We start from the raw sequence: 54,774 nt of genomic DNA, 5'->3' as shown, positions 1-54,774 counted from the left end.
CGGCCGACCCGAAAGGGCGAGCCGTGTGAAGGAGAATCAGTCAGGTCCCCCGGAAGATCGGGAGACGGCGAGGTTCGCTATCCGCGCGACGCCGAGGACCGTGCGCGTGACGCGCGCAGATAGCCCATGACCAGTGACTCCAGGTCGGGTTCCGCGTCCGTCCAGCCCTGAGGTGCCGGCCCGGAGTCCTTCAGCAGCAACGTGGCTTGGCGCTGGGTGCGGGTGGCACTGACGAGCGTTCCCTCCACTGAGGACTCGTCTGCGGCCGGACCGACCAGGATGCGGTGTCGTGCCAGGACTTCCTCGATGTCGCCGTCGACCTGGACCCGGCCCTCGTCGACCAGGAGCATGTGGTCGCACACCTCGCGCAGGTCCGCGAGCAGGTGCGAGGACATCACCACCGTGGTGCCGCGATCGGCGACCTCCGCCATGATGATCCGCAGGGTCTCGTCGCGGGCCAGGGGATCGAGGTCGGCCAGCGGCTCGTCCAGCAGGAGCAGCCGGGGGAGCCGGCCCAGCGCCAGCGCGATGGCCACCTGCGTGCGGGTGCCCGCGGACAGCGTGCGGATCTTCGCCCCCTGGTCGACGCCCGCCTGCAGCGCCAGCACCTCCTGGACCCGGTCGGCGGACCAGCGGTCGTTCATGCCGGCCGTGACGCGCACCATCTCGCGCACGGTGAGTCCGCCGTAGAGCGGGCGGTCCTGGGCCATGAACGAGACGTCCGGGTGGGTGCCGCCGCGCACCGGGGTGCCGAAGACCTCCAGTTCCCCTGTGCTCGGGCGGGCGAGGCCCGCGGCCATGCGCAGGAGGGTGCTCTTGCCCGCGCCGTTCGGCCCGACCAGGGCGATGACCTTGCCCTCTGGGAGGGCGAAGGTGCAGTCGCGGACCGCCCAGCGGCTGCGGTACCGCTTGCCGACGGCGGTGGCGCTCAACGGGATCATGATCGTTCCTCGACGGGGTAGTGCTCTTCGCGGACCGCGGAGTACAGGGCGTCGACGTCCTCGACGACCAGGCCGCCCTCCCGCGCGAGACGCATCCAGCGAGCCAGTTCCTTGCGCAGCGGCGCGTCGTCGCCCGCGGTCGCCTCGGAGGCCAGCGACTTGGTCACGAAGGTGCCCAGCCCGCGGCGGCCCTCCACGAGTCCTTCGCGTTCGAGCTCGCGGTAGGCCTTGAGCACGGTGTTGGGGTTGACGGCGGTGGCGTCCACCACCTCCCGCGCTGAGGGCAGCCGGTCTCCTGGGGCCAGCAGTCCCAGTCGCATGGCTTGCTCGACCTGGTGGACGATCTGCATGTAGGTGGAGACCCCGGAGTGCCGGTCGATCCGGAACTCGATCACGTCGGCCAGCATAGGTGCTCTCCCGCTCCAGGGCGTCCACCACGCTCAAGCCTGCCTGCGCAGGGCCCAGACCGTGCCTGCCAGCAGCAGCACCGCGAACCCTCCGAAGATCGCCGCGTCGTACAGGTGTGCCAGCCAGGCACTGCTCTCCGGCAGGACGACCGTGTACGCCTTCGCCATGCCGCCCTCCCGCATGCAGGCGAGGAACTCCTCCTGCCCGCGCGGCGGTCCCGACGGCGCCTTCAGGCACGTATCGGTCACGGGCCAGTACTTGTCCCGAGGCACGTCCTGTCCCGCGGCGTCGAGCCAGCCGGAGCCGACCCGCAGGCCGTCGGCCTGGCCGGAACCGTCCACCCTTCGCTCGCTCGGCACGAAGCGGTTCACCTGCCCTGCCAAGGCGAAGCGCACGACGGCGAACGCGCCGAACGCCGCGGTCATCCCCACCAGGGTGCGCCGCGACACCACGCCGATGAACGCGCCGAGCGCGAAGGCGAAGAGCGTGTACGCGACCGGCGAGACGTGGTCGATGCCGAAGTTGACGGGGTTCCACGCGCCGTTGCCCCGTGGGCCCAGCGTGCCGGCGGCGGTCAGCCACCACCAGACCAGGTACTGCAGCACCACCACGACGACCAGGGCGGGCACCAGCGCGACGACCAGCTTGCTGAGCATCCAGCGGGTGCGGCTCACCGACTGGGTGAAGGCCAGGACGTGGGTGCCGTTCTCGAGCTCCTGGGCGAACAGCGGAGCCCCGATGAACACGCCGACCAGGATCGGCAGCACGATGACCAGGAGGCGGGCGATCTGGAGGAGGTTGCTCCAGTCTCCCAGGAACGCGTTCTGCGCCTCCGACGTGCACGCGCCGCCGCCCTCCGCCGCGCACTGGGTGAGCTGCGCCGAGGTGATCGCACCGACCATGGACGAGCGCAGCAGCACGATGACACCCGTGCCGACGATCAGCACCCCGAGAAGGGTGAGCAGTTGTACGCGCTGCAACCGCAACGATGCCCAGATCATGCCGCTGTCTCCTGTGCCGCCGCCGCACGCATGTGGTGCAGAACCAGTTCTCCTAGCGGGGTGCCGTTCGTGCTGAGCCGGTCGACGTCCCCGGCCAGCAGAATCCGTCCTCTGTGGAGCAACACCAGGTGGTCGCACACACCTTCCAGCTCCGCCAGCACGTGCGAGGACAGCACCACGGTAATGCCCTGGGACCTCGCCTCGGTCATCAACGCGCCCAGCACCGCCTCCCGTGCGAGCGGGTCCAGATCGGCCAGCGGCTCGTCGAGCAGCAGCAGCCGCGGCCGTTTTCCCAGAGCCAGGGCCAGGGCGACGCGGGTGCGCTGCCCACCGGACAGGGTGCCGACCTTCGCGGTGGCCGGCACCCCGGCCTGCTCGATCAGGTGAGACGCGTAGTGCTGGTCCCAGGTGGGGTTCGTGCGCGCGCCGAACGTCAGCGTCTCGGCAACGGTGAGCTGGGGGTACAACGGCTTCTGCTGGGCCAGGTAGGACACCGCGGGATGCAGCCCCCTGCCGTGCGGCTGCTCGCCGAAGACGGCGATCGAACCGGCCGTCGGGCGCAGCAGGCCCGTGACGAGCCCCATCAACGTGCTCTTGCCGGCACCGTTCGGGCCGACGAGGGCCACGACCCGGTTCGCGGGGATCACCAGGGACGTCGGCTCCAGCGCCCACCCCCTGCGGTACCTCTTGCCCACGCCCTCGGCGTGGACCGGAAGCACGTCGCCGTCATGCCTTCGCATGGTCACGGCCACCTCCTCTCGTCATCGACGAGCCGAAGGTAGCACGGTTCACTATTTAAATAGTGAACCAGGTGACCATGGCCGCCCGCAGGCAACCTGCGGGCGGCCGCGGCGTCTTTCTACCGCTGCTCACTTCACCCGGTAGGCCCTGATGACCGTCTGTGTCACCGTGTTGCCGTCCTGGTCAGCAGCTTTCGCGCGCAGTGACACGAACCCGGACGCCGGGTTCTGGACGAGTGCCGACCAGGTGCCGTTCACCCGCAGCACCGGCACCCGCTGCCAGGTCTGGCCGTCGTCGCGGGACACCTCGACCTGCTTCGGCTCGGCCCTGCCGCCCGGTGCGCCCGGCTGGCGGTCGACCCGCAGCGGCACCGGGAACAGTGCGTTGCGGGGCGCGTGGTTCGTCAGGTCGAGTTCGGGGTCGAAACTGACCGACAGCAACGGCAGTGGTGTGGCGGTTGTGGTGTGCTCAGAACGGAAACCCCATTCCGCACTGACCTTTGTGGACAGCGGCCACCCAGGGTTGTTCCGGCTCGCCTCGGCGGTGAGCCGGTAGTTCGCCGCGCCCGCGGGCACCGTGAACTGTCCGCTGCCGGGTTGGCCGCTGCGGGCGATCTCCTTGCCGTCGGCGTGGAGCACGGTGTCGCCGGTGTCCCTGAAGTCGGGGAACCCGGAGTGGCCGGCCGAGTCGGAGAACAGCGGCAGCCGGGCCTTGATCTGGTCGCCCGCGCGGTACGCCAGGTGCGGCTCGGCCGAGAAGAAGCCCACCGACCCGGAGACGTGCGGCCCGATCACGGCCTTGCCCCAGTCCACAGTGGCCTTGTCACCGGGTTTGAAGGTCCGCTCGGCGGCCTCGTAGGTCTGCGCGGCGCCGCCCGCCGACACGGTCACGGAGTTCGTCCAAGTGACGGGGGAGTAGTACTCGGTCCGCTCCAGGGGGAGCGGGGTCAGTGTCGACTCCAGCGCGCCCTCCAGCTCGTACTTCCCGTCAGTGGCGAACATCGACACGTAGCCCAGACCGTTCGCCGGCGTTCGGTAGGTCGTCTTCACGGTGGCGAGGTCGCTGTTGCGCGGCCGGTAGGTCACGTTCGCCGGAACGTCCCCGTAGCTGGGGAACACCAGCTCGTACCGGTACGGGCTCACGGGCAGGCCGGTCAGCGTCACGGACGCGTTCGGCAACTTGGCCAGCCGAGCGCCATCGGGGCTGAACGTGGCTGTCAGCGGGAGTGGCGGCGCCTCCATCACGCGCACGGGGCTGCCGGAGAAGTGGAACAGCGCGGAGTACGCGCCGGCCTCGGCGATCGCACGCACCCGTGGGCTGAACTCGAGGCGTTCACCGCCGCTCAGGGTGAACACCGCGAGTTTGCCCTTGAGGTCGGCCGCGGCGATCTCGCCGGGTGTGGCGTGTCCAACGTCCACAACGGACAGCGCACGGGAGCCGGTCGTCCGAGGCGAGTCGAACACCCACTCCACGGGGATCTCGAACGACTCGGGCCTGTCGACCGTCAGCCGGACCTCCGGCCGTTCGAGCTTCATCCGGTCGAAGTAACGGAACTCCTTGGTGTGCTTGGTGGTGGGCACGGCGTAGTCGTCGTAGTCCGACATGCTGTAGTAGCCCACGCCCCGCGCCCCGGTGTCGACGACCATCCCGTTCGTCCAGGAGATCGGGCGGGCGTCCTTCTCGTCGGCCTGCACGGTGACCTTCTTGCCGTTCCTGGCGTCCAGCGTGACCGTGGTGTCCCCGCGCAGGTCGACCTCCGGGTCGGCCACCCTGGTGCTCGTCGGCAGGGGATGGCCGGGCACCGCTGTCTGGATCGTGCCCATCACGGCGTAGCGGCCAGCGGGCAGCCGCACGGTGTTGTTGTCGCCCAGCAGGTCGAAGTCGTCACGGCCGGTGCCCAGCGCAACCCAGATCACGCTCGCCAGCACACCGTCGGCCGGTGCGGCGCCGTTCTGGTCGACGAGCTTCGTCGTCAGGTCGTAGCTCTCCGGTTCCTTGTACGCGCCGACCGGTGTCTGGATCACCGTGTCGCCGCTCCTGGCGACGAGCCTGCCTCCGTAGACACCGATCGGCGCGGCGGAGTGGTCGAAGGTGACCGTCACCGCGGCCTCGCCGTCGGCGGGCACCACGACCTGGTCGACGTTCGTGCGGAACGCGGGGACGTCCACGGTCAGCTGCAGCGAGACCGGTGTGCTGCCGGTGTTGCGGTACGTGATCTGCTTGGTCAGCGCGGGCTGGTTGTGCGGCCACCGCACGAAACCGAGGCTCAGGCTCCCCTCGCTGGGGATGATCGTCTGCCTGGACGCCCTTCCCACGTCGAGCCGTCCGGCGCCCTGCTGGTAGATCGTGGCGTCGATCGGGGTCGAGCTGCCCATCAACGCCGCCTTGATCTGCCGGCCGGTCCAGTCCGGGTGCTGCGCGGCCAGGATCGCCGCCGCGCCCGCCACGTGCGGCGTCGCCATGGAGGTGCCGGTCAGCCGGGCGTGGTGCTCGTCGACAGCGCGGTCGGTGAACGTGCCCTCGGCCCGTGCGGCCACGATGTCCTCACCGGGCGCGGAGATGTCCGGTTTGACGGCGTGGTCCTTGAACCGCGGTCCGGGCTGCGAGAACCTGCTGTACACGCCCTGCTTGCTCACGCTGGCCACGGCCAGCGCGGCATCCGCGGACGCGGGGCTCGCGACCGGCCTGCTCTGGCCGTCGTTGCCGGCCGCGACCACGAACAGCGTGCCCTTCTCCGCCGAGAGCCGGTTGACCGCGATCTCCAGCGGGTCGCTGACGCCGTCACCGGACCCACCGCCCAGACTCATGTTCACGACCTTGGCGCCGCTGTCCGCGGCCCACTGCATGCCCGCGAGGATCGCGTCGAACGGGCAGCCGTTCTTCTGGCAGACCTTGCCGACCAGCAGGTCCGCGCCCTTGGCGACGCCCGTGTACTTGGCTCCGCGTCCGGCGACGGTCGAGGCGACGTGCGTGCCGTGCCCGACGTTGTCGACGATGCCTTCGCCGGTGAAGTCCTTCTCGCCCTTCACGATTCCGGCCAGGTCGGGGTGCTTCGGGTCGTAGCCGGTGTCGAGGACCGCGACGGTCGCGCCCGCCCCGGTGTGCCCGGCCTGCCAGGCGGCCGGCGCGCCGACCTGCGGCACGCTCACGTCCAGTGATGGATGAACCTTGCCGTTGAGCCAGATCTTGCCGACATCGGCCTTGTCGAACAGTTCCGCGGCCTTGTTCTTCGGCGTGGCCACCGCGGAGAGCCCGACCGACGGCAGTTCACGAGTGATCTTGCCGAGCGTTCGTGCGCCTGTGGACTCGACGAGCAGCGGGATCTCGGGCGTGTGGGCGTCGTCGTAGCCCAGTTCGATCAGGCCGGTCACGTCGAACAGCTCGCGGTCCAGTCTGCCCGCCCGGATCAGCGGCTCGGCGATCGACGGGATCACCGTGACGCCGTTGGCGCTGACCGACTTGACGAACTTCACCGGCCCGAGCCGGGCGGCCGGTTGGATCTTCGCGTCCCAGGAGCCGTCCTTCCTGGTCACGGTCACCTTGTCGCCCGTGATCAGCGTGACCGTCCTGGATGCCTCGGCCGGAGCCGGTGTGGTGGGTTGTTGCGCCGCTGCCGGTAAGACGGCCACACCGGTGGCCACCACGGCGAAGACCGCCGCGTGGATGAAACCGCGTTTGTGCACAGGTCGCCCCTTGTGACGTCGTGTGGTGTTCCCCTTGCCTCTATGACTTGTCGAGTGGATCAACCTGTTTATCCGGGAAGCCGGTAAACGGTTCGCCGTCGGTGTGAGTCTTCAAGAGTGATGGCTGACTACGACGACTTCGCCCGAGCGCAACTGCCGCGGTTGCTCCGGTACGCGACGATGCTCACCGGTGAGCGGGAGCAGGCGGCTGATCTGGTGCAGGACGTGCTGGTCAAGATGTACCGGCACTGGTCCCGGATCAGCCGCGCGGATCACCCCGAGCGGTACGTGCTGCGGATGGTGACCAACGGCTACCTGTCCTGGCGACACAGCTGGTCCGCACGTGTGATCACGTCCGGTGACCCTCCCGATGAGGCACGGGCGGACGATTTCGCGTCGGACCACGCCGTGCGCGAGGACATGTGGCAGCGCCTGGCGCGGCTGCCCAAGCGCCAGCGCGCCGTGGTGGTGCTGCGGTACTACGAGCAGCTGCCCGACTCCGAGATCGCCGGGCTGCTCGGCTGCGCCCAGGCGACCGTCCGCGCACACGCCCACAAGGCATTGGCCACACTGCGAAACGGCTTGACCATCGAGCAGATGGCGGAAGCCAGGGAGACGTGATGAACATCGAGAACCTGCTCAAGGACACCTTCACGGCGCGCGAACACGACGCGCCCGACAGCGACGCGGTCCTCGCCGCGGCGCGCCAACGCATCGACAGCAGGCGCTCCGGGCTGAGCCGGCCGCTGGCGGTCGCCGCGGGGGCGACCGTGCTGACCCTCGGCGCGGTCACCGCCGTGGTGCTGAACCGGCCGGATTCCGCGGAACAGTCCCAGACGATCGCCACCGCCAACGGCTCCCAGGGAAGCCAGTCGGCGGCACCTGCCGAAAAGCCCGCGGGCCTGCAGATGCCGTTCTCCCTCGGCTGGCTCCCGCCGGGCGCGGTCGCCTACCGGGCGCAGCGGATCAACATCGGGGCCACCGCGGCCAACCCTGCCGCACCCCTGTTCGGCGGCGAGTACATGCTGACCGTCACGGCCGGCGGCCAGGTCCTGGAGGTCGACGTCCAGCAGTTCCGGATGACGTCGGTGGACGAGGCGATGTTCAAGTCCGGTCCTGGCGCGCCCGTGACGATCAAGGGGCAGCGCGGGGTCGAGAGTTCGGTGTCCACCGGGCCGGGCGGGTACGAGCTGTACGTGGCGCACCCCGACGGCGGGTCGATGTACGTGAACGTGTCCGCCGAGCACGGCAGCACCGCGTCCGCGCAGCAACTCGTCGACACCGGCCGCCGGATCGCGGAGAACATCCAGTTCCCCGGCACGACGACCGTCACCCCGGCGTACGGCCTGCGCGACCTGCCCAACGGGATGCGGATCTGCGCCTTCAGCGTCGACCCCGGCCTGGACCGGTCCCCGGCCAAGCAGGAGACCAACACGAGCTACTCGCTGGGCACGTGCACCGTCCTGCCGACGGTCCACGTCAGCACTGCCATCGTCGGCGAACCGCCCGCCACACCAGGACAACCCGTGCAGGGCCACGCGACGCGCTACTCCGACGAGAACGGCTACCACCGGTTGTGGGTGCTGGACGCGGTCGGGGGAGCCCCGGTCGTCGTCGCCGGCCCGGTGCCCCAGGCCGACCTGTACGACATCGCCAACCGGCTCGTCCTGCCGCGCTAGCCGCGGTTCGGCCAGGGAGCCCAGAACCTGTTGCCATTCAACACTGGGGGTACAGGTTCTGGGCGGCCACGCCGGTCCACTTTCGACTGTCGAATCGAGTCGAACGCGGCGGGAATCGCACGGTTTCCCGTGCAGGCAAAGGGAAGCCCTGACGGCCGCGGCGTTGATCGCCGCCTCCCCTCCTGCCTGCGGCGTCGGGGTGGTCCACCCCCGCGGTGAAGATCCAGACCGCGGTCGGCCAGGCCAGGGGTGACCGAGGTCTGTCACGCAACGCATCGTTGCGATCCCGGAGGGTGACGGATACGGTGCAGTTGGGAGCGCTCCCCAGATCGATCGCAGTTGCTCGATCATCGGAGAATGGAGGCTCAACCATGCGTCTGCGCACTACCTCCGGTTCCGTCACCAGACGTCGAGGCATCATCGCCGTGGTCGTCGGCATGCTGGCCTGCACCGTCCTCTGGGCCCCGCCGGCCTCGGCGCACGGCACCATCGTCGGCCCCGCGACCCGCGCCTACCAGTGCTGGAAGACCTGGGGCAGCCAGCACACGAATCCCGCCATGCAACAACAGGATCCCATGTGCTGGCAGGCCTTCCAGGCCAACTCCGACACCATGTGGAACTGGATGAGCGCGCTGCGGGACGGGCTCCGCGGGAACTTCCAGGGGGCGACCCCGGACGGACAGCTCTGCAGCAACGCCCTGTCCCGCAACAACTCCCTGAACACACCTGGACGGTGGAAGACCACCAACGTCGGCAGCACCTTCTCGATGCACCTGTACGACCAGGCCACGCATGGTGCCGACTACTTCCGGGTCTACGTGAGCAAGAACGGGTACGACCCCACCACGCAGAGACTCGGCTGGGGCAACCTCGACTTCATCACGCAGACCGGTAGGTACGCCCCTGCCAAGGACATCACGTTCAACGTCCAGACCTCCGGCGCCTACCGCGGACACCACATCGTGTTCACGATCTGGCAGGCCTCGCATCTGGACCAGGCCTACATGTGGTGCAGCGACGTGAACTTCGGTTAGAACTCGCCGTCGAACAATTCGATTGATTCGACTTGTTTGGCGGACACAAAAGCAGCCTGCTATAGCGGACTCAGGTTCGTGGCAATGTTTCGAAACTTCTCGGCAACCTTACGGAGTTGGGTTCGGCGCTGCTAGTGTCCGAATTGACGGCGGCCGTCATCACGATCATCTTTCATTCGTACGCATAATTTCGTGCTGCCTGGCCGCCGTACCAACCTCGATGACGAGGAGAACTGCAATGGCTAAAAGCAATTTCGGACCGTCGAGCCGCAAACGCGGCCGTGTCGCACTGCTGGTCGGCGGCGCCTGCACTGCGCTGGTCATGGCGTTGACACCGGTCGTGGCCAGTGCCGATGTCGGTGCCGCCGCGACGTGCTCGAGCCAGACGGGCAACAACGGCGGTTACTACTTCTCGTTCTGGACCGACGGCGGCGGCCGGGTCTGCATGGACTTCGGCTCCGGCGGCAACTACAGCACCTCGTGGAGCAATGTCGGCAACTTCGTCGGCGGCAAGGGATGGAGCAACGGTTCGCGGCGGACGGTGAACTACTCCGGCAGCTTCAACCCGTCCGGCAACGCCTATCTGACCCTGTACGGGTGGACGTCGAACCCGCTGGTCGAGTACTACATCGTCGACAACTGGGGCAACTACCGGCCCACCGGCACCTACAAGGGCACGGTCACCACTGACGGCGGCACGTACGACATCTACCAGACCATGCGGTACAACGCGCCCTCCGTCGAAGGCAACAACAAGACCTTCCCGCAGTTCTGGAGCGTCCGGCAGCAAAGGCGGACCGGTGGGTCCATCACCACCGGCAACCACTTCGACGCGTGGAGCCGCGCCAACATGCGGCTCGGCAACTTCAGCTACTACATGATCCTCGCGACCGAGGGATACCAGAGCAGCGGCAACTCCAACATCACGGTGAGGTGAGCGCCTGCTCCTGATCCACGCACTGTCCTGGGAAGGCTTCGGTCCTCTCAGGACAGTGCTCGTTCAGGGTGCATCGCCTCGGACCGCGGGCAGGCCGGCGGCGGTCGCCGCGACGAAGCGCTGCAGCGTCGGCCGGAACGGCGGGAACACCGCCGCGATCCCGGGCTCGCGGGCGTAGAGCTCTGCCAGCGTCGGCGGCGGCTGGGACAGCGGGTACAGCCTGCCGACGAACGCCCCCGCGGCGAACACCACGGAGGAGCCGTCCCTGCCGGTCAGCTCCGGGCACGCGGCCATGATCTGCTCGCCGACCCGTGCGTACATGTCGATCGCCCACAGCTTGTACGTGTGCAGCACCTCGAGCGAGACGTTGTGCTCCAGCATGGTCTCGGCGTGACCGATGAGGTCGCAGTACAGGGGTCGCTCGGCGAAGGAGTCCGCCAGCGCGGAGGCCATCTGGTCGATGCCGGAGGCGTCCCCGAGCCGGTCTCGCACCGCGTCGGCCCAGTCCGTGCCGTCGCGCATGGTGAGCTGCAGGTAGATCTCTTCGCGGGTGCCGAAGTAGCGCAGGACGTTGGACTTCACCAGGCCGACGGCGGCCGCGATGTGGCCCAGGCTGACCTGGGCCACGCCCTTGTCGAGGGCGAGGTCGCGGGCAGCCGCGAGGATCGTCTCCCGCCGCTGCTCCTTCTGGTCCGGGCGCCGTGCCCGCCGGAACGACGCTTCCATGTCGCTGGGCACTCTACCAGGTGTTTTTGATAAAAGTACGGTGTTCCTTTATTGTCCGGCTGGTCAGCACCACACCCCTGCGCGGCCGGAGGCCACGACCCATGACCCAGCAGCAGCGCTCCCTGTCCGCGACGGTCGACGAGTTCGTCGACGCCTTCAACGTCAACGACCTCGACCGCGTCATGGCCTTCTTCGCCGACGACGCCGAGTACGAGCCCGGCGACGGCGCGAAGCACCAGGGCAAAGCCGCGATTCGCGCGGAGTTCGCGCCCCAGTTCGCCGGCAGGTACGGCGCGATGCGCTTCGACGTGCACGACAAGCTCGTCGACGAGCCCGGGCGACGCGCGGCGATCCGCTGGGCGTGCCGGATCGACGTCGCCGGGCGGAACGGCCGCGGCGTCTACCCGCTGCTGCGGTTGCTCGGGCTCCTGCGGCACGGCCCGCGCATGGTCTGGCAGGGAATGGACGTCTTCCACTTCGACGCCGACGGCTCGATCACCGGCAAGTACTCCTACGCGAACTTCAAGGTCCCTCCGATGAAGCGCGACAGGGGAGAGCCGTGGAGCGCCGCCGCGTCCAGGTGACTCCGCGGCGGAAATGTCGATGATCGGGTGAACACATTCATCCGAATTCGGTCTTCGACTCGAACGCCGTCGATTCGACCTGTTCGTCCTTGACGCTTTGTTCGTTTCCCGCGACCGTCCTGTGGATGCGGCAACGGGGGAAAGCGCGTTCGATCACGGCCACGGGCTCGGCGGCGTTGCTCGTGGCCGCGACGTTCACGGTCCAGGCGGCCCCGAGCGCCACGGCGGCGGCCGCCGGGCCCGAGCTGTCGGTGGACGTGTCCGCAGCCCGGCACGCGATCAGTCCCGGCATCTACGGCCTGAACGGTGGCGATCCGGCGTTCAACGCCGAGATCGGCCAGACGGTGGCGCGCTGGGGCGGCAACGCTTCCAGCCGCTACAACTTCAAGAACCACACGTACAACACCGGTAGCGACTGGTACTTCGAGAACATCGTCGCCGACGAGCAGCACACCCTCGAGTGGATGGTCGGGTCCAACCTCGACCGCGGCATCAAGCCGGTCGTCACCGTGCCCATGGTCGGCTGGGTGGCCAAGGACTCGCCGTCGTCGCACCCGTTCGCGTGCGGTTTCCCGGCGACCAGGTACCCGCGGCAGGACGGCTTCGACGAGTGGGACCCCAACTGCGGCAACGGTTTGCTCGACGGGGCGAACCTCACCGGCGTGCCGGCGGACACCTCGGTCAGGGCCGACGAGGCGTTCGCCGGCGAGATGGTGTCGCACCTCGTGATCAGGTTCGGCACGGCGGCACAGGGTGGCGTGCCGATCTACGAGCTCGACAACGAACCGGTGCTGTGGGCCCACACGCATCGTGACGTGCACCCCGAGCTGGTCTCGTACGACGAACTGGGGAGCAAGGGCACGGCGACCGCCGCGGCGATCAAGGCCGCCGACCCCGGTGCCGCGGTCCTCGGCCCGTCCGGCTGGGGCTACTGCGAGTGGGTCGCGTCCGGTGTGGACGGTTGCGGGCCCGGCGCCGACTCCGCTGCGCACGGAGGGCTCAACCTCTCGCAGTGGTACCTGAAGAACATGAAGGACTACAGCGACGCCCACGGGGGTAAGCGTTTCCTCGACTACTTCGACCAGCACTACTACCCGCAGATCGGCGGCGGCAAGGACCCGGAGTCCAACGCGCTGCGGCTTCGGTCCACGAGGTCGTTGTGGGACCCCACCTACGTCGAGGAGTCCTGGATCGGCCCCGGCGGGGTCAACGCGCCGCCGCTGCAGTTCATCCGCACGATGAAGTCGTGGATCGACCAGTACAACCCCGGCACCAAGACCGCGATCACCGAGTACAACTGGGGCGCGCTGGACGACATCAACGGCGCGCTGACGCAGGCCGACGTCCTCGGCATCTTCGGCCGTGAAGGTCTCGACCTCGCCACGATGTGGGGCGAGCCCAAGCCGGCCGATCCGGGCGCGTACGCGTTCCGGATGTACCGCAACTACGACGGTGCGGGCAGCCGGTTCGGTGACGTCAGCGTGTCGGCGACCTCCGCAGACCAGGGCCGGCTCGCGGTGTACGCGGCACAGCGCTCGTCCGACGACGCCCTGACCGTCATGGTCGTCAACAAGACCGGCGAGGACCTGACCTCGCCGCTGTCGACGGCCGGGTTCGACGCAACCGCTGCGGCGCAACGGTTCACCTACGGCCCCGCGAACCTGGGCGCCATCGTGCGCGGCGCCGACCTCCCGGTGAGCGACGGTCGTGCCGACGCGACGTATCCGGCGAACTCCATCACGCTGCTGGTGCTGCCGCCCGCGGGGTGTTCGGCGAGCCTGCACGTCAACGGCGACTGGGGCACCGGCCACGTCGCGACGGTGACCGTCACCAACGAGCGCCGCACGGCGATGGCCGGGTGGCGGGTCGACTGGACGTGGCCCGGCGGCCAGCAGGTCACGAACTCGTGGGGCACCACCCTGAAGCAGGACGGCGCCCGTGTGGTCGCCGCGGACGCCGGGTGGAACGGCTCCGTAGGTGCGGGCGGCAGCACCACGTTCGGGTTTCAGGCCACGGGCAGAGCGGCCGCGCCGACGTTGCACTGCACCCCGGTCTGAGACGCCGATGGCGTGAAGATCCCGCCACGGCAAGGGCAGCGAGAGCTCAGCCGTGTGTCTCGCCTGCCGTCGGGTTGTCACCGAGGAAGTCCTCCAGGATCTCGATGAACCGCGCCGGCTGTTCCTCGGCGACGTAGTGGCCGCAGTCGTCGACGACCGCCCCGGTGACGTCGTCGGCAGCCAGTCGCATCGTCTCGGCGACCAGCGCACCGCTGTATTGCGCGCCACCGATGGCGAGCACCGGCAGCGTCAGCCGGGTCTTGCCGCGCTGTTCGTTCTGCGCGATCGTCTCGTCCAGCGCCCGGTAGTACCCGAAGCTCGCCCGCAGCCCGCGGGGATCCGCGACGATCGCGTCGACGTAGACGTCGACGGCGTGCGCGGGGATCGCGTCCGGCGTGGCCGCCTTCTTGGCGAACTGGTGGCCGAAGAAGAGCTGCTCCCGCCCCTGGACCAGTTCCTCGTTGAGGTCGGTGAGCCGGTTGAAGCCGAAGTGCCATAGTCGCTGGTTGACCGCGGCGGGGCTGAAGACGGACGGGGTCGGCGTGAGGCCGGGGATGATGGCGTCGACGACGACGAGTCGGCCCACTCGCCCGGGGTGATCGGCGGCGAGGGCGTACCCGGTCCACATGCCGATGTCGTGGCCGACCACGTCGAACCGGTCGTGCCCGAGCGCGGCCATCAACGCGACCAGATCGGCGGCCAGCGTGCCGGCGTCGTATCCGTCGTCGGGCTTGTCGGAGAGCCCGGCCCCGCGCGAGTCGACGGCGATGACGGTGTGCTCGCGGGCGAGTGCGGGCATCACTTCCCGCCAGGCGTACCAGGTCTGCGGCCACCCGCCGACCAGCAGCAGCGGCGGCCCGTCCCCACCGGTGACCGCGTGCAGACGCAGCCCGTCCAGTTGGACGAGCCGGCTGGTGAAGACGTCGGTGAACCCGTCGGGCAGCCGCAGTGACCCCAAGCTCGTCGTGCCGTCGGCCGCATTCATCTTGGAACGATCAGTGCAACTTGTCATGCCGGGGGACCCTACACATATTGAAACGATCGGTACAAGATGTGTACGCTCACGAACCATGGTGGGCCGCAAGCAGTTCGACGTGGACGAGGCGTTGCGACGGGCGATGCACGTCTTCTGGCGCTGGGGCTACTCGGAGGCCTCGATCGATCGCCTGACCGAGGGCACGGGCCTGGGCCGGAGCTCGCTCTACGCCACCTTCGGCGACAAGAGCGCCCTCTTCCGGAAGAGCCTCCAGCGGTACGCGGAGACCTACCACCCGCAGTACGAGCATGCACTCTCTGGCCCCCACTCGAACCCGAGCGCCGTTGTGACCGCCTACCTGCAGGTCACCCTGAACCGCATCGCCGACCCGGCGGTACCGGACGGCTGCCTGCTCACGGTGTCGGCAACGCAGTTCCCCGCCCTCGACGCGGACAGCCAGGCGATGGTCCGCGCCATGATCGACGGTGTGCGGGCGATGCTGGAGCAGGCGTTGCTGGCGGCGGGGGTCGACGACCAGGAGGCGGAGGAGTTGGCGTTGTGCACGTTGGCAACGAACAAATCCCTGGCGGTGCTGAGTCGCGCAGGATTCTCGAGCGAGGACCTGGTGACCGTGGCCGCAGCCGCCGCCCGCCGTCCCCGAGAGACCACGTCCACTCGTTGAGCAGCGCGATGTATCGCGGCGTTCACCGAGGTCCGGGGTCGCCGAGATAACCGGTGGACCGGCGCGTGCGACCCACCTAGCCTTCCGCCGAACCGCGTGACCTTCCGTCCGAAGAGGTGCATTCCATGAATGTCCGGGTGGCCCGGCCGTCGACGGCCGACTCAGCGCTGACCACTGCGAACCACCCCTCGGACGTGAGGAATCTCCGAAGTGGACCTACCCCGTAGCTTCACCATCCGCGAGAGCAGCCACCGCATCCACAACCCGCTCACCAGCCGGAAACTGGCCACCCTGGGCGAGGCGCTGAACCCACCACCCGGCACCCGGATGCTGGACCTGGCCTGTGGCTCTGGCGAACTGCTGTGCACCTGGGCCCGCGATCACCGCATCACCGGAGCAGGCGTCGACATCAGCACCGTGTTCCTGGCCGCGGCCAGGGAGCGAGCGACCGAACTGGAGGTCGCCGACCAGGTCACCTTCACCCATGGTGACGCGTCGAACCACGTTGCCGACGACCCTGTCGACGTCGCGGCGTGTGTCGGTGCTACCTGGATCGGAGGTGGCGTCGCCGGCACCGTCGACCTGCTCCGGCGCAGCCTGCGCCCCGGCGGCATGATGTTGATCGGCGAACCGTACTGGCGCAGGGAACCCCTGGACCAGGCCACCGTCGAAGGCTGTCACGCCACCGGCGAGGACGACTTCCGCGTCCTCCCGGAACTGCTGGAACAGTTCGGGGAGCTGGGATGTGACGTCGTGGAGATGGTCCTGGCCGACCAGGACAGCTGGGACAGGTACGTCGCGGCGCAATGGCTCAACACCCGCCGCTGGCTGGACGAGAATCCCGACGACGAGCTGGCCGGGCAGATGCGCGCGGAACTCACCGCCGCTCCGGCACGCCACGCGCGATACCAGCGCGAATACCTCGGCTGGGGTGTCTTCGTTCTGATGGACCGCTGACGCCGGCGGCCGGGTGGGTCCCGGTGATCCGTCACCGGGACCCACCTACATCGGCATGAGCGAGCGACCTGCGGCATGGGAGTGCATCAGAGGCAAAGTGCTCGACAGCCGTCCAAGACCGCAAGCACACTGCGAGCGTGATCCGTTTTCGATTCCGTCTCAGACCGTTGGCCGATGTGGAGCCCTGGGGTGATCGCATCCTGCACTGGTTCGCCTTGACGGACGGCTGGTACTGGATCGAAGCGGACGGGCACCGGTTGTTCCACCACCCGGCGAACGCCGACAGGGAACAGCCCTCACCGGTCGAGTACTACGTCGTCCGATTGTGGGAGGACATCCAGGAAGTGCTGCCGGCTCTGCTGGAACCGGTGCCCGCGGATCTCGTCCACCTCATGACCAGTGATCAGGACGCGTGGTACGGGGCGCATGCCGACGACGCGGAAACGGCTCTCGACTGGTACAGCAGCCATTTCATGAACACGAGTTACCTCGTCGCCTCTCCGTACATCCTGTGGTGGCGATCGGTCACCGACCGGGACACGATCACCGTCGACTGGCGGCACCACGCCGAGAACGGACTTGATTGCACCGTGCCGAGGCGGGGGCGGACAACTGTCGACACCGAGACGTTCCTGCGAGCCGTGGAGGAGTTCGACCGGGAACTGATTGCCGCTATGGACCAGCGCATCGCCGAGATCGAGGCCGGCGGGCTGGCTGCGGACATCCGAGTCGACCTCGAGCAACTCCGCCACGAACACCGGCATCGTTCAGGATCCCTGGCGGCCGCCATGCGCCGCGTCCCCGACACGGACTGGCCAGCCGTTCGCGAGGGCGCCGCGCGTATCTTCTCGGCGCGGACCCCGGACGTTCAGAAGCCGCTGGGATGGAGTGAGAGCCAGTCGGTGTGACGGTGTTTCACAGCGTCGCGGTCGACAGTCGTGGGCAAGAGGATGTCGGCGCCTCCGTCGTAGGGGTGGTGGATCCGGTCGAAGGTCAGGCTGGTGATCATCACTCCTGCGGTGAGATCGTCGGCCACGGCGCGGAGCAGGTCGTCCGCCAGACCACGTCGCCAGGACACGCGGCTTGCGTGTAGGTGGATGTAGGTGATGAAGTCCGGATCCGTTTCGTCCTCGTCGGTGCGCAAGGACGTCCAGTGACCCGCGTCGGGATGCCAGCGCGAGTGACGTTCGGGCAGCGCCTGAGGCTCGGGGCCGTCCGACCAGGTGGCTGTGACGATCCGGACCTCTTGCCCGCGGAACAGTTCGTCCAGGACCGTGTTGTAGCGGTGGAGCACGATGTCGTACTCGGAGCTGTCATCGGGATAGCGCTTGGATTCCGGCAGGCTGTGGAAGCGCACCCACCGGTCCCGGTAGACGTGCTTCAAGTTGTCGGCCAGCGGAGGACAATGGGGCCACTGCTGTTGCCACAGCACCGACAGGTCGTCAGACACGTGGTTTTTTCTCCCATGGATTGTGGACCTGTCGGATTCAGTCGACGGGGCTTGCTGAGCCTAAGCACGGAGTCGTCTTCGTGCAGTCCATTTCCGCTGTCGTCGACGCACGCTCATCGGCATGGTCGGATGTTCGTCTAGCGCGTGTCTAGCTTGGGTGGGTGAGCCGGAATCGGGCGTCTCCGAGGTGTTCGAGGTTGAGGTGCGGGGGTGCCCCCTTCGGCCACGGCGCAAGCTGTTGGGTGATAAGCCAGTGGCCTACGTCTGCGCTTCGCAGTTCTGTGCAGGTTCGCCAGAACGAGGCGGACAGGGCCACTGTGGTGACGCCGTAGGGGCCGAGGTCGATCTGGACGGATGTCCATTCGCGTCGGAAGTGCTGGTCTCGATCCGCAGCGGAGAGCCGTAGCCCGCGCAGGAGAGTCGCGGCGATCCGTTGCTCATCCTCGGACGATCATCCTCGGTCACTCCTTCCTGGTTTTGCCAGTGTGGCCGCCATCGTGGGCGCCTGCGACATGAAGACTCGGTTCGTTGCGGGTGCGTTGTCAGGTGGCTGAGGCCATGTAGGCGGCGAGGATGTAGTTGGGGTGGCGGTCGAGGTTCTTGCGGGCGCGGTCGTATCGCATGGTGGTGCGTGGGTCGGCGTGCCGGGCGGCGATTTGGACGTCGCGGAGGTCGACTCCGGCGTCGAGCATGGTGGTGACATAGGTATGCCGGAGTAGGTGTGGATGCAGTGGAGGCAGCCGCACGATGGCGGCCTCGGCCAGCCTTCGTAGCCGGCGAGTGGCGCAGTGTCGATCCATTCGCCTGGCGCGCAGGTTAAGCAGGATCGGCCCCGCGGAACGGTTGTCAACGGCGCGGTCGATGGCCCGTCCGACCGCGGGAGGCAGAGGCACGAGGGTCTCCTTGCCGCCTTTGCCGTGCACAAGCAGCACACGGTGGCCGTGTTCTTCGCCGAGATCGTCGGCATCGGCGCGGGTGGCTTCGGAGATGCGCAGGCCTAACAGTCCAAGCATCGCGATCAACGCAAAGTCGAACTGGTTTGTCGACTCGCGTGCGGCCGCGAGCAGCGCCTCGAACTGCAGGTGCGACAGCCCGAGTACGGGTGATTCATTAGGGACTCGTGGCCGGCGGACGTAGTCGGCGGGTGAGTGCTCGAGCACCGTGTCGATCACACAGGTCCAGTAGAACCCGGTCACGACAGCCATGCGACGCGAGACCGTGGAGGGCTTGAACCGGCGCACTTCCTGCATCCAGCGCACGTACAACTCGATCTGCGCTCGCTGGGCGGCCAGCGGTGGGAGATCACGTTCGGCGCACCAGGCGAAGAACAAACGCAGATCCGACTCCGAGTGCACCCGCGAGACACCGGTGTAGCGGCCGAGGAAGGCGGAAGCCGCTAACCGCAACACAACATCAAGAGACGACGCATCCGGTTGAGTCATACCTCGAGGACAGGCGAAGCCTCATGTGTCAGCTACTCGATCACACCCGCTGCGGCATGAGCGGATGTTCGTGAGAGTGCGAGCGAGGTGTTCACGTCGCCCGGCGCGGTGTCCGCTTCGGCCACCACGCCTGCGGCTACTGGGTGATGTCTCCAGTGGCGTGGTGATGGATACGATCTGGGGACATCGATCCGCGCTTGGGGGGCAGGTTGCCGGACTTGGACGTGGAAACGCTCGCAGCTGGCCTGCGGGCCTGCAGTGCAGACCTGGCGCTGTACGCGGGCTTCATGGTGAACACGCTGTCCGAGGCGTTGCCGCCGGACATGGTCGAGGTACGGCGGAAGAACGGTGTGCTGCGGCGGGGCAACGGCGCGGTGCTCGCCGTGACCGTGCGGGTGGGGGACCGCCGGTTCACGTTGCGCAGGGAGGCGGTCGGCGCCGAGGTGGGTGCGCAGATCGTCCACGAGTCGCGCGGTATCGTGCTGAGCACCTCGGAGGTCAGGATCGACGCGTGGTCCCGTGAGCTCGCGGGCGCGTTGACGTCGTACGCCGCGCACCACGCCGAGGCCGCGGAACTGTTGCGCCGCATCACGTTGCCGGATCTGCCGTGAAGGAGATCGCGGCACTGAGGCCGGTCGGCTTCACCCCGCTCGGCCCGGCAAGCGGCACCTCGGTGTTCGAAGCGAGGGCTCCGCGGCCGCGGTGCGGGCGGAACCGCGACGGCTTCGAGGTCTACCCCGACACGGCCGCGGGCGCGCTGCGGTACCAGGGCTGGACGTCGGCACTCGCCCGGTTGAGGGAGCACTGCGGGGTCTTGGGCGGCGACGGCGTGATCGGCGTGCGCCTGGCACAGCAGAAGCTGGGGCGCCTGGTCGAGTTCACCGCATCGGGCACGGCTGTGCGCGCGGACGGCGAAATGCACCCGGCACTGCCGTTCACCGCACATGTCGAGGCCGGGGAGTTCGCTGTTCTCATGGCCGCGGGATGGGTGCCGGCGGGAGTCGTGGTCGGGCCGGCCACGGTCCGCGGCCACCTCGGCAGGAGACTTCCGCAGGTAGACGAACAACCCGAGCACACCGACACACTCGCCCACGCGATGGTGACCGCACGGCGCGCGTTCCACGACGATGCGCTTCGCCAGAGCGCGGAGGAAGTCGTCGTCCAGGACATGAGCACCTGGGTCGGCAACGAGGAGTGCGGAAGCGGTGAACACGGCACCGACGTCGAAGCGCGGGTGCTGATCGTCGGCACGGCGATCGCGCGGTTCCGGCTGGTCTCGCGCCCGCCGATGGCCATCATGCCGTTGCACGAAGGGGGAACCCGATGAGCGTCGAGCTGTCCACCGAGGCGATGAAGAGACTCCGCCAGCTCCAGCCCGGAGGCAAGGGGATCTTCACGTCCGACCTGTCGGTCAACGAGTTCCTGCTGGTGCGGCAGGCGGGTTTCCGGCCGCTGGGGCTGGTGCTCGGCGTGTCGATCTACCACGTGGGCACGCAGTTCCGGCGCTGGAACGCCAACCAGGAGCTCGACGTGCTCTCGCAGGCGATGTACCACGCGCGGGAGCTCGCGATGACCCGCATGCAGGCCGAGGCGGAGGTGCTCGGCGCGGACGGCATCGTCGGTGTGCGGCTCAAGGTCGAGCTCAAGGAGTGGGGGACGCACGTCGCCGAGTTCAGCGCGATCGGCACCGCGGTGAAGGCGGAGGACGGCGGGAACTGGCGCAACCACGCGGGAAAGCCGTTCACCTCGGACCTGTCAGGGCAGGACTTCTGGACGTTGCTGCAGGCCGGGTACGCGCCGTCCGGCCTGGTGATGGGCACGTGCGTCTACCACGTCGCGCATCGGAAGATCGGTGCCGTCACGAGGAACGTGGGCCGCAACGCCGAGCTGCCCGCGTTCACCCAAGGCCTCTACACGGCCAGGGAACTCGCCATGGAACGGATGCAGGCGGAGGCGGCGGCGCTCGGGGCGGAGGGCATCGTCGGCGTGCAGTTGTTGCAGCACAACCACAGTTGGTCCGGTCACGTCACGGAGTTCTTCGCTGTGGGGACGGCGGTGCGGCCTGTCCGCGACGACCACACCATCCCGGCCCCGCAGCTGGTGCTCGGCCTGGACTCCTGAACGCGAACCGAGCACCCACATCGTCCGCTCATCGGCATGAGCGCGTCTCTGCTCGGCACACGATCAGTGGCATGTGCGGATGTTCTGGTTGAGCTGAAGCCCGCTCGTGGCGTACTGAACGAGCGGCGGCCGGGAGAAGTGCTGTCGACCGAGGTCGGTGTTCAGTCGATGGTGAGGGGGATAACGAGATCTTCCTCCGCTGCCAGCACATCGCCACCGAACCCGACCCGCGCGGCGGTCACTGAGGCGGCCCGATCGTTGCCCGGCCAGAAGTGGGTGAGCAGAAGCCGGCGCGCGCCCGCGAGCTGGGCCCATCGACCCGCCTCAGCCGAGGTCATCAGGTTGCGCACCGGCTGGCTGGCCTCGCCGTCGCGATCGGTGGCCTCGACGATGAACAGGTCGGCGTCTCGGCCGAGTTCGGCCAGCAACGGATCGGGACCGGTGTCTCCGGTGTAGGCGAGGGTCATTCCGTCGGCCTGCAGTCGGACGCCGGCGTTGGGTACGTAGTGCGGAAGCGGCACACCGGTCAGGGTGAACGGGCCGACACGGTAGGAGCCGGGCAGGGGGTGCACCTCGAAGACCGCGTGCAGGTCCACATCCGGTTCCAGGCCGCTGAGCCGGGCGAGAACACCGGGCGGGCAGTACAGCGGCACCTTCGGTTCGCGTGGACCGCCGTAGAGGCGCATGCGGAACAGGCCGTGCAAGTCGATGCAGTGATCGGGATGCTCGTGGGTGATGACCACAGCGTCCACCGCGCCGTCTGGGCAGCAGGCCAGCAGACGAGGCAGCGTGGCGTACCCGAGATCGAGCACTAGCCGGTATCCGTCCCAGTCCACCAGAAACCCGCTGCATGCTCGCCCAGGCTCGGGGAATGCGCCACAACTGCCCAGCACGGTGATCTGTCGCATCCGGGCAGCATGCCATTCGAGACATCATCGAGCGCATCGTCCTGGCCTGATCTGCCATCCCCAAACTCCTCCTGCGCATCGCGCGGAATACCCGTGTCCCGTCCGCAACTCGGCATGAGGGGACGCTGGCGGCGTCGGCTCACAGGGCGCCGTCCGGAGGGTGATTGTTCGAACGACGATGCTGGGCACGTTCGTCACCCGTACACGGCTGAGCAAACAACGCAGTACACCGACAGGTGCCGATCAGCGAGGACAGCACGCCAGTGGCGGTGTAGCCGCTGACCGCCAGGCGCGGTGTCGCCCGACGTCGTCGGCCAGAGGACCGCCGACAAACCGGCCTGCGCCGCCCATCCGTTGCAGATGCCCTCGGTCAGCCCGAGCGCTGAGGCGGGCGCGAGGGTGCCGGTGACCAGGCTGGCCATCAGTGCGGTCGGGACCTCGTGCCCGACGTCGGCGAAGAACAGTCCGGAAATGACGGACTGCGCTGTTTGGGTGGACGTGAGCCGGGGCTCGTCACGCGCCTGCGGCGTTGAGGTCTCGGCTCTGACTTGAGGAGCCGATGATGACTGCGCTGACGAACGTTGAATTGCTGGCTGTGTTGGCAGGCCGCCGACCAGTGTCAGCGCCGGTGCCCGAGGCGGGTGTGCGGTTCGCGTTCTATGGCCGGATGTCGACGAGTGAGTACCAGGATCCGCAGACTTCTCGAGCGTGGCAGCGGGCGGTGTCGGATGAGTTGATCGAGGGTGTCGGTTCTGTGGTGGTGGTGGTGGTGTTCTCGACGTGGGGATCGGGGACACCGGAAGTGTCTATGTAAAGCAATTACCCCACGGGAAAATCGCCTCCGTGGGGTAATTCCGTGTCCGAGACTTGGATGCTCGTATGTAGCAAGCGTGCGTGGTTTGTGTGTTCATGTGGTCATGGATAGATTGCCGTCAGATTAGAGGGCTGATTCAGGTAGTTCGATCAGGTGTCCTGGGTGATCTGAATGCCGAGTATCAATTGGGAGAATGAAACCGCACCAGGTGACTCGCAAGTAACTCTGAGGCGTCACACGTCATCCGGGGCCGCGGATGAGCCGGCGGTTGCAGAACATCAGGTCGTGATGCTCGAAACCTTCGTTCGCACCCTGACCACAGGTGACCTGGAACGGACAGCCACGACTCGCCAGGCGGATAGTGTCAGTTGGGCGGTGGCGGTTAACTGAGCTTGTGGATCTTGGGCGTGCGGAAGGGGTGGGCGCGGTGTCTGCCGGCGTCCGCGGCGCGTTTCGCGAGCGGTTCGTCGGTCAGGTGGCCTGGTCGACGCCGACTTGCTGGTCGCGTTGTGCTGCTGGAGTCGTGGGCGCCACCGGGTTCCGTCCGAGCGTCGCTCTTGAGATGCCGGCGGCGAATCTGGGGATCGTCCGCAGTTCGCGGGTCGCGGAGGCGGCCGTGCCGGTCGCGGCTGGGCTCGGCGCTGCGGCCGGTTCAAGGACGCTGAGAAGGCTTGGCGAGGCAGAACATCCCGGTGTATTTGGACGAGTGAAAGCGTGATGTGCGGTGACGGTTGCATGCGAACTCACCAACAGTGAGTGTTGGGACGTGCTGGACCGTGTCAGCCTGGGGCGGTTGTTGTACAGCTCGGCTGGTTTGCCGGTGGCTCAGCTCGTGCGGTTCGTCGTGCGCAACAAGGTGGTCATGGTCAGCCTCGACCAGGTCACCGCGGCGAAGTTGTTGCCGGCGGGGGTCGAGTTCGTCGCGTTTCAGGCCGATGACTTCGTCGAGGGTGCGCTGACGGGACGCTCGGTCACCGTGTACGGCAGAGCGCAGGTGGTGTCCCAGCAACGTCGCGGCGGGGCTGAGGCGGCCGGGTTGCCCAGCCACGAGGGGAACGCTGTTTATGCTTGTGTCGCAGCGACGCATCTGAATGGCAGGCGGCTGGATCTTCGCACCTGACCCGTCAATCCTGCAGCGTCGACGACGGTCACAGAAGAAGGTCGAACAGACGGAACGCCGATTCCCAGTGCTTGGTCTGCGGGTTGACCAGGGTGGGTTCGATGATCTTGAAGGTGCGGGCCAGACCGATGCTGATCCCGCCGGCGATGTGCGGCACGTGGGCCTCGGCCTCGTCGGAGAGGGTGATGTCCGGTGGGTGCGGCGCCATCGTGTCCAGGGCGTCCTCGAGTTCGGCGAAGAGCTTGTCGAACTCGCGCATGCGTTCCTGCAGGCCCTTGGTGATCGGGAAGTCGTAGGCCTGCACCACGTCGCGGGCGTTCGTCTTCGCCGTGATGCCTGCCATCAGGTACATGTCCCGCAGCTGCTGGTCGAGGAAGTCGTTGTAGCGCTTGAGGTCGTCCTTGTCGACGTCGAGGCCCGCCGCGGTGCGGAAGAAGTGCTCGAACCTGGCTACGTTCATGACCGGCACGGTTGGCTCCTCATCTGGGGTCCTTCGAGCATTGCGGCCCCGCGCTGTCCGCTCGACGTGCTCGCGGGACGAGATCCGGTCGTCGGGTTCACCCTGCGGGGACAGGACGTCGCGGGGCCCTGGCCAAGTGGAGAGCTCGTTCCTCGTTTCCGGCGGCTCGTTCGAGGACCGACCGGTACACCGCCTTGTAGCGTCGTGCCATCAGCGGGACGTCGAAGCGTTCCTCGGCGTCCGCCCTGCACCGAGCGGTGCTGAGCGAGCTGACTCGGGTCAACGCACTTGCCAGTTCTTCCAGGTCGTCGCACACCCAGCCGGTCTTGCCGTGTGTCACCACTTCGGGCACGGAACCGCGGCGCAGCGCGACCACCGGCGTCCCGCACGCCAGTGCTTCCGCCATCACCAGGCCGAACGGCTCTTCCCACTGGATCGGGAACAGCAGGCATTTGGCCGCGGTTAGCAACGTGAGCTTGCGCTCGCGGCCGGCCTCGCCGAGCCATTCGACGCCATCGCCTTGAAACAGCAACGGCTTCACCACTTCGTCGAAGTAGCGGATCTCGTCCGGCTCACGGCACTTCGCCGCGATCAGCAGACGTACACCCGCCGCCCTGGCCGCCTCGATCGCCTCCGGGATGCCCTTCTCGGGTGAGGAGCGGCCGAGGAACAACGCGAAGTCCTCTTTGTTCTGACGGAACGGGAACTCGGCCACGCGCACGGCGTTGTGCACAGTGGCCACCCAGTTGAGGTCCGGTGCGTGTGCGCGTTGGGCTTCGGACAGTGCTACGAGGTGCACGCTGCGGCCCAGCGCCCGGTAGTACTGTCCCATCTCACCGGTCACCGGACCGTGTGCGGTGACCACAGTGGGCAACGCGCGGCCGCGGGCCAGCAGAGGGCCGGCGAGCGAGTGGTCGTGAACCAGGTCGACGTCGAGACCGGCGAGCACGTCCGGCAGCGCGGCCGCGTGTCCGACCTCCGGCATGCTCAGGCCGATGCGGTTCTCTTGTGGCACTTCGCAAAGCGATATGAACTTCGCGTCGGTGCCGTTGCGTCCGACCCCGATCAACGTCACGTGCACGGCCTGTCTTGGCAGTTGGTCGGCGAGGTCCGCGCACACGGATTCGATGCCACCGTAGGCCTTCGGTGGGACTTCGTACCACGGGGGAGCCACCATCGCGACTTTCAGTTCGTCCATTCTGGACGAGTTTCCCCAGCGCTTGCGATGAAACCATCCGGCACCTCGTTCGAGAGCACTATTTCCCTTGGCAGACCGGCAACCCGGACCTCGGAGTCGACCTCGACCGTCACCCGTGCGCCTGCCAGCGGCACGTTGTCCACCGCGATCGGCAGGAAGTGTTCCGGCAACGCCGGTGCGAGGCACACCGTTCTTTCCGGCACGTCGGGTTCCAGGCGCAGCAACACGCGCAGCAGGTGCACGGGCGCCGCCGAAGCCCATGCCTGCGGCGAGCACGACGTCGGATAGGGGACCGGCCGGGAGAACTCGGTGCGGTCGAACCCGCACAGCAGTTCGGGCAGCCGGCCGCCGAACGCTTCCGCCGCGTCGTACAGCGCGCTCGCGAGTCGTTGGGCGTGCTCGACGAACCCGTACCGCATGAGTCCCGCCGCGACGATGGTGGAGTCGTGTGGCCACACCGATCCGTTGTGGTAGCTCATCGGGTTGTACGCGCCCATGTCGGACGACAGGGTGCGCACACCCCAGCCGGTGAACATCTCCTTCGACATCAACGACTCCGCGACCCGGCCGGCCTTGTCCTCGTCGACGATGCCGGTCCACAGGCAGTGCCCGATGTTGGACGTGACCGAGTCGACCGGTCGCTTGGCATGGTCCAGCGCGACGGCGTAACGGCCGAGTTCGGGCAGCCAGAACGCCTCGTTGAACCTCTCCTTCAGAGTCTTGGCCCGATCCTCCCAGTACTGCGGATCGTCACCGGCGACCCGTGCGAGGCCTGCCCGCGCGAGGAACGCGGCGTACACGTAGCCCTGCACCTCGCACAACGCGATCGGGCTGCGCGCGATCGTGCCGTCGGCGAAGTTGACGCCGTCCCACGAGTCCTTCCAGCCCTGGTTCACCAGGCCCCGTTCGGTGGCGCGGTGGTACTCGACGAACCCGTCACCGTCGCGGTCGCCGTAGTGGTCGATCCATTCGAGCGCACGGTCGGCGTGCGGCAGAAGCGCTGCCATCCGGTCGTCGCCGATGCCCCACCGGCTCAGTTCGCCGAGCAGCATCACGAACAACGGTGTGGCATCCGCGGTGCCGTAGTAGACGTTGCGTCCACCGAGCGCGAGGGAGGAGTCCGCGCCGAACCGGATCTCGTGCAGGATCCTGCCGGGCTCCTCCTCGCTGTTCGGTTCCACGGTCGTGCCCTGGTGGCGCGCGAGCGTCTGCGCGGTGCCGAGCGCCAGCATCGGGTCGATCGTCAGCGCCATCAGGGACGACAGGATCGAGTCGCGCCCGAACAAGGTCATGAACCACGGTGCCCCGGCCGCGATCACGGTGTCTTGCGGCCGTTCCGGGTCGAAGATGCGCAGCGCGCCCAGGTCCTCCCTGCTCTGCTGGAGCGTGCGCATCAGCGCCGGTGCGCCGAACACCCGCAGCACCGGCCCCGTCTCGTGCCACTGACGCGCTCGCGCCATGGGTGCCGACAGCTCGACGGGCAGGTCGAGCGGGAACATCGCGGGTGTCAGTTCGCCGTCCACCAAGGGCCGCGCGGTGACGCGGGTCGACCACTCACCCCTCGCGGGCACCACCGCGTGGAAGGTCAGCCGGTCCAGGTCGTACTCGGCGTGATCAGCGCTCACCCACACGCCCCGGCCGCCGCGGCTGAGCGTGAGACCGTCGTCGCGAGCCTCCGCGCCGTGACGGCGGTGGTCGGCACGCACGCGGTCTTCCTTGACCTCGAACAGGTCCGCGAAGTCGGCGTGCACGTGCACGGTCAGCGTGACCGACACGTCCTGTGGTCCGTAGTTGCGCAGCACGACGTCCTCGCGCATGCCCGCGCCGATGTACCGGGTGCGTTCCACCAGCAGGGAGCTCTCGCCGCGAGTGCCGAGGAGCGCTCGCCCGAGGAACGTCGTGCGGAACGGTTCCGCCGGCACCGCGGTGATCGGCTCGGCCGGTGCGCCGTCGATCCTCAGCCGCCAGCCGGACACGATCCGGGTGTCCATGAAGAACGTGCCCTGGGCGCCATCGGTGTGGATGTCGCCGTCGTGCCCGCACACGCAGAACGACGTGCCGTTGACCAGGGTGACCGTGCCGGCGGAGAGCGCGGCGGGGTGGCCGTCGAAAGACCAGCCCCCGGTCATCTCGTTCCGGCGTGGAGATCGAGCGTCATCGTGCTGCCGCCTCTCGTGATTGGGCACCACCAGCAGGCTGGCAAGGGTTCGGCGGAGCGCGCTTTCTCCTGCGAGGTCGAAATTTCCCGCTTGCGTTGGGCCTGCGGAGTCAGGTCTCGGCGGGGACCGTGTGAGCCGGGTTTCGACGGGTAGCCGGGCGGCATGTTCCCAAGAGTGATGGCGTTTTTGTTGTTGTTGCTGGGTTTGGTCGCGTGCACCGATAGCCGGTCTCCGCCGCCTGCCGGTACCGGTGCCGTTGCCGGTTCCTACGCTGACGTGGTCACGCGCACCGCGCCGTCCGCGGTGACCGTCCGGGTCGAGGACGGTGTGGGCAGTGGCGTCGTGCTGCGGTCCGACGTCGTGGTGACCAACGAGCACGTGGTGAAGACCAACCGGCAGGTGCGCATCCGGTACGCCGACGGGCAGGAGTCCGGTGGCGAGGTGCTCGCCACGGATCCGTTGTCGGATCTCGCGGTGATCCGCACCGAACGGAAGAACCTGCCCGTCGCCGAGTTCAGCACCGAGTTGCCCAGGCCGGGGGACACGGTGCTCGCGATCGGGAGTCCGCTCGGGCTGGAGTTCACGGTGACGGCGGGAATCGTGTCCGGTCTGCACCGGACGTTGCCCGGCGGTCCGCAGGTCGAGCTCATCCAGACCGACGCGCCGATCTCGCCCGGCAACTCCGGGGGTGCGCTGCTCGACTCGGCCGGACGCGTCATCGGGATCAACGAGTCCTACATCCCGCCCTCGCAGGGCGCGGTGTCGCTGGGGTTCGCGATTCCGTCCGGCGTGACCCTGGACGTGGCGGAGAAGTTGTTGTCCGCCGGCAAGGTCGAACACCCGTACCTCGGGGCGTCACTGGGAGACCTGACGCCGGAGATCCGCTCGCGGTTCGGGATCACCACCGAACGCGGTGCCCTGGTGCTGGAGGTCGAGCCCGCGGGGCCGGCCGAGGCCGGTGGGCTGCGCGCAGGGGACGTGATCGTGGAGATGAAGGACCAGCAGGTCGGCGGCGTCCAGGACGTTCAGGCCGTGCTGCGGTCCTCCCGTGTCGGGGAACGGATCCCCGTCTCGGTGCGACGCGGCGATGAGCTGACCCAGTTGACGGTTGCCCTGGGCAGCCGATGAGCGTTCGGAGGTTGCTGTGCTGGAGATGACGTCCGTTGCCGCTGCTGTGATCAGGGACCTGATGGAGGGCGAGGGGCGGTCGGCGGGACTACGGCTCGACTTCGCCAACGGTGACCTGCACGTCACGCGCGCCGCCGGGCCGGAGGAGGGCGACGAGGTGGTCACGGCTCGTTCGGGCGAACGCGTCTTCGTCACGCCGGAATCCGCGGACTACCTGGACGACAAGGTTCTCGACGCCCGCACGGACACCGACGGCACCCCGGTCTTCGGGGTGTCACGCCGATGAGCACCCCAAGAAGGCAGGGATCATGAAAGCTGTCGTGTACAAGAAGCCGTACGAGGTAGCCGTCGAGGAGGTGCCGGAGCCGAAGCTCGAGCATCCCAACGACGTGATCGTCCGCATCACCTCGACCGCGATCTGCGGATCGGACCTGCACATGTACGAGGGGCGGACCGCCGCCGAGCCCGGAATCGTGTTCGGGCACGAGAACATGGGTGTGGTCGAGCAGGCCGGTGACGGTGTCACGACGATCAAGCAGGGCGATCGGGTGGTGATGCCGTTCAACGTCGCATGCGGGTTCTGCGTGAACTGCGTGCGTGGCTACACGGGGTTCTGCCTCACGGTGAACCCCGGGTTCGCCGGCGGCGCCTACGGATACGTGTCCATGGGCCCGTACTCCGGCGGGCAGGCCGAGAAGCTCCGCGTGCCGTACGCGGACTTCAACTGCCTGAAACTGCCACCGGGAACCGACCACGAGCTCGACTTCGTGTTGCTGGCCGACATCTTCCCGACCGGCTACCACGGCTGCGAACTCGCCGAGGTCACTCTCGGCGAAACGGTCGCGGTGTTCGGCGCCGGGCCGGTCGGCCTGATGGCCGCCTACTCCGCGCTGTTGCGCGGTGCGGCGAAGGTGTTCGTCGTTGACCGCGTCCCGGAACGGCTGCGCAAGGCCGAGGAGATCGGCGCCGTGCCGATCGACTTCAGCCGGGGCAACGCCGCGCAGCAGATCGTCGAGCAGTGCGGCGATCTCGGCGGTGTGGACAAGGGCGTCGACGCCGTCGGGTACCAGGCGCACTCGGACAGCGGCACCAAGGAGGAACCGGCCGTCGTGCTGAACTCGTTGATCGAGACGGTGCGGGCGACCGGCATGCTCGGCGTGCCCGGTCTCTACGTGCCCGCTGATCCCGGCGCGCCGGACGAGCAGTCGAAGCAGGGCATGCTGCTCGTGTCGATCGGGCGCATGTTCGAAAAGGGTCTGCGCATGGGCACGGGCCAGTGCGACGTGAAGCGCTACAACGCGCGGTTGCGCGACCTGATCGTCGCGGGCCGGGCGAAGCCGAGTTTCGTGGTGTCGCACGAACTTTCACTCGACGAGGCGCCGATGGCGTACGAGAAGTTCGACAAGCGGGTCGACGGCTTCACCAAGGTCGTGCTGCACCCATGACCGGAAACGGTCGCTGAGTTCGTCCTCGTCTGCCCAAGCGCTGCCGCGACCGGTCCGTCGAAGATTTGCCTCCTGGATTCGACGCGAGGAGGCACACGTGGAGCACGACCGGTTGCGGATCGCGATGGTGTCGGCGGAAGAGCCCAGTACCGGACAGCGTGCGCACGTGGCGGGGCTGTCGGCGGCACTCGCCTGCCGCGGCCACGCTGTCACGGCCTACACCCGCCTGGAGAGCGCACTTTCGCCGGATCGCGAGCGCACGGAACTCGGTTACGACGTCGTGCGCCTGTCGGCCGGGCCTGTGGTGCCGATCGACGAGAACGAGATGATCTCCCAGCTCGGCCGGCTCGCCGAACTTCTCGGACGCGAGTGGCGCGACGCCCCGCCGGACGTCGTGCACGCGCACGGCTGGACATCGGGACTGGCCAGCGTGCTGGCCGAGCACCAGGGGATTCCCGTGGTGCAGACGTACTACGGACTCGGCGGTTCGGTCAGGAGGTCGCTGGCGGAACGAATCGTCGGCCGCGAGGTCACGCGGGTCGCCGCGATGTCGTCCAACGAGGTGCTCGCGCTCAATCGCACGGGTGTCGGCCGGAGCCGGATCTCCGTCGTTCCGACCGGTGTGGACGTGCAGACGTACACCCCGTGGGGACGAACGGCACAACGCGGCACGCGGAGTCGCATCGTGACGGTCGGGTCGCAGAGCGGTCTGGCGGACCTGGTCACGGTGCTGTCCCACGTGGAGGACGCCGAGTTGCTGATCATCGGCGGACCGGGGAAACGGCGGATCGGGCGGGACCCCGGAGTGCGGCGGTTGCGGGCGCTCGCCGCGGACGCCGGGGTGGCGGACCGGGTCGTGTTCTCCGGAGGCGTGTCACGGGAGCGGACGGTCGCATTGCTGCGTTCCGCGGACGTCGTGGTGTGCGCGCCGCGGTGTGAACCGGTCGGTCACGTCTCGCTCGAGGCGATGGCGTGTGGCGTGCCCGTCGTGGCGACCGCGGTGGGCGCGTTGGCGGACTCGGTGGTCGACGGGGTGACGGGTTTGCACGTTCCGCCTGGGAGACCGCGCCTTCTGGCGAAGGCGTTGTGCGGGCTGCTCGCCGATGGCGTCCGCCGCCAGGAGCTCGGTGCCGCGGGTCGCGATCGGGCGTGCGCGCGGTACTCGTGGGACCGGATCGCGACCGACATGCTGCAGGCGTACGAACGGGCGGGCGTGCGGGGGGCCGGGCTCCGAAAACGGACGAACACGAGTCGCCAGGCGGATGGTGCCGCACTGGTCAGGACAGTTGACTGAGCATGTGGATCTTGAATTTCGCGCGGGCGGGCCGGGCGTGGTGATCGCCGAGGTGCGCGGCGTCCTCGACGGGCACGCGGCCCGGCGGTTCGAGGACGCCGTGCTGACCGGCCTCATCGGACTGGACAGACCCCTGGTGCTGATGGTGGTCGATCTGCGCGCGGTGCCCGACATCGACGCGTGTGGGGTCGCCGCCCTCGTACGGGTCACCCGGCTGGCGAGCTCACGCGACGTCGACGTGTTCGTCACGGGCGGGAGCGGCCTGCTGGGGTTCACCGGTGTCTGCGGCTTCTTCTGAGCGTCTCGGACGGCGACTCCCCGAAACGGCGGCGGTACGTTCCCGCGAACCGTCCCAGGTGGACTAACCCCCAGGAAGCGGCGGCGTCGGTGACGGTCAGGCCCGGCGCCGCCGCTGTGAGGTCGCGGTGCACCCGACCCAGCCGCACGTCGCGCAGGTACGTCGTCGGCGACACCCCGGTGTGGAGTCTGAACCCGGCCTGCAGCGCCCGCGCCGAGATCGCGACCGCCGCGGCCAGACTGGTCGTGGTCCACGCCTCGTGCGGCCGTTCCTCCAGCAGTTCCACGGCCTCGCGCACCGGACCGCGCGGGATGTGGCGTGCTCTCTCCAGCTCCGCACGGTGATCGTGCCGCAGGGTGAGCAGCAGGCCGTCCAGCACGAGTTGCTCCAGCGTGCCGGCCGCGAGGGGGTGGCGGCGCAGCAGGGCCGGCCCCTCGAACTCCCGCAGGAACGGGGCGAGCACGTCCAGCACGCCCTGCTGCGGTGCGGGCGCGAACCCGATCCGGCCCACCGGACGCCCGAGCATGGCCGCGAGCCGTTGTTCCAGCGTCACCCGTTCCACCATGAGGCACAGCTGCGCGCAGTCGGCGCTCCACGTGATCGACGCCGGTTCGTCCGGCAGGTATGCGACCGTCTCGGCGGGTCCGGCGTCCACCGACACGCGTCCGAACGACGACCGAGCACGGCCCTGCACCGGCATGTTGAAGTGGTACGCGAACGCGTTCGTCGTGCGCATGTCGACCTCTTGGCCGTACGCGAGGTAGCCGGCCGTGAGGGAACCGAGCCGGACCGCGTTCAGCCGCATGTCGAGCGGCTTCTCCCCGCCCGTGGGAGCGATCTGGTGCGGCAGGAACACGCGGGTGACCGAGTCCTCCGCCTCATCGATCCGGGTCGCGCGGCTCACCGGATGGTTGAGTAGTCTCTCCACGCGTCACAGCATGCCAAACGGCTGGTTGCGCCCGTCTGCCTCATCTGCTTGCGCCGAACGAGAGGTGGTCGTGGACGAGCCGGACCACCATCGCGCCCTCGCCGACCGCGGAGCCGACCCGTTTGATCGACCCGCTGCGCACGTCGCCGATCGCGAACACGCCCGGCCGGTTCGTCTCCAGCGGGAACGGCCTTCTGCCTTTGTGCCACCAGGAGTCATCGGTGGCGACGTGTTCACCGGTCAGGACGAAACCGTCGTCGTCCAGCGCGATCAACGACGAGAGCCAGGTCGTGCACGGCTTCGCGCCGATGAACACGAACAGCGCCCGCACCTGCAGGGCGCGCCGGTCGTGGTTGCGGTTGTCCTCCACGACGACGCCGTCGAGCTTGTCGCCGCCCAGCAGCTCCACGACCTCGTGGTGCAGCAGCACCTCGATCCGGGGATGGCTCGTCACGCGGTCGACCAGGTAACGGGACATGTCCTTGTTCAGGTCGCCGCCGCGCACCACCAGGTGGACCTGGGGGACCCGGTCCGCGAGGAACACGGCCGCCTGGCCTGCCGAGTTGCCCCCGCCCACGATCGCGACCGGGTTCGCCCGGCACGCGCGTGCTTCGTGGATCGTGGCGGCGTAGTACACGTCGGTCGACTCGAAGTCGGCGAGCCGGGGCAGGTCGAGCCTGCGGTAGCGCGCGCCGGTCGCGATCACCAGCGATCGCGTCCTGACCTGGGACGAGTCGTCGAAGCCCACCACGTAGTGACCGTCGTGCGCGGAGAACGAGACCGCCTCCGCGGACACGTTCACGGGCACGCCGAACTTCCCGGCCTGCAGGACGGCGCGTTCGGTGAGGTCCGGGCCGGAGATGCCGGTGGGGAAACCCAGGTAGTTCTCGATCCGCGACGTCGTCCCGGCCTGCCCGCCTGCGGCGACCGAGTCGACGGCCACCACGCCGAGCCCGTCCGCCGCGCCGTACACGACGGCCGCGAGGCCACCGGGGCCCGCGCCGACCACGAGCAGGTCGGTGAGGTCACTTGGCGGGGACGACGCGTGCAGACCCAGCGCCTGGGCCAGTTCCCGGTTGCCGGGGTTGCGCAGCGTCCCGCCTCCGGGCACCACGACCACGGGGGTCTGGTGGACGGTCACGCCGAACCTGCGCAGCAGTTCCTCGGCGTCGCTGTCGTTGTCGATGTCGACCAGCCGGTGCGGGATCCGGTTGCGCGCGGCGAACTCCAGCAGCCGCTTGGTGTCCGGCGAGAAGCACGAGCCGATGATCTGCAGGCCACTGCCCCTGCCGATGAGCACCGCCCGGCGCATCAGGTACGCGCGCAGGACCAGGCCTCCCAGCACGGGGTCGTTGCGCACCAGCTCGGTCAGCTCGGCCGCGGTCAGCTGGACCACCTCGCCGGGCTGTGCGACGACGGCCGTCACGAACGACGGTTGCCCTTCCAGCAGACCGAGTTCGCCGAGGAACCGGCCTGGTCCGTGCACCCGCACGACCTCGCCGTTCTCGAGCACCTGCACGACACCGCTGACGATCACGAAGAAGTCGTGGTCGCGGTCGCCCTCGGCGTACAGCACTTCCCCTTCTCGTGTCGGGCGCCTTGTGCCGTGCAGCGCGATCTGGTCGATCTGGTCGCCGTCGAGGCGGGGGAAGGCGCCGTGCTCGTCCGGTGTCTCCTGCGGCCCGGACGAACGCTGCTCAGACGAAAGCCTGGTGGACATAACACCACCGCCAGTTCTCGCCGGGTTCATAAGAACGCACGATCGGATGGCCGATGCCGAAAGCGTGCCTGCGCGCGTGTTTCATCGGCGAGGAGTCGCAGCAGCCGACGTGTCCACACGTGAGGCACAGTCGCAGGTGAACCCACTGGGTGCCCGAGATGAGGCACTCACGGCAACCCTGCGGGGTCTGCGGCACGACCTCGCGCACGAGCGCGAGGTGTTCGTCCACGATCGTGGTCATCGGTCCTCCCGTGTCACGTCGTCGAGCACCAGCGACAGGCCGACCCCCAGCAACCACACGTCCTTCGCCAGCGAGATGCCCTGTTCGGTCGGTCGCAGGCTGCCTTTCTGTCGCATCCCGGGTGTCTTCAGGTAGAGCCCGAGCAACCCGCCGGCGAACCCGGTGAGCGCGGCACCGGCGACGACCGCGGGCACCAGCGGCACCAGCAGCGCCACGCCGGTCATGATCTCCCCGGCCGCGAGCAGCGTCGTGAACCGCTGGGCGTCGAGCTTGCCCAGCACCGGGTACGTGGTCGCCGCGAAGCCCTGCAGGGACTCCGCGGTCTCCTGGTCGGCGTGCAACTTGCCGAGTCCCGAGTTGAGCACGTACGCACCGGTGGTGACGCGCACGGGAAGCTGGCGCAGCAGGTAACGGCTGATCATGTCTTCACCTCCGGGACGAGAGCCTTGTCGAGCCAGGCGCGCAGCTGGGGCGCGGGCACCGCGCCGGGTTGCCGGGCGATCACCTCACCGGCGCGCAGGATCATCAGCGTGGGTATCGAACGCACTTCGAACCGTTCTGACAGACGGGGTGCGCGGTCGACGTCCACCCGCACGAGCTTGATGTCGCCGGCCCGTTCGTGTGCGAGCTGGTCGAGCACGGGGCTGACCATCCTGCACGGCCCGCACCACGTCGCCCACATGTCGACCAGCACGGGAACCTCCGCCTGCTCGGCCACCTCGGCGAAGTCGTCGTCGAGCGCGTCGACGATCCACGGCAGCGGTCGGCCGCAGTTGCCGCACTTCGGCTTGCCCTGCGCGACAACGGGTATGCGGTTGGTCTTGCCGCAGTTCGGGCAGGCGATGTCCGTCGTCCTCATGCGACCGCCCTGCTCTCACCGGACGTGACGACGGACAGCTCGTCGTCCACCACGTCCACCAGGATCGTCGTGTTCTCCGCCAGGTCACCCGCGATCAGTGCGCGTGCGACGCGCGTCTCGACCTCGTGCGCGATGTAGCGGCGCAGCGGCCGTGCTCCGTAGACGGGGTCGAAGCCGCGCAGGGCGATGAACTCGCGGGCCGGTTCGGTGAGCTCGACGTCGATCCGGCGTTCCGCGAGGCGGGCGCGCAGCTCGGCGAACTGCAGGTCCACGATGCGTTCGATCTGTTCCAGCCGCAGTGGCGTGAACAGGACGATGTCGTCGACGCGGTTGAGGAACTCGGGCCGGAAGTGGTCGCGCAAGGACGCCAGCACGGCCCCGCGTGCGTCCGGTTTGATCTCCCCGTCGGCGGTGACGCCGTCCAGGAGGTGCTCCGAGCCGATGTTGGACGTCATGATGATGACGGTGTTGCGGAAGTCGACCGTGCGGCCCTGCGCGTCGGTGATCCGGCCGTCGTCGAGCACCTGCAGGAACGTGTTGAACACGTCCGGGTGCGCCTTCTCCATCTCGTCGAGCAGCACGACCGAGTAGGGCTTGCGCCGCACCGCTTCCGTGAGCTGGCCGCCCTCGTCGTAGCCGACATATCCGGGAGGCGCGCCGACGAGCCGCGAGACCGTGTGCTTTTCCTGGTACTCGCTCATGTCGAGGCGCACCATGTTGTCCTCGCTGTCGAACAGCGCCGCCGCCAGCGTCTTCGCCAGCTCGGTCTTGCCGACCCCGGTGGGGCCCAGGAAGATGAACGACCCGATCGGCTTGCGCGGGTCCTTCACCCCCGCCCGCGCACGGATGATCGCGTCGGCGACCAGCCGCACCGCGTCCTCCTGGCCGATCACCCGTTCGTGCAGGATCTGGTCCAGCTTCAGCAGCTTCTCCCGCTCGCCCTCCTGGAGCCTCGACACCGGGATGCCGGTCCACGCCGCGACGATCTCGGCGATCTCGTCCTCGGTCACCACTTCCTTGAGCAGCCTGTGCGAGCCCTGTTTGCCGGCGAGCCGGTCCTCCTCGGCCGCGAGCTGGGTCGCCAGTTCGGTGAGCGTGCCGTAGCGCAGTTCCGCGGCCCGGTTCAGGTCGTAGGCGCGTTCGGCCTCCTCGGCTTCGCGGCGCACGCGTTCCAGTTCGCCGCGCAGGTCCTGCACGCGCCGGATGGCCTGCCGCTCCGCCTCCCACTGCGCGGTCATGGCGTCGAGCTCGGCGCGCAGGTCGGCGAGCTCCTTGCGCAGCGCGGCCAGTCGTTGCTCACTGGCCTGGTCGGTTTCCTTGGCCAGCGCGGCTTCCTCGATCTCCAGCCGGGTCACGCGCCGCGACGTCTCGTCCAGTTCGGCCGGCATCGAGTCGATCTCGGTGCGCAGCCGTGCGCACGCCTCGTCCACCAGGTCGATCGCCTTGTCCGGCAGGAACCTGTCGGTGATGTAGCGCCGGGACAGCACCACGGCGGACACGAGCGCGGCGTCCTGGATCTTGACGCCGTGGAAGACCTCGAGACGTTCCCGCAGGCCGCGCAGGATCGAGATCGCGTCCTCCGGCGACGGCTCGGCCACGACGACGGTCTGAAACCGCCGTTCCAGCGCGGCGTCGGACTCGATGTGCTTGCGGTACTCGTCGAGCGTGGTGGCGCCGATCATGTGCAGCTCACCGCGCGCGAGCATCGGTTTGAGCATGTTGCCGGCGTCCATCGACCCCTCGGCGGCGCCCGCGCCCACGACGGTGTGCAGCTCGTCGACGAACAGCAGGATCCGTCCGTCGGCGGCCTTGACCTCGGCGAGCACGGCCTTGAGCCGTTCCTCGAACTCGCCGCGGTACTTGGCGCCGGCCACCAGGGAGCCCATGTCGAGGGAGAAGACCGTCTTGTCCCGCAGGCCTTCCGGCACGTCGCCGCGCACGATCCGCTGGGCGAGCCCTTCGACGATCGCGGTCTTGCCGACGCCGGGCTCGCCGATCAGCACCGGGTTGTTCTTCGTCTTGCGGGAGAGGATCTGGACCACCCGGCGGATCTCCGCGTCCCGGCCGATCACCGGGTCGAAGTCGCCGGTCCGGGCGTCGCTCACGAGGTCGCGGCCGTACTTCTCCAGGGCCTCGTAGGTCCCCTCCGGCGTGGCACTGCGCACGCGCTGGTTGCCGCGGATTCGGGCCAGACCCTCCAGGAACCGGTCCCGGGTGATGCCGTACCGCGCCAGGATCTGGCCGGCTTTGGTGCTCTCGCCCTCCTCGGCCAGTGCGAGCAGCAGGTGCTCGACGCTGACGTACTCGTCCTTGAGCCGCTTGGCTTCCCGTTCCGCGGCGTCGAGAACGCCCATCAGCCGGCGGGTGACGCTGACCTGTCCTGGTTGGACACCCGGTCCGGTCACCTTCGGGCGTCGGGAGAGCGCGGTCCGCACGTCCTCCGTCAGCGTCGCCACGTTCACGTCCGCCTGGGTGAGCAGACGCGCCACCAGGCCCTCGGGCTGTTCGACCAGGGCCATCAGGAGGTGTTCGCCGTCGGTCTCGGTGTGCCCGAGCCGCTGGGCGACCTCCTGGGCGGATTGCAGCGCCTCCTGCGACTTCTGCGTCAGCCGGTTCGGGTCCACAGCCGGTTCACCTCCATGATGTCTCACTCCCGTGCACTTGGGCTTCGAGGACTCGGATCCGGTCGAGCAGGTCCAGCACGAGCCCGATCGCGTTGTAGTTGAGCGAGAGCCCGCCGCGCAGCCGCTGGATCCGTGCGATGCGGGCGGCGGTGTCCGGTGGGAACCACAGCCGTCCGCCGTCGTCCACCGCGCACTCGATCAGCCCGAGCGCGGCGAACCGGCGCACCAGGTCAGGGTGAAGTCCTGTGTGGACGGACACGCGGTCGGCGCTCAGCCTCGCCGGTTTCGTCAGGACGTACATCACGAGCCTCTCGGATCGAAGTCGGAGACCGCGGCGAGTTCCTCGAAGAGCTCCCGTTCCCGCCTGCCGAGCTTTTTCGGGACCACGACCTTCACGACCGCGTAGAGGTCACCGGCTTTGCCGCGCGGATTCGGCATGCCCTCACCGCGCAGCCGCAGCCGTCGTCCGCTCGACGAGCCGGCCACCACGCGGACCTTCGCCTCGCCGCCCGGTGTCGTGATCGGCACGGTGGCGCCGAGGGCCGCCTCCCACGGCGCGACCGGCAGGTCCACGACGACGTCACGGCCTTCCAGCCGGTACCGGGGGTGCGGTGCGATCCGGACCACCAGGAACAGGTCCCCGGACGTGCCTCCGCCGGAACCCTGCCCGCCCTGGCCGGACAGCCGGATGCGCTGGCCGTCCACCACACCGGGCGGGATCGTGACGTCCAGGTCGCGGCCGCCGATCGTGAGCCTGCGCTGGCCGCCGCGGTAGGCGTCCTCGACCGAGAGCGTCAGCTCGGCCTCCTGGTCTGCGCCCGGAACCGGACCACCGCGCCCGCTTCGGCGGAAGACCCCGCTGAACAGGTCCTCGAAGTCGAAGTCCTCGAACCCGCCGTGACCCGGTCCGCTCGTGTAGACCGTGCGTCCCCGAGGAGCGCGTTCGCCGTAGTCCTCCGGGACGCGGCGGAAGTCCTCGCCGAACCGGTCGTACCGCTTGCGCTGCGCCGGGTCCGAGAGGACCTCGTAGGCCTCGCTGACCTCCTTGAACCGGTCCTCGGCACCGGGGTCGCGGTTGACGTCCGGGTGGTACTGCCGCGCGAGCTTGCGGTACGCCCGCCCGATCTCGTCGTCGCCCGCGCCGCGGGGCACGCCGAGCACGTCGTAGAAGTCCGTGGCCACGCCGGCTCACTCCCGCCGGCGCGACACCGCGACCGCGGCGGGACGAAGATCGCCGTAACCCGGCCGCAGCACGCGTACGACTGTGTTCGCAGGCGCGTCCGGGTCGTCCTGCACCGTCACGACCTCGTGCACGGCCGGGTCGAACGGCACGCCGGTGGCGTCGTGACGCGGGTAGCCGAGCCGGGCGAGCGCCTCGACGGCCTGGTCGAGGGTCGCCCGCACGCCTTCGGCGAACGCGTCGTCGGAGGCGTGCCCGAGCGCGAGTTCCAGGTTGTCGAGCACCGGCAGCCACGCCGAAGCCACCCGCCCGCGTTCGGCGGTGCGTGTGCGGTCGAGCTCCCGGTCGTGCCGCTTGCGCACGTTCTCCAGTTCCGCCATGGCACGCAGCCAGCGGTCTTCCAGCTCGGCGGTGTCCCGTTCCGGGGCCGGCGCCTGAGGAGGGGCGGCGTCGGCCCCGGAACCAGCCGCTGAGTTCGCGGCGTTCCCCTGGGTGGTCATCGTGGTCAGACCCGGTCGAAGTCGGCGTCGATGACGTCGTCGTCCGAAGCCGTCGCCGAGTTCGTGCCGGAAGACGGTGGTGGCGCGGACGAGCGCGCCGCCATCAGGCCGTTCAGCACCTGGGTTAGCTCGTCGGTCAGCTCCCGCACGCGCTCCAGCGGAGCCTCGTTCTGCAACGCCTCGCGCGTCTCGGAGACCAGCATCTCGGCGCGGGCCTTCTCGTGCGCGGGCGCGTTGTCGCCGAGGTCCGAGAGGGTCTTCTCGACCTGGTAGGCGATCGAGTCGAGCGTGTTGCGGGCGTCCACGGCCTCGCGCAGTCTCCGGTCCTCCGCCTGGTTCGCCTCGGCGTCGGTCACCATCCGCTCGATGTCGGACGTGTCCAGGTTCGAGCTCTCGCTGATGGTGATGCCCTGCTCCGCGCCCGTGTCCTTGTCCCGGGCGGTCACGTTGAGGATGCCGTTGGCGTCGATGTCGAAGATGACCTCGACCTGCGGCTCACCGCGCGGCGCGGGCCTGATCCCGGTGAGCTGGAACCGGCCGAGCACGCGGTTGTCGGCCGCGCGTTCGCGTTCGCCCTGCAGCACCACGACGTCCACGGCGGGCTGGTTGTCCTCGGCGGTGGAGAACACCTCGGAGCGGCGGGCCGGGATCGTCGTGTTCCGCTCGATGATCCTGGTCATCACGCCGCCGCGGGTCTCGACGCCCAGCGACAGGGGAGTCACGTCGAGCAGCAGCACGTCCTTGACCTCGCCCTTGAGCACCCCGGCCTGGACCGCGGCACCGAGTGCCACGACCTCGTCCGGGTTGACGCTCATGTTCGGGTCCTTGCCGCCGGTCAGCCGGCGGACGAGCTTCTGCACGGCGGGGATCCTGGTCGACCCGCCGACGAGGACGACCTCGTCGATGTCGTTCGCGGACACCTTGCCGTCGGCCATCGCCTGCTCGACCGGGGCGAGGCAGCGCTCCACCAGGTCGGCGGTGATCTGTTCGAACGTCGACCGCGTCACGGTCTCGGTCAGGTGCTTGGGTCCGGTGGAGTCGGCGGTGACGAACGGCAGGCTCACCTGGGTCTGGGCGACCGAGCTGAGCTCGACCTTGGCCTTCTCCGCCGCCTCGTAGAGCCGTTGCAGCGCCTGGGCGTCGTTGCGCAGGTCGATTCCGGTGTCGTTCTTGAACTTGTCCGCCAGGTGGTCGACGAGCCTGCGGTCGAAGTCGTCGCCGCCGAGGTGGGTGTCACCGGAGGTGGAGCGCACCTCGACCACACCGTCGCCGACGTCGAGCAGGGACACGTCGAACGTGCCGCCGCCCAGGTCGAACACGAGCACCGTCTCGTGTCCCTTCCTGTCCAACCCGTACGCCAGCGCGGCGGCCGTCGGCTCGTTCACGATCCGCAGGACCTCGAGCCCCGCGATCCTGCCGGCGTCCTTGGTCGCCTGGCGCTGCGAGTCGTTGAAGTACGCGGGCACGGTGATCACCGCCTCGCGCACCTTCTCCCCGAGGTACTTGCCCGCGTCGTCGACCAGCTTGCGCAACACCTGCGCGCTGATCTCCTCGGGCGCGTAGAGCTTGTCGCGGACCTTGAAGCGCACCGCGTCGTTCGGTCCGGCGACGACGTCGAACGTGACCGTCTTCGCCTCCTCGTCGACCTCCTCGAAGCGCCGGCCGATGAAGCGCTTGGCCGAGTAGATCGTGCCTTGGGGGTTCAGCACGGACTGGCGCTTCGCCAGCTGGCCCACCAGCCGTTCGCCGCTCTCGGTGAACGCCACGACGGACGGCGTGGTCCTGGCCCCCTCGGCGTTCGCGATCACTACCGGTTGGCCGCCCTCCACGACCGCGATCGCGGAGTTCGTCGTGCCCAGGTCGATCCCCACTGCCGTGGCCACTACGAAGCACCCCCGGCGGGGGTCAAGCTGGAGAGCAGCCGCTGTGCCTCGTCCGCCACTTCCTCGTCCACGACGAGGTCGTACCGGCTCGGCACCATCATGGTCACGGAGCTGAAGTCGCGCCTGCCGCGCTGCAGCGCGTAGAAGACCGCGCCCATGACAGCGCCGATGAGCGCGCCGAACACCAGGCCGTACAGGGCGAGCGTGAACGCGGCGACCAGCGGGTTGATGAGGTCGAACAGTCCGAAGATCCAGCCGAAGAACAGGCCGGGGACCGCGCCGGAGGTGGCACCGTTCAGCAGGGCGCGGCCCCAGTTCATCCGGCCGATGACCTGCTCGACCATGCGGACGTCGCCGCCGATGATCGCGGTCCGGCCGACCGGGAACTTGTTGTCCGACAAGTAATCGACGGCGCGCTCGGCGTCGCGGTAGTTGGTGAACGACGCGATCTTGCGCCGCTGCGACGCGCTCTGGGCGAGAGCACCGCTTGTGTCAACGCTGGTGTGCGCGCCGTTGTGACGAGTGGTCATGGCTACCCCTCAGGCGTCGATGGTCGTCTGCTCGGAGACCTCGATCTTGCGAGGCTTGCTCGACTCGGCGATCGGGATCGTCAGCACGAGCACGCCGCGGTCGAACTCGGCGGTCAGCTCACCGGCGGCGAGCATGTCGCCGAGGAAGAACTGACGGCTGAACTCCCCGTGCGGCCGTTCGTCGATCAGCACCTCGTCGTTCTCGTGCCGCAACGGGTCGCGCCTGGCCTTGACCATGACCACGTTGCGTTCCACGGTCACGTCGACGTCTTTCCTGTCCACACCTGGCAAATCGAGCGCCACGATGCATCGGTCACCGCGGCGGAACGCCTCCATCGGCAGTGCACGTGGCGTGCGGACTGCCTGCTCGGAGAGCCGGTCGAGTTCACGGAACGGGTCGAAACGCATCAATGTCATCTGGGCTCATGCCCTTCTGGATCTGGTGTTCCGGGGACGTGCATCGGTTCCACCCTGGCGAAGGGCATCCGTGTGGCGCGTCGCCCTGTGAGGGCGAAACGCGTCCTGCGCACTGGACACAGCAGCACTAGGCTGGGCGGCAGACGAGCGACTGCGCGGGGGAGGCATGGCTGCGGGAACAGGAGAACTGGATGGTTGGGCTCGCGCCCAACTGTCCACTCTCTACGCCCTGTTCGTCCTGTCGATGAAGATGTTCAGCGGCAGGGATCCTCGGGAGATCCTTGCCCTCGCGGCGACTTCGGTGCCGTCACTGGGGCCGTGCACGGTCGTGGCGACCTACCTCATGACCAACGGCAGCCTCGAGCGGCAACCCGCGGGACTGGCCGCCGATCCGGAACCCAGACCGTTCGTGTCCGAACTCGACGCCCCTGGTTCCGGCGTGGTGCTCGCCGACGGCACATGGCGCTGGGCGTTCCCGTTGAGAGGGACGAGCGGTCTGGCCGGCTGCCTGGTCGTGGTGGCGCGGTCGGAACCGACGGTCGACGAGATGTTCCTGCTCAAGGTGCTCGGACAGCAGACCACCGCCGCGCTCGCGAACGCGACCCTGCACCTCGACGAGGACGCGTACACCGATGGGCTGCGCCGGTCCAATGACGAACGGTCCGAGGTGAACGCGCGGCTGACCGCGACGGTGAACAAGTTGCGCCAACAACAACGAGTGCACGAGGTGCTGACTCGGGTGACTGCCAGCGGCGCCGGCGAACAGGGAATCGCCGACGCGCTCAACGAGCTCACCACATTGCCCGTGGCCATCGAGGACCAGTTCGGGAACCTGCGCGCGTGGGCGGGGCCGGGCCGTCCCGACCCCTATCCGAAACTGCACGCGCGGCGCAGGGAGGACCTGCTTCGCCGTGCCGCCCGCCTGACCTCCCCGCTGCGCGAACGGGACCGGCTGATCTCGCTCGTCAAGCCGCACCACGAGGTGCTGGGCGTGGTCGTCCTGATCGATCCGGCGAAGACCTCGCGGGAGTACGAGATCTTCACGCTGGAGTACGGCACGGTCGTGCTCGCGTCGGAGCTCGCCCACCAGCGCAGCCTCGCCGAGGTGGAGCTGCGGCTGCACCGCGAACTCGTGGACGACCTGGTGACCGGCACGGACAACGACAGCGCCTACGCACGCGCTGGCGCACTGGGTCACGACCTGCGCGGTGCGCACCACGTCATGATGGTGCAGTGGAGCGGAACCCAAACTGACGGAACGCTGTCGCACGCGTTGTCCCACGCGATCACCGAGCTCGGGTGGAAGGCGTTGTGCTCACGGCGTTCCGGCGTCGGCGTTGTGATCGTGCGCGGTCATCCGGACGGTGAGGCGCTGTTCCGGTTACTGACACAGGAGCTGGGCGACGGCACGGGCGTGGTCGCCATCGGTCGCGCCTGCGCCGCGCCGGACGGACTGCCGCAGTCGTTCAAGGAGGCCTCGCGCGCGTTGCGCATCCGGCGGTCGTCGCGCCGTCCCAGCGGTGTGGCGTCGTTCGAGCAGCTCGGCCTCTACCGGATCCTCGACACGGGGGAGAGTCGTACGGAGATCACGTCGTTCGTGTGGGAGTGGCTGGGCGGTCTGATCGACTACGACACCAAGCGGGACGCGGACATGGTCCGCACGCTGTCGCAGTTCCTGGAGTGCGGCGGCAACTACGACCGGACCGCGACCGCGCTGATGATCCACCGCAGCACGCTGCGGTACCGGCTGGGCAGGATGAAGGAGATCACCGGGTTCGACCTCGGTGACGTGGAGACCCGGCTGAACGTCCACGTCGCGACCCGTGCGTGGCAGGTCCTGCAGGGGCGACCGCTGGAGGGCCGGTGACGAACGCGGTGTTCGACGGCGGGATGCTCCAGGTGCACTCACACCTGTGCGTGTTCCACCACGGCCGCGCGGAACGGGACGACCTGCTGATCCCGTTCCTGTCCGACGGACTTCGCCGCGGCGAGGCGTGCCAGTACATCGGCGTCGCGGAGGAGACGGACGACGTGGAACAGCGACTCGGGGGTCGGCAACCGCGACTGCTGGTGCAGGAACCGGAAGTCCGGTACCAGCGCGACGACGTGCTGGACGGCGACGAGATGCTGGCCGAGCTCGACGAGTGGGCGCAGCGGGAGGGAACACCGTGCCGGGTCGCGGGCGACATGCGCTGGGTGGGGACGTCGCCGCGCAGTCCGGAACAGCTCGACGCGCTCTTCCGGTACGAGGTGAACGCGGGCCTGTGGGCGAACAGGCACCCGGTGTACGCGTTGTGCTTCTACGACCTCGACGTGTTCGACGCTGACGTGATCGTCCCGATGGTGAAGGCCCATCCGCAGATCTGGATGACCGGCGTGCTCCTCGACAACCCGTACCACCAGTAGCCCCGCGGTCCGGTTCCGGGCGGATTCCCGACTATCCGGGCTCTCACGGGGTACTCGCCGGCGCATGCAGGAAACCGTAGTGCTCGGCCTGCTCGCTGATCCCGGGCTGGCCACCGACATCGTGGAAGACCTCGCCGAGGAACTGCCGCGGCGGCTGAGCCGGGACGTGGACGCTGACGTGAACTGGCGCGTGGTGCCCGTGCGCGACCAGTTCGCCGCCGACGAGCACGGCACCGTGCGGCACGTCGTGCAAGCGGTGCGAGATCAGGTCGTGGAGGAGCGTTGCGACCTGTGGGTGTGCCTGACGGACCTGCCGCGCAGGGACGGCACAGACCCGGTGGTGGCCGACGCGAGCGCCGACGACGGGCTGGCCGTGGCCTCGCTTCCGGCGCTGGGTGGCTGGGGTCTGCGCCGCAAGACCGGTGACGTGGTCAGCGCCCTCGTGGCCGAGCTGCGGGATCGTCAGGTCCCGATGGAACGGCTCGCCCAGCGGGTCGACTCGCCCAGCGACGACATCGGCGTGCGGTTCGTGGCCCCGGGTTTTCGCGGCCGGCTTCGGCTGTTCACGGGCATGGTCAGGGCGAACCGGCCGTGGCGGCTCGCGATGGGACTGTCCAGCGTGCTCGTCGCGGCGCTGGGCACGGGCGCGTACACGTTGATCAGCTCGACCATGTGGATGCTGGGCACCCACTCGAGCGTGGTCAGGCTGGTGGCGGCGACGCTGTTGTCGATCGCGGCGATGGTGGTGTGGCTGATCGTCACCCACGAGTTGTGGGAGCGCCCGTCCGACGCGGTCGGGCGGGAAAGGGCGCGGCTGTACAACCTGACCACAGTGGTCACCCTGGCGCTGGGGATCTCCACGCTGTACCTGGCGTTGTTCGTGGTGGTGCTCGCGTCGGCCGTGCTCGTGCTCGAACCTTCTGTGCTGGCACAGGAGATCGGCCATCCGCCGGCCGTGCGCGACTACCTCGGCATGGCGTGGCTCGCCGCGTCGGTCGCGACCGTGGCCGGTGCGCTCGGTGCGCGGCTGGAGAGCGACGAGGCGGTGCGCAACGCCGCGTACGGCTACCGCCAGCAGGAGCGCCGCGAGAAGCTCCAGGCGTGACCCGGCAGGTCCATGGCCTGCACGGGATTTCCGCCTCGTGGACCGAAGCGTCGCACGCGTGTGATGCGGCAGCGTGCTCACTTCCAAGATCTGCCGGAGGTGAGCGATGGTGGTTCCCGTCGCGAGTGCGACCAGAGTCCGCGTGATCCGTCTGAGCGGGGAGATCGATGCGTCCACTGTGGACCTTCTGGTCCTCGCGATCGAGCCGCATCTGGACCTGACACAGGGGACGATCATCGTGGACCTGTGCGAAGTCACGTTCCTCGGCACCGCGGGCCTGAGAGCGCTCGTGCGGGCCGAGCGACACGCGAGCCGGATGGGGTCGAAACTCTGTCTGGTCAGCGGGAACACCGCGGTGAAGCGGTCCCTGGCGGTGCTGGACATGCTGCGCGAGTGACGCCGGGTCCGGCCACCGAGACTGGCTCGCCCCGGTGGCCGGACCCGTCTGGTGCCTCAGGGCTTGAGGACGACCTTCTCGCAGTCGTCCTGCTTGTTCTTGAACATCTCGAAGCCGCGTTCCGCCTCCTCCAGCGGGAGGGTGTGGGTGATGATCCTGGTGGGATCGATCTCCCCGCGCTCGATGCGCTCCAGCAGCGGCACCATGTAACGCCGCACGTGGCACTGTCCTGTCCGCAGGGTCAGCGACCGGTTCATCCACGCGCCGGCGGGGAACTTGTCGATCAGTCCGCCGTACACGCCGATCACCGAGACCACACCGCCGCTGCGGCACGACATGATGGCCTGGCGCAGCACGTGGGGACGGTCGGACTCGGACCGCACGGCCTGCTTGATCCGGTCGTAGGCGGCGATGTGCGCGCTGCCGTGCGTGGCTTCCAGGCCGACCGCGTCGATGCACTTGTCCGGCCCGCGCCCACCGCTCAGCTCCAGCAGCCGGGACCGCACGTCGACCTCCTCGAAGTTCACCGGTGTGTGGCCCGCCTGCTCCGCCATCCGCAGCCGGTAGGGCTCCTTGTCGATGGCGATGACCTTCGCGGCGCCGAGCATCCTCGCGCTGTCCATGGCGAACTGGCCCACCGGACCGGCACCCCAGACCGCCACCACGTCGCTGGGCTGGATGTCGCACATCTCGGCGCCCATGTACCCCGTGGGCAGGATGTCGGAGAGGAACAGCACCTGCTCGTCGGTCAGATCCGACTCGATCTTCAACGGCCCGACGTCGGCGAACGGCACGCGCGCGTACTGCGCCTGACCGCCGGCGAAGCCCCCGGTCAGGTGCGAGTAGCCGAAGATCCCCGCGACCGGGTGCCCGAACATCTTCTCCGCGATCCCGGCGTTCGGGTTCGAGTTCTCGCAACACGAGTACAGCTCGGCGGCACACGCCCCGCACGCCCCGCACGCGATCGGGAACGGCACGACGACCCGGTCCCCGACGCGCAGCCGGCCAGGATCGACGCTCGCGCCGACCTCGACCACCTCGCCCATGAACTCGTGTCCCAGGACGTCGCCGTCCTGCATGGTGGGCACGTACCCGTCGACCAGGTGCAGGTCCGAGCCGCAGATCGCGGTGGAGGTGATCCGGACGATGGCATCGCGGCTGTTGAGGATCTTCGGGTCCGGCACGTCGCGGACCTCGACCTTGTTGCGGCCCGCCCAGGTGTTCGCCCTCATGATTCCGGTCCCTTCTCCAGTTCGGCGTCCGACAACGGCTGGGCCGGGCGCTGCGGGAACTCCTTGCGGGCCCGCTTGCCCCACGGAGCACCGTCGGAGCGCATGACCTCACCGGTCTCCATCACCTGCTTGAACCGGCGAAGGTCGTCATCGAGCTGCTGGTGCGGTTCCTCGCCGAAGTACTTGGCGACCACCTTGCCGATCGCGCCGCCCGGGATGTCGTACACGAGCCCGACGTGCACCTCCGTGCTCACACCATCCGGGGCGAGCACGAACCGGACCACACCGGCGTTGGGCACGTCCGCCTTTCCGGTCGACCGCCACGCGATCTTCTCGGCGAGCACCACCTCGACGATCTCCGCGTCCCACTCGACGTTCGCACCGAACGGAGCGCTGGCCACCCAGTGGCTGGTCCGGTCACCGGTGGCACGGACCTCGTCGAGATGCGCCATGAACTTCGGCAGGTTCTCCAGTTCACGCCAGAACGCGAACACCTCCGACACGGGTTTGCGAATCGTGGTCGTAGCCGTCAGTTCCATGGATCCTCCTTCGCGTGATCCCCGCACCACCGGCACGGAGCAGCTCGCCCTGGCCAGGTGGCCTGCACGGTGATCCACAGGCACTGTCATCCCGACGAACGCCGTCGGTGACCTGCCATCGCACGCGACGGTGGAGATGGCCTTCTCGAACGCGGTCACATCCACCACATCGCCCGAACCAGGGGGCGTCCTCCCCGAACTACCCCTGGAAAACCCGCCTAACCGGGCACCGGCTCCAGACGCTCGGCTGCGGCTCCAGGACCTGCGCATCGATGCCGACATGCGTTCTTCAGGCGATCTTCGAAGTGCGACGTGCTCCTCGACCCTGACGCGGCTTCCGGTCCGCCGCGCGGTTCCGGCAGCCCGTCCGACCGAGTGCCCCGGTCCTGAAGCCGACACGGGTCTTCGCTGTTCGGGTGGAATGGGCGCGCCTTCGTCACGATGCCTTCGGTGCCGGGGTCTCGGTTCTGACCGGGGGAGCTGACTGTGGCCGCGCTGACGAATGCCGACCTGCTCGCTGCGTTGACGGAACCGCGCCGTCTGGCTGCATCGGTCGAGGACTCTGGCGTGCGCTTTGCGTTCTACGGCCGGATGTCGACGGGCACGTTCCAGGACGTGCAGACGTTTCGTGCGTGGCAGCGTGGTGGCTGGACCGTCCGGAAGCCGGGGCGTTGCTGGCCGCCGCCGCGGATCCTGGTCGCGAGTTCCATGCGGTCGTGGTGGGGGAGTACGAGCGGGCGTTTCATGGCGATCAGTTCCGCGAGGTGGTGTCAGGACTGAACGCGCTGGGGGCGCTCTCCGCCGGTGCGGGCCAGCTCGCCGCCGGCACCTCCCCACTCGCGGCAGAGTCCTCCCAGCTCGCGGCGCACCTCACCCAGGCCGAACGGGACACGGCCCAGCTCCCCGCACTCACCCGGCAGCTCGCCCACGGCGCGAACCAGGTCGCCCAGGGCAACGAACAGCTCGCAGCAACCGATGTGCCACTGGAGGACGCGGTGAGCGTCCAGGAGAACGGGCGAGCCCTCACCGGATGGAGCCGCAGACCCTCACTTGGCCGCGGCGAGTGCCTCACGGACGACCTGCGTGCTCGCCTGGGTGCCGGGGAGCACCCCGTAAGCACCGTAGGGAGTCACATATACCGGAGTGTCCCGCTGGGTGCGCCAGTTCTCGGCGAGCGGTCCGGCGTCCACGGTGTCGTAGCCGAGGCTGTCGAAGAACTCGGTGACCGCCTGCTTGGCGGCCTCGTTGTCACCGGCGATGGGGAGCGCCGACCGGTCCGCGCTCCCCGCCGGACGGGCCAGGTCACCCAGGTGCCCGGCCCAGATGTTGTTGAAGCCCTTCACCACGTGCGCTTCCGGCAGGTGCTTCTGCAGCAGCTCACCGGTGGTGCTGGAGCCGTCCTCCAGTTCGTCGAAGACGCCGTCGCGGTCCGGGTAGTAGTTGTTGGTGTCGATGACCACCTTGCCGGCCAGCGGCTCCACCGGGACCTCCCGGTACGCCCGCAGCGGCACCGTCACCACCACGACGTCGCCGGCCGCGGCCGCCTCCGCGGGGGTCGCGGCGTGCGCCTTCGGCCCCAGCTCGGACACGAGGTCCTGAAGGGTGTGCGCGCCACGAGAGTTGCTCAACACCACGTCGTGCCCGGCGGCCACCGCCAGCCGCGCCACGGTGCTTCCGATGTTGCCACTGCCGATGATGCCAATCGTCGTCATGTCATCCGGAACCTCGGCGCCCCTCACCTGATTCCGACCTGCGGCCACGGTGATGTGTGGCACACAGATTCCACGATCTGCACTGTGAGGCTGCTGTCGAGCAGCAGCCGCCGCCGAAACACTCCCTGTCGGTCCTGAACTGCGGATCCCGGAACTACGGCTCCGGTTGTTCCGATTCCTCGTCCAACACGAACACCGGCCGCGGCTTGGTCAGAACTCGACGACGGTGCGGTAGCGGGAGCGGCCCGTGCGGACGCGGTCGAGCGCATGGTCGAAGTTCGTCGCCGGGAACGTCTCCACGGTAGGTCGGATGTTGTGGCGGACGGCGAATTCGATCATCTGTCGGGTCTGCGTTGCCGACCCGACGATGCCACCGACAACCGTCTTCGCCTCGGACATCAGGCTCAGCTGCGAGACCGTGATGGGTTGTTCCGGGACGCCGACGAGGCACAGCCGGCCCTCTGGTCGCAGGATGGCGAGGTAGTCGTCCCAGGGCAGGTCCGCGGACACAGTGGACAAGACGAAGTCGAACGTGCCGGCGGCCTTCTGCAGGGCCCCTGGCTCACCGGAGACGATGAAGTCCTTGGCGCCCAAGCGTTCCGCGTCGGCACGCTTGGCGGGGGTTGTCGAGATGGCGGTGACGGCGCATCCCCACTTCGCGAGGAACTGGATGGCCAGGTGACCGAGGCCGCCGATGCCGACCACCGCGACGCGGTGTGTCGGCAGGACGTTGTGGACCAGGAGCGGCGAGAACACCGTCGTCCCGGCGCAGAGCAGCGGTGCCGCGTGCTCGGACCGGATCGCGTCGGGGATCGGGTGTACGTGTCGCCAGTCGCTCGCGCGGACGTGGCTGGCGAATCCACCGCGGTCGCCACGCAGGACGGTGTCGTCCCTGTGGGGACACAGGTTGGTCCGGCCGCTGACGCACCACTCGCAGCGGAAGCAGGATCCGGCGATAGCACCGACGCCGACCCGTTGCCCGACGGACAGGACGGCCTGGTCGACCGCGTCACCGACGGCCTCCACCACACCCACCGCTTCATGCCCGGCTACGACCGGGTATCGCGAGATTCCCCACTCGTTGTCGATGATCCCGATGTCGGTGTGGCAGATCCCGCCGTGCGTCACGCGGACGTCGACCTCGTTGGGTCCGGGCTGTCCGGCCTCGTACTCATGCGGTCGCAACGGACCGCCGGCCTCGTGTGCCGCATACGCCTGGACCTTCACGTTTCGCACGTCCCTTCCAGCATTAAAACAAACTAGTTAGTTGCTTACCATCTCACGCTAGCCACCGGCCTGGGCACTGTCAAACAAACTGGTTAGTTACACTGCGGACGTGAAGGATGGACACGCCACGCGCCGCCGGTTGCTGGAGGCTGCGGCCGAGGAGTTCGCGAGGTACGGCATCGCGGGTGCCCGCGTCGACCGGATCTCAGCCAATGCCAAGGCCAACAAGGCGCAGCTGTACGCGTACTTCGGCGACAAGGACCGCCTGTTCGACACCGTCTTTCAGGAACACGCCAACGAGATCGTCAACGCCGTGCCGATGACCGCGCATGACCTACCGGCCTACGCGGTCGGCATCTACGACACCTGCCTGACCAAGCCGAACCTGGTCAGGCTGGCCACCTGGGCGAGGCTGGAACGCGTACCAGCCGGCGAACTGGTCACCATGCCCGAGGAGACCGCCCAGAAGCTGACAGCCATCGCCGACGCCCAGCGCGCCGGCCACATCGACCCGGCGCTCGAGCCCGCGGACGTCCTGGCGATGGTGTCGACGATGGCACTCACCTGGTCGCCGGCCAGCCTGTTCTACGCCGCGACGACAAGCGACCAGGAAGCCGACCACCAGCGCCGCCGCCAAGCACTCGCCGAGACGGTCCGCCGTGCTTTCCGCCCGCCTGGACCGCCCGACACACGTGAGTAGATGACGACCCACTGCTGAATTCGTTCTGCAGTAGGCGTTTCCGGTTCGAGCCAAGCCAACGGAGTGCTCGCGACGGTGGGCAGCTGTCGACACCAGGGGTCCGAATGCCGCTCACCGATCTGCATCGTCTTGCAACCGCCTGTCGACATGAGCGCGTCTTCGCTCGACACACGATCAGCGGCATGGACAGATGTTCTGTGCGTTGGTCTGGACGCGGGAACGTCCTCCTGATGCGCTACGCCCGTCTGACCCGCCTGCGGGCGCTGGTGCCGGTCGGCAACGCGATCAGTGGGTCGACGGTGAGCGGGTCCGCGGTACGGGCGCGGTCCGAAGATCGTGGAGATTGAGGACTTCACGGCGGCTCAGCTTCTGCGGAAGTCGAAGGGCGGCGCGGAAGGCGGAGCGGGCAGGGCGGGCGATCGAACACCGCTACCTGTTCCGCGGTCGCATCCGGTGTGACATCTGCGGGCGGAAGATGGAGGGCAGCCCGCGCAAGAAAGCGATGTATCACCGGTGCCCGGCGCGCACATTGGCTCCGGGATCTCCTGTGCTCGCGTCACATCCTGGCGCGGTCTGTTTGAGGGAGGACGCCCTTCAGGACGCCGTTGACGGCTGGCTGGGGCACGTCTTCGATCGGAAGAACCGTGATCGGACCGTCGCCGCGTTGATGGACTCGCAAGAGCCGGTCATTCAGATTGGTCGTGATGCTGCGAAGAAGCGGCTCGCTGAGGCGAAAGCCAGGCTGACCAGGTTCCAGAACGCCATCATGGCCGGCGTGGACCCTGCGGCGCTGGTCGAGCCGGTCAACGAGGCGCAGGCCGAGAGGCTCGCGTCACGAGCGGCCCTGGGCAACGTCCCAGCACCGGTGGAAGTGGACGTCGCGGAGATCCACGCGGCGATAGACCTGCAAGTCCGGTACAAGCAAAACCCCCACGAAGCTGATGTCTCCATCAACCCCATGGGGGTGAATAACGCTCATGCGCTATTGGATAGCTCGAACCTGGTGTAGAGGGACAGTCGACTCGATTCAATCTTTCGTCGCCAAGTCATGTCGACCGGGGTCAAGAAATTTCGCGGCGAACTGTCGGACCGCACGCTGATCTGGAGTCAGAACAGGACATCTGCAAGATGCTCGTCGCTTCGAATCGGCGCGGGTTGCTCATGGTCATCACCACGTGCGATTCAGGCTTCGATGACGACCGGGATGACCACCGGCCGGCGGCGGTATGTGCGTTGTGCCCACATTTGCACCTGCTGGCCGATGAGACGTTCGAACTCCGCCACGTCGGTGGTGCTCCTCTCCGCCGCGCCCGCGAGGGCCTTCTCGATGGCGGGGATCACCGGCAGGAACGTCGAGGCGTCGTGTTCGAAGCCGTGGGCGATGAAGTCGGGTGTGTCGTCGAGCCGCCCGGTGTCGGTGTCGATGATGGCGACTACGGTGATCATGCCTTCTTCGCCCAGCGTGCGGCGCTGCGCCAGGGAGTCCTCGGTGACGCCGCCGACGGTCTGGCCGTCGACGTAGATGTTGTGGATCTCGACCTGGCCGGTGACCGAGGCCCGGCCCTCGTGCAGGTCGATGACGTGGCCGTTAGCGGCGACGAGCACCTGGTCGCGGTCGACCCCGGTCTTGACGGCCAGCTCGGCGTTGGCCCGCAGGTGGCGCGCCTCGCCGTGCACGGGCAGGACGTTGGTGGGTTGCACGAGGTTGTAGCAGTAGACCAGTTCACCGGCGCTGGCGTGCCCGGAGACGTGGACCTTGGCGTTGCCCTTGTGCACCACGTTGGCACCGAGGTCGGTCAGGCCGTTGATCACGCGGTAGATGGCGTTCTCGTTGCCGGGGATCAGAGAGCTGGCCAGCAGGACGGTGTCGCCCTCGACGATGACGATCTCGTGCTCGCCGGCCGCCATGCGGGACAGAGCGGCCATCGGCTCTCCCTGCGACCCGGTGCACACCAGCGTCACCTGGTGGGCGGGAAGCCGGTTGGCGTCCCTGACGTCGACGACGAGCCCGTCGGGCACCTTCAGGTACTCCAGCTCGGCGGCCAGACCCATGTTGCGGACCATGGAGCGGCCGACGAAGGCGACCTTGCGGCCGTGCGCGGCCGCGGCGTCGAGCACCTGCTGGATGCGGTGCACGTGGCTGGCGAAGCTGGAAACGATCACCCGGCGCGGCGTGGTGCGGAACACCTCGTCGATCGCGGGCGCGAGATCGCGTTCCGAGGTGGTGAAGCCGGGCACGTCGGCGTTGGTGGAGTCGACGAGGAACAGGTCGACGCCCTCCTCGCCGAGGCGGGCGAAACCGCGGAGGTCGGTGATCCGCTTGTCGAGCGG

Annotated in this window: 57 protein-coding genes and 1 pseudogene (1 of these 58 running past the window's edge); 26 read left to right on the top strand and 32 right to left on the bottom strand. The window is 68.5% G+C overall.

Annotated features, from left to right (window positions below; translation table 11 throughout):
- Positions 1-77 precede the first annotated feature (77 nt).
- From ACSHWB_RS39065 to ACSHWB_RS39045, 5 genes and pseudogenes are all read right to left on the bottom strand, one after another.
- Positions 78-941: an ATP-binding cassette domain-containing protein gene (locus ACSHWB_RS39065; protein WP_439658338.1), complete on the bottom strand. Its 864-nt coding sequence runs from the start codon at positions 939-941 to the stop codon at positions 78-80.
- Positions 938-1,336, bottom strand: a complete 399-nt coding sequence (locus ACSHWB_RS39060) for a GntR family transcriptional regulator (RefSeq protein WP_439664748.1) — start codon at positions 1,334-1,336, stop codon at positions 938-940. The genes ACSHWB_RS39065 and ACSHWB_RS39060 overlap by 4 nt, the downstream gene beginning before the upstream one ends.
- Before the next feature lie 45 nt (positions 1,337-1,381).
- Positions 1,382-2,350: a hypothetical protein gene (locus ACSHWB_RS39055; protein ID WP_439658337.1), complete on the bottom strand. Its 969-nt coding sequence runs from the start codon at positions 2,348-2,350 to the stop codon at positions 1,382-1,384.
- A 227-nt stretch (positions 2,351-2,577) separates the two neighbouring features.
- A pseudogene (locus tag ACSHWB_RS39050) lies at positions 2,578-3,090 on the bottom strand (ATP-binding cassette domain-containing protein); the annotation flags it as partial.
- A gap of 129 nt (positions 3,091-3,219) precedes the next feature.
- On the bottom strand, positions 3,220-6,774 hold the full coding sequence (locus tag ACSHWB_RS39045; protein WP_439658336.1) for a S8 family serine peptidase: 3,555 nt from the start codon (positions 6,772-6,774) through the stop codon (positions 3,220-3,222).
- 120 nt (positions 6,775-6,894) lie between these two features.
- Between ACSHWB_RS39045 and ACSHWB_RS39040 the strand changes: the two genes are divergently transcribed.
- The 4 genes from ACSHWB_RS39040 to ACSHWB_RS39025 all read left to right on the top strand — a co-directional run bounded on the left by ACSHWB_RS39040 (position 6,895) and on the right by ACSHWB_RS39025 (position 10,424).
- Positions 6,895-7,395: a SigE family RNA polymerase sigma factor gene (locus ACSHWB_RS39040; RefSeq protein WP_439664747.1), complete on the top strand. Its 501-nt coding sequence runs from the start codon at positions 6,895-6,897 to the stop codon at positions 7,393-7,395.
- The gene (locus tag ACSHWB_RS39035; protein WP_439658335.1) at positions 7,395-8,453 is read left to right on the top strand and encodes a hypothetical protein; all 1,059 of its coding nucleotides are present in this window, start codon (positions 7,395-7,397) and stop codon (positions 8,451-8,453) included. Before ACSHWB_RS39040 ends, ACSHWB_RS39035 begins: the two co-directional genes overlap by 1 nt.
- 371 nt (positions 8,454-8,824) lie before the next feature.
- Entirely contained in the window at positions 8,825-9,487 is a 663-nt protein-coding gene (locus ACSHWB_RS39030) for a lytic polysaccharide monooxygenase auxiliary activity family 9 protein (protein ID WP_439658334.1), read from the top strand.
- A 238-nt stretch (positions 9,488-9,725) separates the two neighbouring features.
- A complete protein-coding gene (locus ACSHWB_RS39025; protein ID WP_439658333.1) occupies positions 9,726-10,424 on the top strand; it encodes a glycoside hydrolase family 11 protein in 699 nt (232 codons plus the stop codon).
- A gap of 63 nt (positions 10,425-10,487) precedes the next feature.
- On the opposite strand, the gene ACSHWB_RS39020 is transcribed toward ACSHWB_RS39025, so the two are convergent.
- The gene (locus ACSHWB_RS39020; RefSeq protein ID WP_439658332.1) at positions 10,488-11,150 is read right to left on the bottom strand and encodes a TetR/AcrR family transcriptional regulator; all 663 of its coding nucleotides are present in this window, start codon (positions 11,148-11,150) and stop codon (positions 10,488-10,490) included.
- Between the two features lie 101 nt (positions 11,151-11,251).
- Here ACSHWB_RS39020 and ACSHWB_RS39015 point away from each other — a divergent pair, with 101 nt between their 5' ends.
- Entirely contained in the window at positions 11,252-11,734 is a 483-nt protein-coding gene (locus ACSHWB_RS39015) for a YybH family protein (RefSeq protein WP_439658331.1), read from the top strand.
- Between the two features lie 125 nt (positions 11,735-11,859).
- On the top strand, positions 11,860-13,791 hold the full coding sequence (locus ACSHWB_RS39010; protein WP_439658330.1) for a glycoside hydrolase family 44 protein: 1,932 nt from the start codon (positions 11,860-11,862) through the stop codon (positions 13,789-13,791).
- A gap of 46 nt (positions 13,792-13,837) precedes the next feature.
- On the opposite strand, the gene ACSHWB_RS39005 is transcribed toward ACSHWB_RS39010, so the two are convergent.
- Positions 13,838-14,776 carry an alpha/beta fold hydrolase gene (locus ACSHWB_RS39005; protein ID WP_439658329.1) on the bottom strand — a complete coding sequence of 313 codons (939 nt, stop codon included), beginning with the start codon at positions 14,774-14,776 and terminating at the stop codon, positions 13,838-13,840.
- 85 nt (positions 14,777-14,861) lie between these two features.
- Between ACSHWB_RS39005 and ACSHWB_RS39000 the strand changes: the two genes are divergently transcribed.
- From ACSHWB_RS39000 to ACSHWB_RS38990, 3 genes are all read left to right on the top strand, one after another.
- A complete protein-coding gene (locus ACSHWB_RS39000; RefSeq protein ID WP_439658328.1) occupies positions 14,862-15,449 on the top strand; it encodes a TetR/AcrR family transcriptional regulator in 588 nt (195 codons plus the stop codon).
- A gap of 210 nt (positions 15,450-15,659) precedes the next feature.
- The gene (locus tag ACSHWB_RS38995; RefSeq protein ID WP_439658327.1) at positions 15,660-16,406 is read left to right on the top strand and encodes an SAM-dependent methyltransferase; all 747 of its coding nucleotides are present in this window, start codon (positions 15,660-15,662) and stop codon (positions 16,404-16,406) included.
- A gap of 137 nt (positions 16,407-16,543) precedes the next feature.
- On the top strand, positions 16,544-17,314 hold the full coding sequence (locus ACSHWB_RS38990; RefSeq protein ID WP_439658326.1) for a DUF5984 family protein: 771 nt from the start codon (positions 16,544-16,546) through the stop codon (positions 17,312-17,314).
- On the opposite strand, the gene ACSHWB_RS38985 is transcribed toward ACSHWB_RS38990, so the two are convergent.
- Both ACSHWB_RS38985 and ACSHWB_RS38980 read right to left on the bottom strand, forming a co-directional pair.
- Positions 17,275-17,856, bottom strand: a complete 582-nt coding sequence (locus tag ACSHWB_RS38985) for a DUF3885 domain-containing protein (RefSeq protein ID WP_439658325.1) — start codon at positions 17,854-17,856, stop codon at positions 17,275-17,277. The two genes, ACSHWB_RS38990 and ACSHWB_RS38985, sit on opposite strands and share 40 nt — an antisense overlap.
- 542 nt (positions 17,857-18,398) lie before the next feature.
- Positions 18,399-19,298, bottom strand: a complete 900-nt coding sequence (locus ACSHWB_RS38980) for a tyrosine-type recombinase/integrase (RefSeq protein WP_439658324.1) — start codon at positions 19,296-19,298, stop codon at positions 18,399-18,401.
- Positions 19,299-19,522: 224 nt separating this feature from the next.
- Between ACSHWB_RS38980 and ACSHWB_RS38975 the strand changes: the two genes are divergently transcribed.
- From ACSHWB_RS38975 to ACSHWB_RS38965, 3 genes are read left to right on the top strand one after another with little or no spacing between them, the layout of a single operon-like run.
- The gene (locus tag ACSHWB_RS38975; RefSeq protein ID WP_439657754.1) at positions 19,523-19,909 is read left to right on the top strand and encodes a hypothetical protein; all 387 of its coding nucleotides are present in this window, start codon (positions 19,523-19,525) and stop codon (positions 19,907-19,909) included.
- Complete coding sequence (locus ACSHWB_RS38970) at positions 19,906-20,625, top strand: heavy metal-binding domain-containing protein (protein WP_439657755.1); 720 nt, start codon at positions 19,906-19,908, stop codon at positions 20,623-20,625. Before ACSHWB_RS38975 ends, ACSHWB_RS38970 begins: the two co-directional genes overlap by 4 nt.
- Positions 20,622-21,419, top strand: coding sequence for a heavy metal-binding domain-containing protein (locus ACSHWB_RS38965; protein WP_439657756.1), 798 nt, complete (start codon positions 20,622-20,624; stop codon positions 21,417-21,419). Before ACSHWB_RS38970 ends, ACSHWB_RS38965 begins: the two co-directional genes overlap by 4 nt.
- A 161-nt stretch (positions 21,420-21,580) precedes the next feature.
- Here ACSHWB_RS38965 and ACSHWB_RS38960 read toward each other — a convergent pair whose 3' ends face one another.
- On the bottom strand, positions 21,581-22,327 hold the full coding sequence (locus ACSHWB_RS38960) for an MBL fold metallo-hydrolase (protein WP_439658323.1): 747 nt from the start codon (positions 22,325-22,327) through the stop codon (positions 21,581-21,583).
- Positions 22,328-22,521: 194 nt separating this feature from the next.
- Complete coding sequence (locus tag ACSHWB_RS38955) at positions 22,522-22,749, bottom strand: hypothetical protein (RefSeq protein WP_439658322.1); 228 nt, start codon at positions 22,747-22,749, stop codon at positions 22,522-22,524.
- 137 nt (positions 22,750-22,886) lie between these two features.
- Between ACSHWB_RS38955 and ACSHWB_RS38950 the strand changes: the two genes are divergently transcribed.
- On the top strand, positions 22,887-23,141 hold the full coding sequence (locus ACSHWB_RS38950; protein ID WP_439658321.1) for a hypothetical protein: 255 nt from the start codon (positions 22,887-22,889) through the stop codon (positions 23,139-23,141).
- A gap of 724 nt (positions 23,142-23,865) precedes the next feature.
- Positions 23,866-24,261, top strand: coding sequence for a pyridoxamine 5'-phosphate oxidase family protein (locus ACSHWB_RS38945; protein WP_439658320.1), 396 nt, complete (start codon positions 23,866-23,868; stop codon positions 24,259-24,261).
- A gap of 28 nt (positions 24,262-24,289) precedes the next feature.
- Here ACSHWB_RS38945 and ACSHWB_RS38940 read toward each other — a convergent pair whose 3' ends face one another.
- The 3 genes from ACSHWB_RS38940 to ACSHWB_RS38930 form a co-directional block, all read right to left on the bottom strand.
- Positions 24,290-24,721 carry a DUF1931 family protein gene (locus ACSHWB_RS38940; protein ID WP_439658319.1) on the bottom strand — a complete coding sequence of 144 codons (432 nt, stop codon included), beginning with the start codon at positions 24,719-24,721 and terminating at the stop codon, positions 24,290-24,292.
- A gap of 97 nt (positions 24,722-24,818) precedes the next feature.
- Positions 24,819-25,919 carry a glycosyltransferase family 4 protein gene (locus ACSHWB_RS38935; protein ID WP_439658318.1) on the bottom strand — a complete coding sequence of 367 codons (1,101 nt, stop codon included), beginning with the start codon at positions 25,917-25,919 and terminating at the stop codon, positions 24,819-24,821.
- Entirely contained in the window at positions 25,907-28,048 is a 2,142-nt protein-coding gene (locus ACSHWB_RS38930) for an amylo-alpha-1,6-glucosidase (RefSeq protein ID WP_439658317.1), read from the bottom strand. The genes ACSHWB_RS38935 and ACSHWB_RS38930 overlap by 13 nt, the downstream gene beginning before the upstream one ends.
- 306 nt (positions 28,049-28,354) lie before the next feature.
- Here ACSHWB_RS38930 and ACSHWB_RS38925 point away from each other — a divergent pair, with 306 nt between their 5' ends.
- The 5 genes from ACSHWB_RS38925 (at position 28,355) to ACSHWB_RS38905 (ending at position 32,243) form a co-directional block, all read left to right on the top strand.
- Complete coding sequence (locus tag ACSHWB_RS38925) at positions 28,355-29,206, top strand: S1C family serine protease (RefSeq protein ID WP_439658316.1); 852 nt, start codon at positions 28,355-28,357, stop codon at positions 29,204-29,206.
- 16 nt (positions 29,207-29,222) lie between these two features.
- Positions 29,223-29,492, top strand: coding sequence for an iron-sulfur cluster biosynthesis protein (locus ACSHWB_RS38920; protein ID WP_439658315.1), 270 nt, complete (start codon positions 29,223-29,225; stop codon positions 29,490-29,492).
- A 22-nt stretch (positions 29,493-29,514) separates the two neighbouring features.
- A complete protein-coding gene (locus ACSHWB_RS38915; protein ID WP_439658314.1) occupies positions 29,515-30,651 on the top strand; it encodes a glutathione-independent formaldehyde dehydrogenase in 1,137 nt (378 codons plus the stop codon).
- Between the two features lie 112 nt (positions 30,652-30,763).
- Positions 30,764-31,945 (top strand): glycosyltransferase, encoded by a 1,182-nt coding sequence (locus ACSHWB_RS38910; protein ID WP_439664746.1) that lies wholly within the window; start codon positions 30,764-30,766, stop codon positions 31,943-31,945.
- Positions 31,946-31,949: 4 nt separating this feature from the next.
- Positions 31,950-32,243 carry an STAS domain-containing protein gene (locus ACSHWB_RS38905; RefSeq protein ID WP_439658313.1) on the top strand — a complete coding sequence of 98 codons (294 nt, stop codon included), beginning with the start codon at positions 31,950-31,952 and terminating at the stop codon, positions 32,241-32,243.
- On the opposite strand, the gene ACSHWB_RS38900 is transcribed toward ACSHWB_RS38905, so the two are convergent.
- The 12 genes from ACSHWB_RS38900 to ACSHWB_RS38845 are packed head-to-tail and all read right to left on the bottom strand — an operon-like array spanning position 32,218 to position 43,125.
- On the bottom strand, positions 32,218-33,171 hold the full coding sequence (locus tag ACSHWB_RS38900; RefSeq protein WP_439658312.1) for an AraC family transcriptional regulator: 954 nt from the start codon (positions 33,169-33,171) through the stop codon (positions 32,218-32,220). The two genes, ACSHWB_RS38905 and ACSHWB_RS38900, sit on opposite strands and share 26 nt — an antisense overlap.
- Before the next feature lie 40 nt (positions 33,172-33,211).
- Positions 33,212-34,891, bottom strand: coding sequence for an FAD-dependent oxidoreductase (locus ACSHWB_RS38895; protein WP_439658311.1), 1,680 nt, complete (start codon positions 34,889-34,891; stop codon positions 33,212-33,214).
- Complete coding sequence (locus ACSHWB_RS38890) at positions 34,869-35,132, bottom strand: UBP-type zinc finger domain-containing protein (RefSeq protein WP_439658310.1); 264 nt, start codon at positions 35,130-35,132, stop codon at positions 34,869-34,871. Before ACSHWB_RS38890 ends, ACSHWB_RS38895 begins: the two co-directional genes overlap by 23 nt.
- Positions 35,129-35,554 carry a hypothetical protein gene (locus tag ACSHWB_RS38885; protein WP_401037761.1) on the bottom strand — a complete coding sequence of 142 codons (426 nt, stop codon included), beginning with the start codon at positions 35,552-35,554 and terminating at the stop codon, positions 35,129-35,131. Before ACSHWB_RS38885 ends, ACSHWB_RS38890 begins: the two co-directional genes overlap by 4 nt.
- The gene (trxA, locus tag ACSHWB_RS38880; RefSeq protein ID WP_439658309.1) at positions 35,551-35,991 is read right to left on the bottom strand and encodes a thioredoxin; all 441 of its coding nucleotides are present in this window, start codon (positions 35,989-35,991) and stop codon (positions 35,551-35,553) included. The genes ACSHWB_RS38885 and trxA overlap by 4 nt, the downstream gene beginning before the upstream one ends.
- Positions 35,988-38,615, bottom strand: a complete 2,628-nt coding sequence (gene clpB, locus ACSHWB_RS38875; protein ID WP_439658308.1) for an ATP-dependent chaperone ClpB — start codon at positions 38,613-38,615, stop codon at positions 35,988-35,990. Before clpB ends, trxA begins: the two co-directional genes overlap by 4 nt.
- Positions 38,616-38,622: 7 nt before the next feature.
- Positions 38,623-38,916 (bottom strand): chaperone modulator CbpM, encoded by a 294-nt coding sequence (locus ACSHWB_RS38870; RefSeq protein ID WP_439658307.1) that lies wholly within the window; start codon positions 38,914-38,916, stop codon positions 38,623-38,625.
- Positions 38,916-39,797 (bottom strand): DnaJ C-terminal domain-containing protein, encoded by an 882-nt coding sequence (locus ACSHWB_RS38865; protein WP_439658306.1) that lies wholly within the window; start codon positions 39,795-39,797, stop codon positions 38,916-38,918. The genes ACSHWB_RS38870 and ACSHWB_RS38865 overlap by 1 nt, the downstream gene beginning before the upstream one ends.
- A 6-nt stretch (positions 39,798-39,803) precedes the next feature.
- The gene (locus ACSHWB_RS38860; RefSeq protein ID WP_439658305.1) at positions 39,804-40,295 is read right to left on the bottom strand and encodes a nucleotide exchange factor GrpE; all 492 of its coding nucleotides are present in this window, start codon (positions 40,293-40,295) and stop codon (positions 39,804-39,806) included.
- Between the two features lie 5 nt (positions 40,296-40,300).
- The gene (dnaK, locus tag ACSHWB_RS38855) at positions 40,301-42,178 is read right to left on the bottom strand and encodes a molecular chaperone DnaK (RefSeq protein ID WP_439658304.1); all 1,878 of its coding nucleotides are present in this window, start codon (positions 42,176-42,178) and stop codon (positions 40,301-40,303) included.
- Positions 42,178-42,708, bottom strand: a complete 531-nt coding sequence (locus tag ACSHWB_RS38850; RefSeq protein ID WP_439658303.1) for a general stress protein — start codon at positions 42,706-42,708, stop codon at positions 42,178-42,180. The genes dnaK and ACSHWB_RS38850 overlap by 1 nt, the downstream gene beginning before the upstream one ends.
- 9 nt (positions 42,709-42,717) lie before the next feature.
- Positions 42,718-43,125 carry an Hsp20/alpha crystallin family protein gene (locus tag ACSHWB_RS38845; protein ID WP_439658302.1) on the bottom strand — a complete coding sequence of 136 codons (408 nt, stop codon included), beginning with the start codon at positions 43,123-43,125 and terminating at the stop codon, positions 42,718-42,720.
- A 166-nt stretch (positions 43,126-43,291) separates the two neighbouring features.
- Between ACSHWB_RS38845 and ACSHWB_RS38840 the strand changes: the two genes are divergently transcribed.
- From ACSHWB_RS38840 to ACSHWB_RS38825, 4 genes are all read left to right on the top strand, one after another.
- Positions 43,292-44,992 carry a PucR family transcriptional regulator gene (locus ACSHWB_RS38840; protein ID WP_439658301.1) on the top strand — a complete coding sequence of 567 codons (1,701 nt, stop codon included), beginning with the start codon at positions 43,292-43,294 and terminating at the stop codon, positions 44,990-44,992.
- Entirely contained in the window at positions 44,989-45,531 is a 543-nt protein-coding gene (locus ACSHWB_RS38835) for an MEDS domain-containing protein (RefSeq protein ID WP_439658300.1), read from the top strand. The genes ACSHWB_RS38840 and ACSHWB_RS38835 overlap by 4 nt, the downstream gene beginning before the upstream one ends.
- Positions 45,532-45,595: 64 nt before the next feature.
- The gene (locus tag ACSHWB_RS38830) at positions 45,596-46,636 is read left to right on the top strand and encodes a hypothetical protein (RefSeq protein ID WP_439658299.1); all 1,041 of its coding nucleotides are present in this window, start codon (positions 45,596-45,598) and stop codon (positions 46,634-46,636) included.
- Between the two features lie 106 nt (positions 46,637-46,742).
- On the top strand, positions 46,743-47,033 hold the full coding sequence (locus ACSHWB_RS38825; protein ID WP_439658298.1) for an STAS domain-containing protein: 291 nt from the start codon (positions 46,743-46,745) through the stop codon (positions 47,031-47,033).
- A 56-nt stretch (positions 47,034-47,089) separates the two neighbouring features.
- Here ACSHWB_RS38825 and ACSHWB_RS38820 read toward each other — a convergent pair whose 3' ends face one another.
- Both ACSHWB_RS38820 and ACSHWB_RS38815 read right to left on the bottom strand, forming a co-directional pair.
- Positions 47,090-48,265: a zinc-dependent alcohol dehydrogenase gene (locus ACSHWB_RS38820; protein WP_439658297.1), complete on the bottom strand. Its 1,176-nt coding sequence runs from the start codon at positions 48,263-48,265 to the stop codon at positions 47,090-47,092.
- Positions 48,262-48,804, bottom strand: a complete 543-nt coding sequence (locus ACSHWB_RS38815; protein ID WP_439658296.1) for an SRPBCC family protein — start codon at positions 48,802-48,804, stop codon at positions 48,262-48,264. The genes ACSHWB_RS38820 and ACSHWB_RS38815 overlap by 4 nt, the downstream gene beginning before the upstream one ends.
- 486 nt (positions 48,805-49,290) lie before the next feature.
- Between ACSHWB_RS38815 and ACSHWB_RS38810 the strand changes: the two genes are divergently transcribed.
- Positions 49,291-49,584, top strand: a complete 294-nt coding sequence (locus ACSHWB_RS38810; RefSeq protein ID WP_439658295.1) for a hypothetical protein — start codon at positions 49,291-49,293, stop codon at positions 49,582-49,584.
- Here the strand turns inward: ACSHWB_RS38810 and ACSHWB_RS38805 are convergent.
- The 3 genes from ACSHWB_RS38805 to ACSHWB_RS38795 all read right to left on the bottom strand — a co-directional run bounded on the left by ACSHWB_RS38805 (position 49,575) and on the right by ACSHWB_RS38795 (position 51,752).
- Complete coding sequence (locus ACSHWB_RS38805; RefSeq protein WP_439658294.1) at positions 49,575-49,733, bottom strand: hypothetical protein; 159 nt, start codon at positions 49,731-49,733, stop codon at positions 49,575-49,577. The two genes, ACSHWB_RS38810 and ACSHWB_RS38805, sit on opposite strands and share 10 nt — an antisense overlap.
- A 117-nt stretch (positions 49,734-49,850) precedes the next feature.
- The gene (locus ACSHWB_RS38800) at positions 49,851-50,516 is read right to left on the bottom strand and encodes an NADPH-dependent F420 reductase (RefSeq protein WP_439658293.1); all 666 of its coding nucleotides are present in this window, start codon (positions 50,514-50,516) and stop codon (positions 49,851-49,853) included.
- A 210-nt stretch (positions 50,517-50,726) separates the two neighbouring features.
- Complete coding sequence (locus tag ACSHWB_RS38795) at positions 50,727-51,752, bottom strand: NAD(P)-dependent alcohol dehydrogenase (protein ID WP_439658292.1); 1,026 nt, start codon at positions 51,750-51,752, stop codon at positions 50,727-50,729.
- 100 nt (positions 51,753-51,852) lie between these two features.
- Here ACSHWB_RS38795 and ACSHWB_RS38790 point away from each other — a divergent pair, with 100 nt between their 5' ends.
- Together ACSHWB_RS38790 and ACSHWB_RS38785 are read left to right on the top strand one after the other, a co-directional pair.
- Complete coding sequence (locus ACSHWB_RS38790; RefSeq protein ID WP_439658291.1) at positions 51,853-52,443, top strand: TetR family transcriptional regulator; 591 nt, start codon at positions 51,853-51,855, stop codon at positions 52,441-52,443.
- A gap of 475 nt (positions 52,444-52,918) precedes the next feature.
- Positions 52,919-53,452 carry a hypothetical protein gene (locus ACSHWB_RS38785; protein WP_439658290.1) on the top strand — a complete coding sequence of 178 codons (534 nt, stop codon included), beginning with the start codon at positions 52,919-52,921 and terminating at the stop codon, positions 53,450-53,452.
- Positions 53,453-53,625: 173 nt separating this feature from the next.
- Here the strand turns inward: ACSHWB_RS38785 and ACSHWB_RS38780 are convergent, their stop codons facing one another.
- Positions 53,626-54,774: the 3' portion of a ribonuclease J gene (locus ACSHWB_RS38780; protein ID WP_439658289.1), read on the bottom strand. It continues 528 nt past the right edge of the window; only the last 1,149 of its 1,677 coding nucleotides appear in the window; its start codon lies beyond the right edge, outside the window; its stop codon occupies positions 53,626-53,628.

It is taken from the genome of Lentzea sp. HUAS TT2 (genome assembly GCF_051853195.1).
Classification (GTDB): Bacteria; Actinomycetota; Actinomycetes; order Mycobacteriales; family Pseudonocardiaceae; genus Lentzea.
Note: the sequence above shows the minus strand (reverse complement) of the source record. Positions and strands in the feature narration are given on the sequence as shown.

What these genes read in the sequence shown, in the direction of transcription:
- ACSHWB_RS38860 (WP_439658305.1), bottom strand. Translation starts at nt 40,295, where the DNA reads ATGACCACCCAGGGGAACGCCGCGAACTCAGCGGCTGGTTCCGGGGCC.
- ACSHWB_RS38820 (WP_439658297.1), bottom strand. Translation starts at nt 48,265, where the DNA reads ATGAGGGCGAACACCTGGGCGGGCCGCAACAAGGTCGAGGTCCGCGAC.
- ACSHWB_RS38960 (WP_439658323.1), bottom strand. Translation starts at nt 22,327, where the DNA reads ATGCGACAGATCACCGTGCTGGGCAGTTGTGGCGCATTCCCCGAGCCT.
- ACSHWB_RS38850 (WP_439658303.1), bottom strand. Translation starts at nt 42,708, where the DNA reads ATGACCACTCGTCACAACGGCGCGCACACCAGCGTTGACACAAGCGGT.
- ACSHWB_RS38955 (WP_439658322.1), bottom strand. Translation starts at nt 22,749, where the DNA reads ATGGCCAGCCTGGTCACCGGCACCCTCGCGCCCGCCTCAGCGCTCGGG.
- ACSHWB_RS39035 (WP_439658335.1), top strand. Translation starts at nt 7,395, where the DNA reads ATGAACATCGAGAACCTGCTCAAGGACACCTTCACGGCGCGCGAACAC.
- ACSHWB_RS38870 (WP_439658307.1), bottom strand. Translation starts at nt 38,916, where the DNA reads ATGTACGTCCTGACGAAACCGGCGAGGCTGAGCGCCGACCGCGTGTCC.
- ACSHWB_RS38895 (WP_439658311.1), bottom strand. Translation starts at nt 34,891, where the DNA reads ATGTCCACCAGGCTTTCGTCTGAGCAGCGTTCGTCCGGGCCGCAGGAG.
- ACSHWB_RS38930 (WP_439658317.1), bottom strand. Translation starts at nt 28,048, where the DNA reads ATGACCGGGGGCTGGTCTTTCGACGGCCACCCCGCCGCGCTCTCCGCC.
- ACSHWB_RS38965 (WP_439657756.1), top strand. Translation starts at nt 20,622, where the DNA reads ATGAGCGTCGAGCTGTCCACCGAGGCGATGAAGAGACTCCGCCAGCTC.
- ACSHWB_RS38885 (WP_401037761.1), bottom strand. Translation starts at nt 35,554, where the DNA reads ATGATCAGCCGTTACCTGCTGCGCCAGCTTCCCGTGCGCGTCACCACC.
- trxA (WP_439658309.1), bottom strand. Translation starts at nt 35,991, where the DNA reads ATGAGGACGACGGACATCGCCTGCCCGAACTGCGGCAAGACCAACCGC.
- ACSHWB_RS39000 (WP_439658328.1), top strand. Translation starts at nt 14,862, where the DNA reads ATGGTGGGCCGCAAGCAGTTCGACGTGGACGAGGCGTTGCGACGGGCG.
- ACSHWB_RS38950 (WP_439658321.1), top strand. Translation starts at nt 22,887, where the DNA reads ATGATGACTGCGCTGACGAACGTTGAATTGCTGGCTGTGTTGGCAGGC.
- ACSHWB_RS39040 (WP_439664747.1), top strand. Translation starts at nt 6,895, where the DNA reads ATGGCTGACTACGACGACTTCGCCCGAGCGCAACTGCCGCGGTTGCTC.
- ACSHWB_RS38840 (WP_439658301.1), top strand. Translation starts at nt 43,292, where the DNA reads ATGGCTGCGGGAACAGGAGAACTGGATGGTTGGGCTCGCGCCCAACTG.
- ACSHWB_RS38940 (WP_439658319.1), bottom strand. Translation starts at nt 24,721, where the DNA reads ATGAACGTAGCCAGGTTCGAGCACTTCTTCCGCACCGCGGCGGGCCTC.
- ACSHWB_RS39030 (WP_439658334.1), top strand. Translation starts at nt 8,825, where the DNA reads ATGCGTCTGCGCACTACCTCCGGTTCCGTCACCAGACGTCGAGGCATC.
- ACSHWB_RS39010 (WP_439658330.1), top strand. Translation starts at nt 11,860, where the DNA reads ATGCGGCAACGGGGGAAAGCGCGTTCGATCACGGCCACGGGCTCGGCG.
- ACSHWB_RS39055 (WP_439658337.1), bottom strand. Translation starts at nt 2,350, where the DNA reads ATGATCTGGGCATCGTTGCGGTTGCAGCGCGTACAACTGCTCACCCTT.
- ACSHWB_RS39020 (WP_439658332.1), bottom strand. Translation starts at nt 11,150, where the DNA reads ATGGAAGCGTCGTTCCGGCGGGCACGGCGCCCGGACCAGAAGGAGCAG.
- ACSHWB_RS38830 (WP_439658299.1), top strand. Translation starts at nt 45,596, where the DNA reads ATGCAGGAAACCGTAGTGCTCGGCCTGCTCGCTGATCCCGGGCTGGCC.
- ACSHWB_RS38980 (WP_439658324.1), bottom strand. Translation starts at nt 19,298, where the DNA reads ATGACTCAACCGGATGCGTCGTCTCTTGATGTTGTGTTGCGGTTAGCG.
- ACSHWB_RS38785 (WP_439658290.1), top strand. Translation starts at nt 52,919, where the DNA reads ATGGAGGGCAGCCCGCGCAAGAAAGCGATGTATCACCGGTGCCCGGCG.
- ACSHWB_RS38815 (WP_439658296.1), bottom strand. Translation starts at nt 48,804, where the DNA reads ATGGAACTGACGGCTACGACCACGATTCGCAAACCCGTGTCGGAGGTG.
- ACSHWB_RS38890 (WP_439658310.1), bottom strand. Translation starts at nt 35,132, where the DNA reads ATGACCACGATCGTGGACGAACACCTCGCGCTCGTGCGCGAGGTCGTG.
- ACSHWB_RS38915 (WP_439658314.1), top strand. Translation starts at nt 29,515, where the DNA reads ATGAAAGCTGTCGTGTACAAGAAGCCGTACGAGGTAGCCGTCGAGGAG.
- ACSHWB_RS38845 (WP_439658302.1), bottom strand. Translation starts at nt 43,125, where the DNA reads ATGACATTGATGCGTTTCGACCCGTTCCGTGAACTCGACCGGCTCTCC.
- ACSHWB_RS39005 (WP_439658329.1), bottom strand. Translation starts at nt 14,776, where the DNA reads ATGAATGCGGCCGACGGCACGACGAGCTTGGGGTCACTGCGGCTGCCC.
- ACSHWB_RS38935 (WP_439658318.1), bottom strand. Translation starts at nt 25,919, where the DNA reads ATGGACGAACTGAAAGTCGCGATGGTGGCTCCCCCGTGGTACGAAGTC.
- ACSHWB_RS39065 (WP_439658338.1), bottom strand. Translation starts at nt 941, where the DNA reads ATGATCCCGTTGAGCGCCACCGCCGTCGGCAAGCGGTACCGCAGCCGC.
- ACSHWB_RS38825 (WP_439658298.1), top strand. Translation starts at nt 46,743, where the DNA reads ATGGTGGTTCCCGTCGCGAGTGCGACCAGAGTCCGCGTGATCCGTCTG.
- ACSHWB_RS39015 (WP_439658331.1), top strand. Translation starts at nt 11,252, where the DNA reads ATGACCCAGCAGCAGCGCTCCCTGTCCGCGACGGTCGACGAGTTCGTC.
- ACSHWB_RS38800 (WP_439658293.1), bottom strand. Translation starts at nt 50,516, where the DNA reads ATGACGACGATTGGCATCATCGGCAGTGGCAACATCGGAAGCACCGTG.
- ACSHWB_RS39025 (WP_439658333.1), top strand. Translation starts at nt 9,726, where the DNA reads ATGGCTAAAAGCAATTTCGGACCGTCGAGCCGCAAACGCGGCCGTGTC.